The 57,671-nt window shown below is 74.1% G+C and carries 13 protein-coding genes and 1 pseudogene (2 of these 14 cut by a window edge); all 14 read right to left on the bottom strand.

All coding sequences use genetic code 11. The annotated features are described in order from the left end of the window. Positions 1–3,722, bottom strand: partial view of a type I polyketide synthase gene (locus AC07BS_RS04385; RefSeq protein ID WP_478930140.1) — the 5' portion only. 7,384 nt of this gene lie to the left of the window's left edge; the window shows 3,722 of its 11,106 coding nt (coding positions 1–3,722); its start codon is at positions 3,720–3,722; the stop codon falls past the left edge of the window. A 58-nt stretch (positions 3,723–3,780) separates the two neighbouring features. Further along, entirely contained in the window at positions 3,781–5,037 is a 1,257-nt protein-coding gene (locus AC07BS_RS04380; RefSeq protein WP_478930138.1) for a type III PLP-dependent enzyme domain-containing protein, read from the bottom strand. Then, positions 5,034–6,524, bottom strand: coding sequence for an AMP-binding protein (locus AC07BS_RS04375; RefSeq protein WP_478640009.1), 1,491 nt, complete (start codon positions 6,522–6,524; stop codon positions 5,034–5,036). Before AC07BS_RS04375 ends, AC07BS_RS04380 begins: the two co-directional genes overlap by 4 nt. Positions 6,525–6,608: 84 nt before the next feature. Next, entirely contained in the window at positions 6,609–8,180 is a 1,572-nt protein-coding gene (locus tag AC07BS_RS04370; RefSeq protein ID WP_478641070.1) for an AMP-binding protein, read from the bottom strand. Positions 8,181–8,211: 31 nt separating this feature from the next. Beyond that, on the bottom strand, positions 8,212–8,463 hold the full coding sequence (locus AC07BS_RS04365) for an acyl carrier protein (RefSeq protein ID WP_478640012.1): 252 nt from the start codon (positions 8,461–8,463) through the stop codon (positions 8,212–8,214). A gap of 95 nt (positions 8,464–8,558) precedes the next feature. After that, positions 8,559–9,464, bottom strand: a complete 906-nt coding sequence (locus tag AC07BS_RS04360) for an ACP S-malonyltransferase (protein WP_478930331.1) — start codon at positions 9,462–9,464, stop codon at positions 8,559–8,561. 87 nt (positions 9,465–9,551) lie between these two features. Next, positions 9,552–10,445, bottom strand: a complete 894-nt coding sequence (locus tag AC07BS_RS04355) for a hypothetical protein (protein WP_478640016.1) — start codon at positions 10,443–10,445, stop codon at positions 9,552–9,554. 178 nt (positions 10,446–10,623) lie between these two features. Continuing rightward, positions 10,624–13,716 carry a non-ribosomal peptide synthetase gene (locus AC07BS_RS04350; protein ID WP_478930137.1) on the bottom strand — a complete coding sequence of 1,031 codons (3,093 nt, stop codon included), beginning with the start codon at positions 13,714–13,716 and terminating at the stop codon, positions 10,624–10,626. 27 nt (positions 13,717–13,743) lie between these two features. After that, positions 13,744–14,571, bottom strand: a complete 828-nt coding sequence (locus tag AC07BS_RS04345; protein ID WP_478640019.1) for a hypothetical protein — start codon at positions 14,569–14,571, stop codon at positions 13,744–13,746. Between the two features lie 115 nt (positions 14,572–14,686). Then, on the bottom strand, positions 14,687–15,610 hold the full coding sequence (locus AC07BS_RS04340) for a proline iminopeptidase-family hydrolase (protein WP_478640022.1): 924 nt from the start codon (positions 15,608–15,610) through the stop codon (positions 14,687–14,689). Positions 15,611–15,694: 84 nt separating this feature from the next. Next, positions 15,695–24,091 (bottom strand): annotated as a pseudogene (locus AC07BS_RS04335) (type I polyketide synthase); the annotation flags it as partial. 83 nt (positions 24,092–24,174) lie between these two features. Beyond that, positions 24,175–35,169, bottom strand: a complete 10,995-nt coding sequence (locus AC07BS_RS04330; protein ID WP_478930135.1) for an SDR family NAD(P)-dependent oxidoreductase — start codon at positions 35,167–35,169, stop codon at positions 24,175–24,177. A gap of 46 nt (positions 35,170–35,215) precedes the next feature. Continuing rightward, the gene (locus tag AC07BS_RS04325) at positions 35,216–52,180 is read right to left on the bottom strand and encodes an SDR family NAD(P)-dependent oxidoreductase (protein WP_478930329.1); all 16,965 of its coding nucleotides are present in this window, start codon (positions 52,178–52,180) and stop codon (positions 35,216–35,218) included. A 10-nt stretch (positions 52,181–52,190) separates the two neighbouring features. Further along, positions 52,191–57,671, bottom strand: partial view of an SDR family NAD(P)-dependent oxidoreductase gene (locus AC07BS_RS04320; protein ID WP_478930328.1) — the final stretch only. 11,466 nt of this gene lie beyond the right edge of the window; only the last 5,481 of its 16,947 coding nucleotides appear in the window; its start codon lies beyond the right edge, outside the window; it ends in the stop codon at positions 52,191–52,193.

Genomic DNA, 57,671 nt, shown 5'->3' with positions numbered 1-57,671 from the left:
GGTCCCGTGGCGTCCTCCGGGAGGGCCACCTCGGCGAACGTCTCGGTGCCGCGCCGCCAGGCGGCGCGCAGGCCCTGGAACAGCGGCCCGTAGCCGTAGCCCTGGTCGTCGAGGCGCTCGTAGAGGCCGTCGAGGGCGATCTCCTCGGCGTCGCGCGGGGGCCAGGGCGCGGGGGCCGCGGCCGGCGCCGGGGCGGCGGCGGGCAGCAGGAAGCCGTCGGCGTGCCGCGTCCACGGCTCGTCGGAGTGGGCGTCGGCGGGGCGCGAGTGGACGGAGAGGGGGCGGCGGCCGGTGTCGTCGGGGTCGCCCGCCCACACCTGGAGGTTCACGGCGCCCCGGTCGGGCAGGACGAGGGGGGCCTGGAGGGTGAGTTCCTCGACGCCGGCGCAGCCGACCTGGTCGCCGGCGTGCACGGCCAGGTCCAGGAAGGCGGTGCCGGGCAGCAGGACCCGGCCGGAGACGGCGTGGTCGGCGAGCCACGGGTGCGACTGGAGCGACAGCCGGCCGGTGAGCAGGAGTCCGCCGTCGGCGGGGGCGAGGGCGGCGGCCAGCAGGGGGTGGGCTGTGGTGCCCAGGCCGAGGGCGTCGGCGGCGGTCCGGGCGGCGGGGGCGGTCAGCCAGTAGTGCTCGCGCTGGAAGGCGTACGTGGGCAGGTCGACCGGGCGGGGCGTGTGGCGGGCGAGCAGCGCGGCCCAGTCGGGGCCCGCGCCGTGGGCGTGGAGCCGGGCCACGGCGGTGAGCAGGGTCGCCGGTTCGGGGCGGCCGGCGCGCAGGGCCGGGACGAGGACGGAGCGTTCGGCGTGGCGCGGGGTCAGGCAGTCCTGGGCCATGGCGGTGAGGACACCGTCGGGGCCGAGTTCGAGGAAGGCGCGGACGCCGTGGCGTTCGAGCTCGCGCATGCCGTCGGCGAAGCGGACGGCCTCGCGGACGTGCCGGACCCAGTAGTCGGGCGAGCACAGCTCGGCCTCGGTGGCGAGGGTGCCGGTGACGTTTGAGACGACGGGGACGGCCGGGGGCGCGTAGGTGAGGGCCTCGGCGATCTGCCGGAACTCGGTGAGCATGGCGTCCATGCGCGGCGAGTGGAAGGCGTGCGAGACGCGCAGGCGCTTGGTCTTGCGGCCGAGCGCGGCGAGTTCGTCGGCGACGGCGGTGACGGCGTCCTCGTCGCCGGACAGGACCAGCGCGGAGGGGCCGTTGACGGCGGCGACGGTCACCTCGCCGGCGCGGCCGGCGAGCAGGGGGGCCACGTCGGCCTCGGTGGCCTGGACGGCGATCATGGCGCCGCCGGCCGGGAGTTCCTGCATGAGGACGCCGCGGGCGGCGACGAGGAGGGCCGCGTCCTGGAGGGAGAGGACGCCGGCCGCGTGGGCCGCGGCCAGTTCGCCGACGGAGTGGCCGGCGAGGAAGTCGGGGCGCACGCCCCAGGACTCCAGCAGCCGGAACAGTGCGGTCTCGATCGCGAACAGGGCGGGCTGGGCGTAGCCGGTGCGGTCGAGGAGCGCGGCGAGCGGGCTGTCCTCGGGGGCGAACACCACGTCGCGCAGGGGGTGTTCGAGCTGGAGGTCGAGGTGGCCGCAGGCGGCGTCGAAGGCGCGGGCGAAGACGGGTTCGGCGGCGTACAGCTCGCGTCCCATGGCCAGGCGCTGGGCGCCCTGGCCGGTGAAGAGGAAGGCGAGCTTGGCGTCGGCTGCCGCGGTGCCGGTGACGACGGCGGGCGCGGTGTCGCCGGTGGCGAGGGCGGCCAGGCCGTCGAGGAGGTCGCCGGTCGCGGTGCCGAGGACGACGGCACGGTGGGCGAGGGCGGCGCGGCCGGTGCCCAGCGTGTGGGCGACGTCGGCGGGGCGCGTGCCGGGGTGGGCGGCGACGTGGGCGCGCAGGCGCTCGGCCTGGGCGCGCAGGGCGGGCTCGCTGTGGGCGGACAGCGGCCAGGGGACGAGGCCGGCCGGGGTGCCGGTGGTGGTGTCCCCGCTCGTGTCCTCGGCGCGGTCCTCCGCCGGGGGTTCCTCCAGGATGGCGTGGGCGTTGGTGCCGCTGATGCCGAAGGAGGACACGGCGGCGCGGCGGGGCTCGTCCGCGGGGGGCCACGCGACGGCCTCGTCGAGGAGTTCGACGGCGCCGGACGACCAGTCGGCGTGCGGCGTCGGCGTGCCCAGGTGGAGGGTGCGGGGCAGCAGTCCGTGCCGCATGGCGAGGATCATCTTGATGACGCCGGCGGCGCCCGCGGCGGCCTGGGCGTGCCCGATGTTCGACTTGACGGAGCCGAGCCGGACGGGCCGGTCGGCGGGCCGGTCCTGGCCGTAGGTGGCGAGCAGGGCGCGGGCCTCGATGGGGTCGCCGAGCCGGGTGCCGGTGCCGTGCGCCTCGACGGCGTCGACGTCGCCGGGGGCGAGGCCGGCGTCGGCGAGGGCCTGGCGGATGACGCGCTGCTGGGCGAGGCCGTTGGGGGCGGTGAGGCCGTTGCTGGCGCCGTCCTGGTTGACGGCGGAGCCGCGCAGGACGGCGAGGACGCGGTGGCCGTTGCGGCGGGCGTCGGAGAGGCGTTCCAGCAGGAGCATGCCGGCGCCCTCGGCCCAGCCGGTGCCGTCGGCGTCGGCGGAGAAGGCCTTGCAGCGGCCGTCGGGCGCGAGTCCGCGCTGCCGGCTGAACGCGACGAAGGTGCCGGGGGTGGGCATGACGGAGACGCCGCCGGCCAGGGCGAGCGAGCACTCGCCGCGGCGCAGCGCGGCGGCGGCCAGGTGGAGGGCGACGAGGGAGCCGGAGCAGGCGGTGTCGACGGTGAGGGCGGGGCCCTCCAGGCCGAGGGCGTAGGAGATGCGGCCGGAGACGACGCTGGTGGCGTTGCCGGTGAGGAGGTAGCCCTCGTAGCCCTCGGGGGCCTCGTGGAGGCGGGGGCCGTACTCCTGCGGTTCGGCGCCGACGAACACGCCGACGCGGTCGCCGCGCACGGTGGCGGGGTCGATGCCGGCGCGTTCGAAGGCCTCCCAGCCGGTCTCCAGGGCGATGCGCTGCTGCGGGTCCATGGAGAGGGCCTCGCGGGGGGAGATCCCGAAGAAGCCGGCGTCGAAGCGGGCGGCGTCGTGGAGGAAGCCGCCCTCGCGGACGTAGGAGGTGCCGGGGCGGTCGGGGTCGGGGTCGTAGAGGGCGTCGAGGTCCCAGCCGCGGTCGGTGGGGAAGCCGGAGATGACGTCGCGGCCGTCGCTGACGACCTGCCACAGCTCCTCGGGGCTGGTGACGCCGCCGGGGTAGCGGCAGCTCATGGCGATGACGACGACCGGGTCGTCCTCGTCGGCGGCCCGGGGCGCGACGGACACGGGCGCCGCCTCGTCCGCCGTGCCGTCCGCCCCGGTCAGCAGGGCCCGCAGGTGGGCGGTCAGGGCGCGGGGGGTGGGGTGGTCGAAGACGACGGTGACGGGGAGGCCGGCGCCGGTGGCCTCGACGAGCCGCCGGTGGAGGGCGACGGAGGCCAGCGAGTCGAACCCGAGGTCCTTGAAGGACCGGTCCGGCCGGGCGGCCACGTCGTCCGCGAGGGCGGCCACGGTGTCGCCGTCCGGTTCGCTCCCGTCCCGTGCGAGGCCGGCGAGGACCTCGGCGGTCCCGGTGGCCACCAGCGCGGACAGGACGCGTTCCCGCTCGACCGCCGGCAGCCCCGACAGCTCCGAAAGCCCGGTCAGCCGCGTCATCGCCGTGGTCTCCACGACGCCTTCGGACCCGCTCATGCCCACTCCACCGTTCCTGCCGCGACTGTTCGTTGTCCTGCCCCGGTTCCGGCCGGGGGTCCTGCTAGTTGCCGGGGCCGACCGGCGTGCGCTGTGCCACGAGCCGCGTGACGGAGACGGTCTCCGCGCCGCGGACGACCGCCTCGACGGGTGCCGGGCGGCTGAGGAACAGCAGCAGGCTCGCGGTGGCCCCGTAGGCGCCCACGTTGGGCACGGTGACGAGGTCTCCCGGCGCCAGCACGGGCAGCTGGATGTCCCGGCCGAGGATGTCGCCGGGCGTGCACAGCGGGCCCACCAGGCTGGCGGTGCGCGTCTCGCGTCCGGGCTCCTCGTCGAGGCTCACGGCCAGCGGCAGCAGGCGGCCGAGGCCGGCCATGCCTCCGAGGGTGTTCACGCCGCCGTCGGCGACGTGGAAGGTCCGGCCGCGGCTCTCCTTGACGTTGGTGACCTCGACGACCAGTTCGCCGCAGTCGCCGACCAGGTAGCGGCCGGACTCGCAGGCGAGGTGGATCCCGCCGTCGCGCCACTGCGGCAGGTGGGTGTCGAGGGCGTCCTCCAGGGCCGCCCGCAGACCGGTGTAGACGGGCCGGTCGCCGGGGACGGCGTAGGGGGCGGCGAATCCGCCGCCGAGGTCGAGCACCCGCAGCGGCAGGCCGAGTTCGGTGTGGAGCGCCGCGGCCGTGGCGATGCTCTGCCGGAACTCCCGGATGAGGCCCTCCTCGTCCCGGGCGTTGCTCAGCGGGAAGAAGTGGAGGCCGACGAGGCGGGTGCCGGGGACGGCGGCGAGCTCGGCGGCCTGCCCGGCCAGGGTCTCGCGGTCGATGCCGAACTGCGAGGGGGCGCCGGTCATACGGATGCTGGTGGCGCCCGCGGAGGCCGTGTCGTTGATCCGCAGCAGGACGTCGGCGGTCACACCGTGCTCGCCGGCGATACGGCCCACGCGGCGCAGGTCGCCCAGGGACTCCACCGAGAAGGTGCGCACGCCCGCGGCGACGGCGCCGGTGAGCTCGACGGCGGTCTTGCCGGGGCCGCCGTAGAGGATCTCGGCGGCGGGGAAGCCGGCGGCGAGGGCGGCGGCGAGCTCGCCCTCGGAGCACACCTCGGCGCGGCAGGGGCCGTCGGGGATCTCGCGCAGGGCGCGGGCCAGGTCGGGATGCGGATTGGCCTTGAAGGAGTAGTAGACGGTGAAGCCGTCCGGCAGGGCGGCGCGCAGGTCCCGCCGGGCCGCGACGACGCGGTCCAGGTCGTAGACGTACAGCGGGGTGCCGTACGTCCGGGCGAGCTCGGCGGCGGTGGGGCGGGGGGCGGGCGTGCCGGTCATCGGGGGTCCTCCTCGACGAGGTCGGCCAGCCGGTCCTTGGCGGTCTTGCCGTTGGGGGTGAGCGGGAAGGTCTCCAGGACCCGGCACACGGACGGCACCTTGGCCGCCTCCAGGCGCTTGGCGAGCTCGCGCAGGACGACGCCGGGGGCCAGGTCGGTCACGGCGAACAGGACGAGGTCGCGGTCGGCGGTGGGCTGGAGCGCGGCGGCGTTGCGGACACCGGGGATGTCCATGGCCGCGGCCTCGATCTCGATGGTGCTCATGCGGATGCCCTTCCGCTTGAACATGTCGTCGCGGCGGCCGTCGAAGTAGAGGTAGCCGTCCTCGTCGAGGTGACCGAAGTCGCGGGTGTGCAGCCGGGTCTCGCCCGTCGTGGGGTCGGTCCGGAAGGTGCGGGCGGTGATCTCCGGGGCGCGCCAGTAGCCGGCCATCACGTGCGGGCCGACGGGCACGATCTCGCCGGTGCGGCCGGGCGGCAGCTCGGTGCCGTCCTCGTCGAGGATCAGCACGCGGGTACCGGGCAGCGGCAGGCCGACCGAGTCGGGGCGCTCGAGGTCCTGGTCCGGGGGCATGATGCTGACGCGCTTGCACTCGGTGATGCCGTACATCCGGGCCACCTTGGCGCCGGGGAAGACGGCGCGGAGCGCGTCGATGGTGGACTGGGGCAGGGCCGCGCCGGTGTTGGTGATGAGCCGTACGGAGCTGGGGCCGGGGTCGCGCTCGCCGAGCATGACGAGGAGCGAGGCGAGGGCGGGCACCACGGGCAGCACGGTGGTGCCGCTCTCGCGGATGCGGTCCAGGAGCGTGTACTCCGGCTCGGAGCCGGACAGCACCAGTTCGGCGCGGGCGTCGGCGCTGAGCAGCAGCTGGAAGAGGCCGTAGTCGAAGGGCAGCGGCAGCCGGACGTAGAAGACGTCGTCGGCGGTGTGGCCGAGCATGGAGCCGATGCCGCGCACGGCGAAGGAGATCTGCGCGTGGGGGCAGGCCACGGCCTTGGGGGCGGCGGTGGAGCCGGAGGTGTAGATGAGGACGGCCAGGGAGGTGGGGTCCACGGGGGCGGACTCGCGGGGCGGCTCGGGGAGCCGGGCCTCGACCTTCGCCCAGACGTCGCGGACGCCGTGCACGGGGGCTTCGGTGAGCCGGGCCATGGCGGCGGTCTGCTGGTCGCTGACGATGACCACGGTGGGTTCGCTGTCGGCCAGGACGGGGCCCAGGTGGTAGTCCTTCATGCCCGGGTTGATGGGGACGAGGACCGCGCCGCGGCGCGAGGTGCCGTAGAGCATCGCGGCCATCTCGCGCATGTTCGGCAGCCGCACCAGGACCCGGTCGCCGGGGCCGACGCCCTGCTCGGCGAGCCAGCCCTCGAAGGCGCGGCTGAGGGCGTCGAGTTCGGCGTAGGTCCAGGCGCCCTGCGCGTCGCGGACGGCCGGGGTGCCGGGGGCCGCGGCGACGGCCTCGTCCAGGAACCCGTGCACGGGCTTTTCCAACGTCACTGTCCTGATCTCCGATCGTTACCGGGGCCGGGTGGTGCCGGTGCCCGTTGCTGCGATTGCCGCTGACCGCCGGGGGGTTCAGCGCCCGGCGGCGCGGCTGCCCACCAGGGCGCCGGCGCGGGCCGTGAGACCGGTCCGGTCGGTCTTCCGGTTGGCGTTGAGGGGCAGCGCCGGCAGGTGCTCGTAGAACTTGGGCAGCGTGCCCGGCGGGAGCACCTGCCGCAGCTGCCGGGCGAACTGGGCGGGCGGGCGGGCCTCGCCGGTGTAGAAGACGACCAGTTCGAGGACGTCGCCGTGCCGGGCGGCGACGGTGACCGCGTCCTCCACGCCCGCGCAGCCGCGCACGGCGTGGTCGATCTCGGCGAGTTCGACGCGGATGCCCTGCACCTGGACCTGGTGGTCGATGCGCCCGAGGTAGGTGAGTTCGCCGTCGGGGGCGCTGCGGACCCAGTCGCCGGTGCGGTACCAGATGCGGCCGGCGCGGCGCGGGAACCGGTCGCCGCAGTCGGCCGGGTCGAGGTAGCCGACGGTGCGCTGGGGGCCGCTGATCCACAGTTCGCCCTCGGCGCCGTCCGGGCCCGTCACGTCCACGGGCTCGCCGTCCGTGCCGAGCAGCAGCCAGTCGTGGCCCTCGTGCACCCGGCCGATGGGGACCGCGCCGTGGACGCAGGCGTCCGGGGAGGTGGCGGGGTCCCAGCGGTGGGCGGTGACGGTGATGGTGAGCTCGGTGGGGCCGTAGAGGTTCTCCAGCGTGGAGCCGGGGGCGGCCCGCTGCCAGTCGACGGCGTCCTCGGCCTTGAGGGCCTCCCCCGCGAACAGGCTCCAGCGCAGCGTCGGCAGCGCCCCGGGGGCGAGCCCGCCGGTGCGGCGGACCAGGCGGATGGCGCTGGGCGTGGAGAACCAGACGGTCACGCCCTGCGTGGCGAGGAAGTCGGGCAGCGCGAACAGTGCCCCGGGGTCGACGGCGACCAGCGTCCCGCCGGAGCCCCACGCGGTGAACAGGTCGAACATCGCGCAGTCGAAGGTGAGGTCGAAGGTCTGCGAGAAGACGTCGCGCGGCGTGAAGTCGTAGCGCCGCTCGACCTGCCGGAAGTAGTGCTCGCAGGCGCCGTGGCTGATCGGTACGCCCTTGGGCCGGCCGGTGGAGCCGGAGGTGAAGAGGATGTACGCGGTGTCGCCGGGCTCGACGGTCCGGGGCTCGGTCAGGGCGTGCTCCGGCCGGGGTTCGACGGTGCCGGCGCCGGGGAGTTCCGGCACCAGCACCGGCAGGGTGCCGTCCGGGCCGAGCAGCCCGGGCAGCAGGTGTGCCGCGTCGGCGGCGGCGATCAGCGCCGTCACCCCGGCGGCCCGCAGCGTCGCCCGGTTGCGGGCCTCGGGGAAGCCGGGGTGCAGCGGCACCACGGCGGAGCCGGTGTAGAGGGCCGCGAGGGTGGCCGTGTAGGCGTCCACGGACTTGTTGCCGAGCACGCCGATGACGCCGGGGCGTCCACCGGTGGCCTCCAGCAGCGCTCCGGCCCAGGCCAGCGCGGTGCGGTGCAGCCGTTCATAGCCGATGGAACGGCCGTCGGCGCGCAGCGCCTCGCCGTCGCCGGCCAGGGCCAGGCCCCGCAGGAATCGTCCGTGCAGCCCGTATGCCGCGCCGTCGGTCATCTCGTCCACCGTTCCCGCTCGTGCCGTCCGGTCAGCCGTCGGCGCGGCCGGCCAGGCCGGCCAGCGTCTTCCACAGGACGCCGGGCGTCTCGAAGTTCTCCACGGTCAGCGCGCCGTCGCGGAAGCTGACCTCGTACGCGTCCTCCAGGGCGCCCACCAGCTCGACGATGCCCAGGGAGTCCAGGCCGACGTCGCGCAGGTTCATGTCGCCGGAGAGCTCCTCGTCGGGCGTCAGGAACGGCAGCCTGGCGCGCAGGATCTCCTCGAATCGCTGGTCCCACATGGTGTCCACAACCCCTCTTGTCGTGTCGGTCTACGGGTGCCGGGCGCCGCGTTCGGTACGGGCGGCGTCCGGAAGGTGCGGTGACGGGCGGCGCGTCAGGCCGGCAGCGGCGCGGGGATCCGGGGCCGCATCGCGGCGCGCGGATCGGCGGCCAGCACGTCGAAGGCGTTCACGGTGCGGCCGACCCGGCCGAAGAGGCTGTCGGGGCCGGCGACGCACACCCGGCCGACGCCGAGGCCGCGCAGGGTGTCCACCACGTCGGGCCAGCGCACCGGGCGCACCACGCCGTCGAGGATCAGCGTCCGCATGCCCTCGGCCGTCGTGACGACCGTGCCGTCCTGGTCGGCGACGACCGGCAGCCGGGGGTCGGCGAACCGGTAGCGCGGCAGGACCTCCTCCTCGACGGTGCGCCGGAGCGCGCCGAAGGCGGCGGAGTGCATGGGCGGCCGCATGGTGTACAGCGGCAGTCCGCCGAGGGACCGTACCCGTGCCTGGAAGTCCTCCAGCTCGCCCTCGCGCAGCGACAGCATGAAGAAGTCGTGGTCGAGGTGGCAGGAGATGTCGTACCAGGCGCCCCGCTCGTCCATCTCGGCGAGCACGGGGCGGAGTTCGTCCTCGGGGACGCGGACGAACGACAGGGTGACGACGTCCTGGTGCTCACGCGCGAAGTACTCGGCCTCGCAGCGGGCCAGACGGGCCGTCAGGTCGACGACGTCCTCGAACGACAGGGCGCCGCTGAACGCCGTCACGGCCTTCTGGCCGAAGCTCGGCCCGGTGCAGGCGACGGGTTCCACGCCGTGCCGTTCCCGGGCCCATTCGGCGAGGGCCAGGCAGTTCACCAGGAAGACGATCTGGGCGACTTCCGCGTAGTCGTCGCTCGATTCCCGGTACCGGTCGGCGAGGGAATAGCCGAGCACGTCCTCCGCGGATTTCCGCAGGCGCCGGGCGTGCGGATTGGTCAGCAGGAACCGGCTGACGTCGGAGTATTTCACCGGGCCCATTCCGGGAAACACCACCGCCGTTCCGGTGCGCTGTTCCGCGGGGGCGCCCCCGGCCGTGCGGGGGCGGTCCGCCATGTCGGGGGCCATTCAGCTGATCACGTCGTAGTGCCAGCAGTCCTCGGCCACCGGCACCGGCTCCTCGAACGTCTGGAGCGGCTTGCGGGGGTCGAAGGAGCCGCTGTGCCGGAAGGCGAGCAGCGTGCCGTCGTGGCGCAGGGCCAGCAGGTCGGGCCGGCCGTCGAGGTCGATGTCGGTGCTGGCGACGGTGCGGTACTGGTTCCAGCCCCGGGCGATCGTGTACCAGACGCCCTCGCCGGCGCCCTCGGCGCCGGCGAAGTCGTGGCCGTCGGCGAAGACGAAGATGTCCAGGTCGCCGTTGGTGCGCAGGACGACCAGGTCGAGGGTGCCGTTGCCGGTGACGTCCAGCATGGCGACGGGGAAGTCGTCCACGTCGACCGTGGTCAGCCGGCGAGGGGTCTTGTCCCAGGTGTCGTTGGGGAGGACCTCGCCGACGTGGCGGAACCAGTCGACGTGGCCGGCGTCCTTCTCGCGGCTGATGGTGTCGTCGCAGCCGGTGCCGCTGACATCGGCGGCGGCGAGCGTCTCCCACTCCTTGTCGTCCCGCTTGCCGGAGATCCGCAGCGGCTCGCCGAGGGTGTTCAGGCCGTCGAGGCCGCGGTTGGGCAGCAGGTAGAGGCCGTGCTCGCGGTTCTCCCCCTCGCCCGGGTTGATCTCGGCGATGCTGAACGCCAGCAGGTCGGCGCGGCCGTTGCCGCTGTCGAGCGGGCGCAGGAAGAAGAACCGGGGCCAGCCCAGGTCCTCGGCGATCTTCACCGGGGGGAGGAAGGTGTTCAGCCCGTCGAAGGTGCCGCTGTGCTGGCGGATGAACACCTCGCCGGTGTTTCCGTCCCGGAGCAGCAGATCGGGCCTGCCGTTACCGGTCCAGGAACGGCAGTTGCCGTTCGACATGTTTGCTGCCACGTCCTCCACACTCCCGTTCGTTTTTCGCGCGGCATCCTCGCCGCGCCGTCGTGCGCGGTTTCCCCGCGGAATTCCGGTCGCGTCCACCACGGCGCTTCCGTATTCCCGCCGGGAATCCACCGCAAGTCTCGCGGGGGCGGCGGCGTGAACACACCCCTAACCGCCCCCGTAGGGCCCCCTATTCGGCGCCCAGGTCGCGCAGCCGGCGGGCGAACGCCGCGGGCCGCGGGTGGTCGAACAGGTCGGTCAGCTTGAGCTTGACGCCGAACTCCCCCTCGATCCGCATGACCAGGGTGGCGCCGAGCAGCGAATGGCCGCCCGCGGCGAAGAAGTTGGTGTCCTCCACCACGTCCTCGCGCTGGAGCGCGTCGCGCCACAGGCCGATCAGGCGGGCCACGACCGGGTCGGCCGACTCCGCGGACCCGGCGGCGGGGGCCGCGGCCCCGGGCGCCGCGGCGCGGTGGCGCGCCACCTCGCGCGTCAGGGCCGGGTAGTCGACCTTGTCGTTGCCGGTCATCGGGAACGCCTCCACGGCGATGTACTCCTGCGGGACGGCGGACAGCGGCAGAGCGCCGCGGGCGTGCGCCCACAGCTCGTCCGCGGCCTCCGGCCGGCCGGGCGCCACCACGAACGCGGCGAGGACCGGCTCACCGGAGGGGTCCTCGGCGACGACGACGGCCGCCGCCCGTACGTCCGGGTGCTCCAGCAGGACGGACTCGACCTCGCCGAGCTCGATGCGGTTGCCGCGCAGCTTGATCTGCCGGTCGAGGCGGCCGAGGATCTCCAGCTCCCCCTCGGGGAGCCAGCGGGCCAGGTCGCCGGTGCGGTAGTGGCGCCCGTACTCCGGGTGGAGGGCGAACCGCTCCTCGGTCAGGGCGGGCCGGTCGTGGTAGCCGACCGCGACGCCCTCACCGGCGATGCACAGCTCGCCCCGGACGCCGGGCGGCAGTTCGCGGCCGTCGGGGCCGGCCACGAAGACGCGGGTGTTGGCGATCGGTGTGCCGACCCCGACCCGGCCCGTGCCGCCCGGGCGCACCCGGCCCGACGTGGACCAGATGGTGGTCTCGGTCGGCCCGTAGACGTTGCGCAGCTCGCAGCCGGTGGCGGCGAGGCGGGCGGCGAGGGCGGCGGGCAGGGGTTCGCCGCCGCTGAGCACGCGCAGCCCGGCCAGCCGGTCGGCGACCTCGGGCAGCACCAGGCGCCAGGTCGTGGGCGTGGCCTGGGCGATGGTGACGCCGTGGCGCTCCAGCAGCTCCCGCAGCACGGTGCCGCCGGTGCGCGCCTCGTCCGGGGCTACGGCCAGCCGGCCGCCGGTGACCAGCGGCAGCCAGAGCTCCAGCGCGGAGATGTCGAAGCTGAACGTCGTCAGCCACAGCGTCGTGTCGTCCGGGCCCGCCGCGAGCTCGTCGGCGAAGTGCGCGACGAGGTTGGCGAGCGCGCCGTGGCCGACGAGGGTGCCCTTGGGCCGGCCGGTGGAACCGGAGGTGTAGATGAGGTAGGCGAGGTCGTGGGGGCCGGCCAGGGCGGCGACGGCCTCCGGGTCGGGCAGGGGGCCCGGGTCCGTGGGCGGGGCGGGCACGGTCAGGACCGTACGGCCCTCGCCGGGCACCGTGACGCCGGGGCCGGCGAGCACGACGCCGGCGTCCGAGTCGGCGAGCTGGTAGGTGATGCGCTGCTCGGGGTGGTCGGGGTCGACGGGCAGGTAGGCGGCGCCGGCCAGCCAGACGCCGAGGACCGCGGCCGCCGTCTCCGGGCCGCGCCGGCCGGCCAGGGCGACCACGTCGCCCGCGCCGACGCCCGCGCCGCGCAGCAGGTCGCGGGTGGCCTCGGCGGCCGCCCACAGCTCGCGCCGGGTGACGCGCCGGTCGCCGTCCTCGACGGCCACCGCGTCCGGGTCGGCGATCACCGCGCGGGCGACGGCGACCGCCACGTTGGGCCACGGCACCTCGCGTCCGGTGGCGTTGGCGGTCGCGACGAGCAGGCGGTCCCGCTCGCAGCCGACGGGGACGGCGCCCACCGGCCGGTCGGCGTCCTCGCCGACGGCCAGCAGCAGCGCCTCGTAGCGGCTCACCATCAGCTCCACGTCGGCCCGGTCGAACACCTCGGTGCAGAACGCGGCCCGCACGGTCAGCGTGTCCGGGTGGGCGGTGACGAAGAACTCCAGGTCGAACTTGCTGAAGCCGTTCTCCACGGTCAGCTGGGTGGCCGGCTGCCCGTCGAGGGTGAAGTCCGCGGGGGCGGCCAGCGGCGCGTAGTTGAAGACGTGCCGGAAGAGGAGGTTGCGCCAGGAGGCGTCGGGCCGCTCGACGGAGTTCAGCAGCTCGTCGACGGGGTACGCGGCGTGCGCCATGCCGCCCAGGAACATCCCGCGGGCGCGGGCGACCAGCTCGCGGAAGGTCTCCTCCGGGTCGACGGCCAGCCGCAGCGTCAGCACGTTGATGTGGTAGCCGAGCGCCCGCTGGGCGCCGGAGTCCCGCAGGCTCACCGGCGAGCCGACCGTGAGGTCCGGGCCGGCGCCGTGCCCCGCCAGCAGCAGGTAGTAGGCGGCCAGCAGCACCACGGCCTCGGGGGCGCGCAGCTCGCGCGCCAGCCGCGCCACGACCTCCTTGACGCCGGGCGCGAGACGTACGGTCACCTCGTCGCCGGCCAGGGTGGTGACCGCGCCGCCCTGCCGCTCGTTGCCCAGGCCCAGCCCGTCGGCCCGGAACCCGGCCAGCCGCTCGCGCCAGTAGGCGGCGGCCTCCGGACCGGCCTCGGGCTCACGCCAGACGGGCACCTCGTCCCGCAGCCCCTCCGGGGCCCGGCGGCCGGAGACGAACGCCTCGTACAGGGCGGTGAACTCGCCCAGCAGCAGCTGGGCGGACATGCCGTCGAAGACCGAGTGGTGCACGGCCACGCACAGCGCGTCGCCGTCCGCGTGCCCCAGCAGCCGGGCCCGCACCAGGAGCGAGCCGTCCTGCCGGAAGGGCTCCGCGATGAACGGCCGCAGCTCGTCGGCCACGGTGCCGCCGCGCGACGCGGCCTCCTCCAGGACCACCTTGACGGCGGCGGGCTCCGGCGTCCGGGCCCACAGGCCGTCGCCGTCGGCGTGGAAGACGGTGCGCAGCACGGCGTGCCGGGCGAGCAGGTGGTCCAGGACCTCCTGGACCACCGTGGGTTCCAGCTCGCCGTCCACCTGGAAGACCACCGACAGGTTGTTGACGCCGGTCTCGGGAACGAACTTTTCGAGGAGCCACAGGGCCTCCTCCTTGCGGGTGGCGGGGCGCCGCATGGCTCTTCCTTCCCGTCCTTCCTGGGATTACCGCTGCAGCAGGTCGCGCACGGTCGCGGCGACGGCGTCCGAGCGGAGCAGCTGGGCGTGCTCGGTGTCGAAACGGATCTCGCGGGCGACCAGCGGGGAGTCCTCGCCGGCCGGCGAACGGTCCGCGTTGAGGCCGCTGCGCGGGCTCGACGAGGTGATGGCGGTGGCCCGCAGCCAGCCCTCCCGCACGTCCAGCTGGTCGGCGACGGAGAGGTAGGAGATGAACGAGGAGAACAGCCCGATCATCTCCTCGGTGCGCTCCGCGTCCAGCCCGAGCCGGCCGAAGGCGTCGGTGGCGACCGAGCGGAAGACCCGGTGGAGGCCGGCCGCGTACCCGCCGACGTCCTCCCCGAGCTCCTCCATCAGCCGCAGCGAGGTCTCCCGGACGCGGGTGATCTCCTCCGGCGACAGAACGGTCGCCAGGTTGCCAAGGAGCTTCTCGAACTGCCAGTACAGGGTGGGGACCGTCGCCTGCTCGGGGTCGAACAGCACGAGGACGGGCGGCTCCTCCTGGCGGCGGGCGGCCTCCTCGGCGAGCGCGGCCGCGTACACGCCGCCGACGCAGAAGCCGAGCACACCGCGGACGACGAGGCCGCTGGCGGCCAGCTCCGCGCCCCACCGCTCGATGTAGCCGGCGCCGGTGACGCCGTCCTCGGGCGAGACGACGGGCGGCACGGTCTGCCAGAACGAGCGAGAGTCGCCCAGCAGCGGCGCGAGGTCGGTGAACTGCGCCTCGGGGCGGCCCGTGGCGGGGAAGTCGGCGGCGATCACCACCTCATTGCTGTCGGCGCTGGTGACAATGTTCCACGAGGTGGGAATTCCCATGGGGTTGTTTCTCCCGAGAAGGCGCACCGGACGGAATGACCGGCTTGTGGAGGCTATGGCGGGTGGGTGGGGCGGGGACACCCCTAGGGGGCCGCACAGGCCCCCTAGGCTGCCCTTACGCGGCGTCGAGGCCGGCGGGCGCGTCGAGGCCGTCGAGGAAGGAGCGCATGACGGTGTCGAACCGCTCGGGCTCCTCCACGTGCGGCATGTGGCTGGACTCCTCGAAGACCTCCCAGCGCACGTCCGGGATGTGGTCGGCGAAGGGCTGCACGCAGCGCTGCGTGGCCTCGTCGTGCCGCCCGGAGATCACCAGCGTGGGCACGTCGATCGAGGGCAGGCGGTCGATCACCGACCAGTCCTTGAGGCTGCCGATGACGTGGAACTCGTTGGGGCCGTTCATCGTGTGGTAGACGGTCGGGTCGTTGTAGATCTCCATGAACGACGCGGTGACCTCGCGCGGCCAGGGGTCGAGCCGGCACACGTGCCGGCCGTAGAACTCCAGCGTGGCCTGCCAGTACTCGGCGCTGCCGGTGGTACCGGCCCGCTCGTGCCGCAGCAGCGTCTCCTGCGTCGCGGGCGGCAGCGCGGCCCGCAGCACCGCCATCTCCTCCAGCCATACGGGGTACGAGGCCGGGGAGTTGGCCAGCACCAGGCCGCGCAGCCCGGCGGGCCGGGCGGCGGCGTGCTCGGCCGCGAGCACCCCGCCCCACGACTGCCCGAACAGCACGTAGTCGTCGGCGATGCCGAGGTGGCCGAGGAGGTTGTCCAGCTCGTCGAGGAAGAGCGGCACGGTCCAGAAGTCCGCGCCCTCGCCGGGCAGATGGGTGGACCCGCCGTTGCCGAGCTGGTCGTAGTGGACGACCGGCCGGCCGTCCTCGGCGAGGGCGGCCAGGCGCAGCAGGTAGTCGTGGGTGCTGCCGGGTCCGCCGTGCACGGCGACGAGCGGGGTCCGGCCGGACGTCAGGTCACCGGTGACCCGGTACCAGGTCCGGTGCGCGCCGAAGGGCGCGTGTCCCTTGGTGGTGGGCGGAAAAGACACGGATTTCACTTTCGTCGGGGGGTCGGGGGTCGGGGACGGGCGGCGTCAGGCGGCGGGGGCGGACAGGGTCCTGAGGTGGTCCACCAGGGCCGCCGGGGTCGGGTGCTCGTACATCACGTCGGCGGCCAGCCGCGAGCCGAAGACGGCGCCGAGGCGCCCGCCCAGTTCCACGGCCGACAGGGAGGACATGCCCATGTCGAAGAACGGGACGTCGGCCTCCACCTCCTCGGCGGAGGCGTGCCCCAGGGCGACGGCCGTCTCGGTACGGACGACGTCGAGCGCGGCGGCCGTCCAGTCCTCGCCGGTCAGCCCGGCGAGACGCCGCCGGGCGGCCTCGACCCGGCCCTCGGTGCCCCCGTCCTCGGCGTCGGCGTCGCCGTCCGCCCCGGTCGGAGCCCCGTCGGAGACGGCGTCCCGCTCGCGGCGCCGCCAGGCGGCGAGCAGCGGCAGCACCTCGCCGAGGACGTCCCGCCCGGTGGTGCTGTCGACCTCCAGGGCCTTGGCGAGGGCGGACAGGTCACCGGCGTCCACGGCCTCCCAGAAGCCCGACTCGGCGGACGTACGGCTCGCCGCGGCGGGGGCGGCGGGCCGCTCGGGGGCGTCCGGCCAGTAGCGGCGGCGCTGGAAGGCGTACGTGGGCAGGTCGGCGCCGGCCGTGCCGGCCGCCGGCCCGTGGAAGGCGGCCCAGTCGACCCGGACGCCCCGGTTGTGGAGCTGGGCGAGAGCCGTCACCAGGGCCCGCTCCTCGCCGCGGTCGCGGCGCAGGACGGGCAGGAACGCGGCGCCGGAGGCCACCGAGTCCCGGCCCATGGCGGAGAGGACGGCGTCGGGGCCGAGCTCCAGGTACGTACGGACGCCCTGGTTCTCCAGAGAACCGACGATGTCGGCGAAGCGGACGGCGTCGCGGACGTGGTCCACCCAGTAGGACGGGGAGGTCACGTCGCCGGAGGCGACGACGACGGGGACGGCCGGGGCGGAGAAGGTGAGCCCCTCCACGACCTGCCGGAAGTCCTCCAGCATCGGGTCCATCAGCGGCGAGTGGAAGGCGTGCGAGACACGAAGACGCTTCGTCTTCACACCCTGCCCGCCCAGCGTCTCCGCGATCTCCAGAACGGTGGCCTCCGCACCGGAGATGACCACGGACAGCGGCCCGTTGACGGCGGCGACACCGACCTCGGCCTCACGGCCGACGAGGAACGGCAGGACCGTTTCCTCCGACGCCTGGACCGACACCATCGCACCGCCCGCCGGAAGCGCCTGCATCAGACGACCACGAGCCGTGACGAGCAGCGCCGCATCGGTCAGAGACAGCACACCCGCCACATGAGCAGCGGCGATCTCGCCCACCGAGTGACCCGCCAGGAAGTCCGGCCGGACACCCCACGACTCGACGAGACGGAACAGCGCCACCTCGACCGCGAACAGCGCGGCCTGCGTGTACTCCGTCCGGTCCAGTGCCTCGCCGTCCTCGTCGATCACCTCCCGGAGCGGGCGCTCCAGGTGGCGGTCCAGTTCGGCGCAGGTCGCGTCGAACGCCTCGGCGTAGACGGGGTGGAGGCCGTACAGCTCACTGCCCATCCCCGTGCGCTGGGCGCCCTGCCCCGTGAAGAGGAAGGCGAGGGCACCCGGAGCCGCCTCGTCCTGGACGACCTGGGCGGAGGGGGCCCCGGAGGCGAGGGCCTCCAGGCCGGCGAGGAGCTCCTCGTGGTCGCGTCCGACGACGGCCGCGCGGTGCTTGAACGCGGCGCGGGTGGTGGCCAGCGCGCGGGCCACCTCGGCCGGTGCGGCGCCGGGCCGCTCGGCGAGGTGGGCGCGCAGCCGCTCGGCCTGGGCGCGCAGGCCGCGCCGACCGCTCGCCGACAGCAGCCAGGGCACGTCGCCCGCGCGGGCGGGGGCCGTGGCGGTCGCCGGTTCGGCGGTGCGCGGGGCCTCTTCGAGGATGGTGTGGGCGTTGGTGCCGCTGATACCGAAGGAGGACACGGCCGCCCGGCGGGGGCGTCCGGTCTCCGGCCAGGGGCGGGCCTCGGTCAGGAGGCGCACGGCGCCCTCGGACCAGTCCACGTGCGGCGTCGGCTCGTCCACGTGCAGCGTCCGCGGCAGGACACCCTCCCGCATCGCCATGACCATCTTGATGATCCCGGCGACACCGGCGGCGGCCTGCGTGTGGCCGAGGTTGGACTTCAGGGAGCCCAGCCACAGGGGCTCGTCGGCCGGCCGGTCCTGGCCGTACGTGGCGAGCAGCGCCTGCGCCTCGATCGGGTCGCCCAGCGTCGTACCCGTACCGTGCGCCTCGACCGCGTCGACCTGGTCGGCGGACAGCCGGGCCCCGGCGAGCGCCTCCTGGATCAGGCGCTGCTGCGCCGGGCCGTTGGGGGCGGTCATGCCGTTGCTGGCACCGTCCTGGTTGACGGCCGAGCCACGCACCACGGCGAGGACCGGGTGCCCGTTGCGGCGCGCGTCGGACAGCCGCTCGACGAGCAGCACGCCCACGCCCTCGCTCCAGCCGGTGCCGTCGGCCGCGCCGGCGAAGGACTTGCACCGGCCGTCGGGGGCCAGACCGCTCTGCCGCCCGAAGTCGAGGAACGCGCCGGGCGTGGCCAGTACGGTGACGCCGCCGGCGAGGGCCATCGTGCAGTCGCCGTTGCGCAGCGCCTGCACGGCCAGGTGCAGGGCGACCAGCGACGACGAGCACGCGGTGTCCACCGTCATCGCCGGGCCCTCCAGCCCGAAGTGGTACGACACGCGCCCGGAGAGGACGCCGCCGGAGGTGCCGGTGCCGATGAAGCCGCCGACGTCCGCCTGCGTCCCGGTGAGATGGGAGACGTAGTCGTGGTACATGAGGCCGCCGAACACGCCGGTCCTGCTGCCGCGCACGGAGTGCGGGTCGATGCCGGCGCGCTCGAACGCCTCCCAGGACGTCTCCAGGAAGAGCCGCTGCTGGGGGTCCATCGCGAGGGCCTCGCGCGGCGAGATGCCGAAGAAGCCGGCGTCGAACTGGGCTGCGTCGTATAGGAATCCGCCCTTCTTCGTGTAGCCGTCGCCCATGGCGCGCAGCTCGGCCAGCGGCCAGTTGCGGTCCTCGGGGAAGCCGGAGACGGCGTCGCCGCCCTCGGCGACCAGGCGCCAGAGGTCCTCGGGGGAGGTCACGCCGCCGGGGAAGCGGCAGGCCATGGCGACGATCGCGATCGGCTCGTCGGCGCGCGACGCCGTGCGGACGCGCGCGGGCCGGGCGCCGCCGGCCGTCCCGGTGAGGCGGCCGTCCAGGTGCGCCGCGACGGCGGTCGGGTTGGGGTGGTCGAAGATGAGCGTGGCGGGCAGCCGCAGCCCGGTGGCGGCGGCCAGCCGGTTGCGGAACTCGACGGCGGTCAGCGAGTCGAAGCCGGTCTCGCCGAAGGCACGGTCCGGTTCGACGGCGGCCGGGCCGCTGTGCCCGAGGACCGCGGCGACCTGGGTGCGTACGAGGTCCAGCAGGATGCGGGCGCGCTCCTCGGTGGAGGCGTCCGCGAGGCTCTGCTCGAGGACCGAGGCCGAGGCGGAGCCGGCCTCGACCCGGCGGCGGGCGGGGACGCGCACGAGCCCGCGCAGCAGCGGGGGCACCGGGCCGCCGTCGGCCTGGGCGCGGTGGCCGGCGAGGTCCAGCTTGGCGGGGACGAGCACGGCGTCGCCGTCGGCGACGGCGGCGTCGAGGAGCGCGAGCCCCTCCGCCGAGGACAGCCCGCTCAGGCCGGACCGGTTCATGCGCTCCACGTCGGCGTCGTCGAGCCGGCCGGTGAGCCCGCTGCGCTCCTCCCACATGCCCCAGGCGAGGGAGACGCCGGGGAGTCCGAGGCCGCGGCGGTGCCGGGCGAGCGCGTCGGCGTAGGCGTTGGCCGCCGCGTAGTTGGCCTGTCCCGCGGCGCCGAAGACGCCGGCCGCCGACGAGAACAGCACGAACGCGCTCAGGTCGAGCCCGAGTTCGCGCGTGACCTCGTGGAGGACGCGGGCGGCCTCGGCCTTGGGCCGCAGGACGGTGTCGAGCCGCTCGGGGGTGAGGGAGTCGACGACGCCGTCGTCCAGGACGCCCGCCGTGTGCACGACGCCCGTGACGGGGTGCCGGCGCAGCAGGTCCGTGAGGGCCTCCCGGTCGGCGGCGTCGCAGGCCACGAGGGTCACGTCGGCGCCCAGGGCGGTGAGTTCGTCGCGGAGCCCGGCGGCGCCGGGCGCATCGGGGCCCCGGCGGCTGGTGAGGACCAGGCCGCGGACGCCGTGCTCGGCGACCAGGTGCCGGGCGACGAGGCCGCCGAGGGTACCGGTGGCACCGGTGACGAGCACCGGGCCCGTACCCCAGGGGGACACCGCCGGCTCCGTGGCGCGGGCGACGCGGTCCAGCCGCGGCACGCGCACCGTGCCCTCGCGCAGGGCCAGCTGCGGCTCGTCGGTGGCCAGCGCGGCGGCCAGCGCGTCGTACGAGCCGGCGGCGGCGTCCACGTCCAGCAGGACGAACCGGCCGGGGTGCTCCGACTGGGCCGAGCGCACCAGGCCCCACAGGGCGGCCTGGGCCGGGTCGGTCACCTCGGCGTCCTCGTCCGTGGCGACGGCGCCCCGGGTCACGACGACCAGGCGGGACGACGCGAACCGCTCGTCGGTGAGCCAGGACAGCACCCGGGCCAGGCCCTGGTGCGCGGTGGTGCGCAGGTCGGCGCCGGCCTCGGGGAAGACCAGCACGTCGCCCGACGGCTCGACCGTGTCGAAGCCGTCATGCACGTCGAGCCGCGCGTCCAGGTGCGTGTGGAGACCGGCGGGCACGGCGCCCACCGCCGTGAGGCGGCCGGTGTGCCCGGCGCCCAGGGGGGCGACGGGGACGGTGGGCCAGGCCACGCGGAACAGCGCGTCGTGGTGGACGGTACGGGCCGCCGTGAGCGCGGCGGCCGACGTCTGTCGCAGCGTCAGGGCCTCGGCGGAGGCGACGACGGTGCCGGTGGGGTCGGCGACGGTCACGGCGACCGCGCCGGTACCGGCGGGCGCGAGGCGCACCCGCAGCGCGGTGGCGCCGGACGCGCGCAGGGCCACGCCCTCCCAGGCGAACGGCAGCCACGGGCCGTCCCCGCCCTGCCGCGCACCGGGCAGCACCACGCCGAGGGTCAGCGGGTGCAGGGCGGCGTCCAGCAGCGCCGGGTGGAGGCCGAACCCGGCCGCGTCCACGCCCTCGGGCAGGGCGACCTCGGCGAACACCTCGTCGCCGCGCCGCCAGGCCCGGCGCAGGCCCTGGAAGGCGGGCCCGTAGGTCATGCCCGCACCGGCGAGGCCGTCGTAGAACCCGTCCAGGGCGAGGGGGTCGGCATCGGCGGGCGGCCAGGCGCCCGTCTCGAAGGCGGTCTTGGGCGCGGCGGGGGCCAGGACGCCGGTGGCGTGCCGGGTCCACGGCTCGTCGGCCGCGACGTCCTCGGCCCGGGAGTGGACGGTGAGGGTACGGTGCCCGGCCTCGTCGGGGGTGCCCACGGCGATCTGGAGGTGGATGCCGCCGCGTTCGGGCAGCACCAGCGGCGCCTCCAGGGTCAGCTCCTCGACCAGCGCGCAACCGACCTCGTCACCGGCACGGACGGCCAGCTCGACGAACGCCGTACCCGGCACGAGGACCGCACCCGCCACCTGGTGATCCACCAGCCAGCCGTGCGTCGCACGCGACAACCGGCCCGTCAGCAGCACACCCTCACCATCGGCCAGCACCACCGCCGCACCCAGCAGCGGATGACCGGCCGAACCCAGGCCCGCCGACGTCACGTCACCGGTCGACGCGACCGCCTTCGGCCAGTAGCGCTCACGCTGGAACGCGTAAGCCGGAAGATCCACACGAGGACCCGCGTCACGACCACCGAACACCCCATTCCAGTCCACATGGACGCCACGGGCGTGGGCCTCGCCGAGCGAGACCATGAACCGCTCCGGGCCGCCCTCGTCACGCCGCAGGGTGCCCAGCACCACCGCGTCCGTGCCGTCGAGCGTCTCCTGCACCGGAACCGTCAGCACCGGGTGGGCGCTGACCTCGATGAAGGCACCGAAGCCCTGTGCGGACAGCGCCGTGACGGCGTCCGCGAGCCCGACGGTCTGCCGCAGGTTGCGGTACCAGTACTCGGCGTCGGTGACGGCACCGGACAGCCACTCCCCCGTCACCGTCGAGAAGAACGGCACCTGGGGGGCCAGCGGGGTCACCGGGGCGAGGAGCTCCAGCAGCCGCTCGTGGATCTCCTCCACCTGCGCCGAGTGCGACGCGTAGTCGACGGGGATGCGACGGGCGCGGACGCCGTCGGCCTCGCAGCGGGCCATCAGCTCGTCGAGAGCCGCCACCTCGCCCGAGACGACCACGGACGACGGGCCGTTGACCGCGGCCACCGACAGACGGTCGCCCCAGGTCGCGAGCCGTTCCCGCACCTCGGTCACCGGCAGGGGCACGGACACCATGCCGCCGCGCCCGGCCAGCACCCCGAGGGCCTGGCTGCGCAGCGCCACCACGCGCGCACCGTCCTCCAGGGACAACGCACCCGCGACCACAGCGGCAGCGATCTCACCCTGCGAATGACCCACCACGGCCGACGGCACGACACCGTACGAACGCCACACCTCGGCCAGGGACACCATCACGGCCCACAGAGCGGGCTGGACGACATCCACCCGGTCGAAACCAGGAGCACCCTCGGCACCGCGCAGGACGTCGGTCAGCGACCAGTCCACGAACGGGGTCAGCGCACGCTCACACGCCGCCACCCGCTCCGCGAACACCTCGTTCGACTCCAGCAGACCGACAGCCATCCCCACCCACTGCGAACCCTGACCCGGGAACACGAAGGCGGTCTCGCCCGTGGCGACCGCGGTGCCCTCGGCGAGCCGGGGGGCGGGGAGGCCCTCGGCGAGGGCCTTGAGGCCCGCGAGGAGCTGGTCGCGGTCGGAGCCGACGACCACGGCACGGCGCTCCAGGGCGCCGCGCGTCGTGGCCAGGGCGCGTCCGACGTCGACGGGGTCCAGCGACGGGCGGGCCTCGGCGAACTCCGCCAGCCGCGCCGCCTGGGCGCGCAGCGCACCGGCACCGCGCGCCGACACCACCCACGGCACCGCACCGCCGGCGACGCGCGGCGCCTCGACGGCCTCCGCGGGCTCCTCGGCCGGCGCCTCCTCCAGGATGAGGTGGGCGTTGGTGCCGCTGATACCGAAGGACGAGACACCGGCACGACGCGGCTCGCCGGCCGTCGCCCACGGGCGGGCCTCGGTGAGCAGCTCCACCGCACCCGCCGACCAGTCGACGTGGGACGTCGGCTCGTCGACGTGGAGCGTCTGCGGAAGGACGCCGGCGCGCATGGCCATGACCATCTTCATGACGCCCGCGATGCCGGCGGCGGCCTGGGCGTGGCCGATGTTGGACTTCAGCGAGCCCAGCCACAGGGGCCGGCCCTCGGGCCGGTCCTGACCGTAGGCGGCGATGAGGGCCTGGGCCTCGATCGGGTCGCCGAGCTTGGTGGCGGTGCCGTGCGCCTCGACGGCGTCGACGTGCTCGGCGGAGAGCCGGGCGTTGGCGAGCGCGGCACGGATGACGCGCTGCTGCGCCGGGCCGTTGGGCGCCGTCAGACCGTTCGAAGCGCCGTCCTGGTTGATGGCGGAGCCACGGATGACCGCCAGCACGCGGTGACCGTTCTTCCGCGCGTCGGAGAGCCGCTCGACGAGGACGACGCCGACGCCCTCGGCGAAGCCGGTGCCGTCCGCGGCCTCGGCGAAGGCCCGGCAGCGGCCGTCGGGGGCCAGGCCGCGCAGCTTGCCGAAGTCCATGAACTGGCCGGGGGTGGAGATGACGGTGACGCCACCGGCGACGGCCATCGTGCACTCGCCGTTGCGCAGCGCCTGGACGGCCAGGTGGAGGGCCACCAGCGACGACGAGCAGGCGGTGTCGACGGTGACCGCCGGGCCCTCCAGGCCCAGCACGTACGACACACGGCCCGACACGACGCTGCCGCCGACGCCGGTCATCAGATAGCCCTTGGCGGCCTCCGGGGCGCGCTGGATGACCGAGACGTAGTCGGCGCTGTTGGCGCCCATGAAGACGCCGGTGCGGCTGCCCCGCAGGGTGGCGGGGTCGATGCCGGCGTGCTCCAGGGCGTGCCAGGACGACTCGAGCACGAGGCGCTGCTGGGGGTCCATGGAGACGGCCTCGCGCGGCGAGATGCCGAAGAACCCGGCGTCGAACTCCGTCGCGTCGTGGACGAAGCCACCGTCGCGGACGGAGGCGGAACCACCCCCGCCGTCGACGTCGTACATCTTCTCCAGGTCCCAGCCGCGGTCGGTGGGCAGCCCGGAGATGCCGTCGCCGCCGGTGGCGACGAGGTCCCACAGCTCCTCGGGGGAGGTGACGCCGCCGGGGTAGCGGCAGGCCATGCCGACGATCGCGATCGGCTCCCGGGAGCGGTCCTCGACGTCGCGCAGCCGCTGCCGGGTCTGGTGCAGGTCGCCCGCGACCTTCTTGAGGTAGTCGACCAGTTTCTGTTCGTTGGACTCGTTGGTGGTCATGTTCCGTCGCCCTCCCTGTGAGCGTGTGGCGGTGGTCAGAAGAGGCCGAGCTCGTTGTCGATGAAGCTGAGGACTTCGTCGGCGGTGGTCGCCGACTCGAGCCGGGTGCTCGCGTCCTCGGTACCGGCGGGGGCGTGCCGGTCCTTCCACTCCGACAGCAGGGCTTGCAGACGAGAAGTGATCTCCGCGTGGGCGGCGGCGTCGTCCGAGGCGCCGCTGGACGCCAGGGTGACGGCCAGCCGATCGAGTTCGCCGAGCACGGCGACGGACGGGTCGGTCTCCTCCGGCACCAGCGCCTGCCGCAGGTACGCGGCGAGGGCGGCGGGCGTCGGGTAGTCGAAGACCAGGGTGGCGGGCAGCCGCAGCCCGGTGGCGGCGCCCAGCCGGTTCCGGAGCTCGACGGCGGTCAGCGAGTCGAAGCCGATCTCGTTGAAGGCGCGCCCGCCCTCCACGGCCTCGGGCCCGGCGTGGCCGAGCACGGCCGCCGCCTGGGTCCGGACGAAGGTCAGCAGGACCCGCTCGCGGTCCGCCTCGGGCGTGGCCGCCAGCGTCTGCTGGAAGCCCTCGGCGGCCTGCGCGCCGGCCTCCAGGGCCCGGCGCGAGGGACCGCGGACGAGGCCGCGCAGCAGGGGCGGCACCATGTCCGCCGACGGCACCCGGCGGAACGCCGCCAGGTCCAGGCGGACCGGGACCAGCAGCGCCTCGTCGAGGCCCGCCGCCAGGTCGTACAGCGCCAGACCGGTCTCCGAGGTGAGGGGCCGGACGCCCGAGCGGCGCATCCGCAGCACGTCCGCCTCGTCCATCTGCCCGGTCATGCCGCTGGTCTGGGCCCACAGGCCCCAGGCCAGGGAGGTGGCGGGCAGGCCGAGGGCCCGCCGGTGGTGGGCGAGGGCGTCCAGGAACACGTTGGCCGCGGCGTAGTTGCCCTGGCCCGGGCCGCCGAAGACGCCCGCCGCGCCGGAGAACAGCACGAAGTGGCGCAGATCGAGGTCGCGGGTCAGCTCGTGGAGGTTCCACGCCGCGTCGGCCTTGGGCCGGAACACGGTGGCGATCCGCTCCGGGTCGAGCGACTCGATGACACCGTCGTCGAGGACACCGGCGGTGTGCACGACACCGGTGAGCGGGTGCTCGTCCGGTACGGAGGCCAGCAGCGCCGCCAGCGCCTCACGGTCGGCCGCGTCGCAGGCCGCGACGGTCACGGTCGCTCCGAGAGCGGTCAGCTCCTCGCACAGCTCGGCCGCGCCCGGCGCGTCGGCGCCCCGGCGGCTGGTGAGCAGCAGGTGGCGTACGCCGTGCTCGGTGACCAGGTGACGGGCCAGCAGCCCGCCGAGGGTGCCGGTGCCGCCGGTGACGAGGACGGTGCCCTCCGGGTCGGCCCCGGCCGGCATGGTCAGGACGACCTTGCCGACGTGCTGGGCCTGCGCCAGGTGACGGAACGCCTCCGGCGCCCGCCGTACGTCCCAGCAGGTCACCGGGAGCGGGCGCAGCCCCGCGGAGTCGACCAGGCGGACGGCGTCGGCCAGCACCTGACCGTTGGCCTGCGGGCCGGCCTCACTGAGGTCGAAGGTCCAGTACTCCACGCCCGGGTACCAGCCGGCGACCTCGTCGGCCTCGCGGACGTCGACCTTGCCCATCTCGACGAACCGGCCGCCCCGCGGCAGCAGACGGAGCGAGGCGTCGACGAACTCGCCGGTGAGCGAGTCGAGGACGACGTCCATGCCCTCGCCGCCGGTGGCGTCGAGGAACTGCTGCTCGAAGTCGAGGGTGCGGGAGTTGGCGATGTGGGCGTCGTCCAGACCCAGCGCCCGCAGGGTGTCCCACTTGCCGGGGCTCGCCGTTCCGTACACCTCGGCACCAAGGTGCTGGGCCAGCTGCACGGCGGCCATACCGACACCACCGGCCGCGGCGTGGATCAGCACCTTCTCGCCCGCCTGGAGATCGGCGAGTTCGACGAGGGCGTGGTACGCGGTGGAGAAGACGATGGGCGCGCCGGCGGCCTCCTCGAAGGTCCAGTCGCCGGGCATGTGGGCGAGCATGCGGTGCTCGGCCACGGCCACCGGACCGAACGCCTTCGGGAAGATGCCCATCACCCTGTCGCCGGGGGCGAACCGGGTGACGCCCGGGCCGGTCTCCAGGACCACGCCCGCGCCCTCGCCACCGATGGAACCGGTACCGGGGTACATGTCGAGCGCCATGAGGGCGTCGCGGAAGTTCATTCCGGCCGCCCGCACCGCGAGCCGCACCTGACCCTCGCCGAGCGGCGCGACCGCCTCCGCGGCGGGCACGAGCGCCAGGTTCTCCAGCGTGCCGCGCGCCGTGAGGTCGAGCCGCCAGGCGGCGGCGTCGGCCGGCGGAGCCAGCTCCTGGGAGGCGGCGGGACGGGCCAGCCGCGGCGCGTACACCTCACCGTCCCGTACGGCGATCTGCGGCTCACCGGCGACGGCCAGCGCACCGGCCAGCGCGGCGGCGGAGGACTCCGCGCCGTCGATGTCCAGCAGCGCGAACCGGCCCGGGTTCTCCGTCTGGGCCGAGCGGACCAGACCCCAGACGGGCGCGTGCGTCAGGTCGGTGGTCTCCTCGCCGGCCGGCGCGCTGACGGCGCCGCGGGTGACGACGGCCAGCCGCGCCTCGGCGAACCGCTCGTCGGCCAGCCAGTCCTGCGCCACGGCCAGGACGCGGGCCACGGCGGCACGGGACGCCTCCGGCTGTCCCGCCACCGGCCCGGCGACGGACGGGCAGCCCAGCAGCACCACGTCGGGCACGGGCGCCCCGGCGGCCACGGCCTCACCGGCGGCGGCCAGGTCCGCGTAGGCCTCGGCGCGGATGCCGGACGCCTTCAGCGCGGCACCCAGGCCCAGCTCGTCGGCGCCCAGCAGCGCGTAACGGACCGCGCCGGAGGGCTTCTCCGTCGCGATGCCGCTCCACAGGAGCCGGAACATGGCGTCCGCGCCGGCGTTCCGCGCCGCGCCGAGCGCGTCGGCGGACATGGGCCGCAGGCTCAGCGACGCCGCCGAGGCGACGACGGTGCCGGCGGGGTCGGCGACGGTCACGGCGACCGCGCCGGTCCCGGCGGGCGCGAGGTGCACCCGCAGCGCGGTGGCGCCGGACGCGCGCAGGGCCACGCCCTCCCAGGCGAACGGCAGCCACGGGCCGCCGCCGTCCCGACCCGCGTCCGGCAGGACCACGCCCAGGGTCAGCGGGTGCAGGGCCGCGTCCAGCAGCGCCGGGTGGAGGCCGAACCCGGACGCGTCCACGCCCTTGGGCAGGGCTACGTCGGCGAAGAGCTCGTCGCCGCGACGCCACACGGTACGGACGCCCTGGAAGGCGGGCCCGTACGTCATACCGACGCCCGCGAGGCCGTCGTAGAACGCGTCCAGGGGGAGAGCCTCCGCGTCGGCGGGCGGCCAGGCGCCGGCCCCCGCGAAGGGGGCGCCGGCGGCGGACTCCTCGGCGAGGAGACCGGTCGCGTGCCGCGTCCAGGACTCGTCCTCGGCGGCGTCCTCGGCACGGGAGAACACGTCGAGCGTGCGACGGCCGGTGCCGTCGTCCGCGCCCACCTTCAACTGGAGGTGGATGCCACCGCGTTCGGGCAGCACCAGCGGCGCTTCAAGGGTCAGCTCCTCGACGAGCGCGCAACCGACCTCGTCACCGGCACGGACGGCCAGCTCGACGAACGCGGTGCCCGGTACGAGGACCGAGCCGGCCACCTGGTGGTCCACCAGCCAGCCGTGCGTCGCACGCGACAACCGGCCCGTGAGCAGCACACCCTCACCGTCGGCCAGCACCACCGCCGCACCCAGAAGGGGGTGGCCGGCCGAACCGAGGCCGGCGGAGGTGACGTCACCGGTGCCGGAGGACGGCTTGGGCCAGTAGCGCTCGCGCTGGAAGGCGTAGGTCGGCAGGCCGACGTGCTGACGGGGGCCACGACGGCCACCGAACACGGCGGTCCAGTCGAGGGCGATGCCGCGGGTATGGGCCTCGGCCAGCGAGGTCATGAACCGCTCCGGGCCGCCCTCGTCACGCCGCAGGGTGCCCAGCACCACCGCGTCCGTGCCCTCCAGGGTCTCCTGCACCGGAACCGTCAGCACCGGATGGGCACTGACCTCTATGAAGGCACCGAAGCCCTGCTGAGCCAGGGACGACACGGCGTCGGCGAGCTCGACCGTCTGACGCAGATTGCGGTACCAGTACGCGGCATCGGTCACCGCACCGGACAGCCACTCCCCCGTCACCGTCGAGAAGAACGGGACCTCGGGCGTGAGCGGGGTGACCGGGGCCAGCTCGGACGCCAGCCGCTCCTCGATCTCCTCCACCGCCGCCGAGTGCGACGCGTAGTCGACGGGGATACGACGGGCTCGGATGTTCTCCGCCTCGCAGTGCGTCATCAGCTCGTCGAGAGCCGACACCTCACCCGAAACGACCACCGACGACGGACCGTTCACGGCGGCGACGGACACACGACCGTCCCAGCGCGAGACGAGCTCCCGCACCTCGGCCACCGGCAGCGGCACCGACACCATGCCACCACGGCCCGCGATCTCCAGCAGCGCACGCGACCGCAGCGCCACCACGCGCGCACCGTCCTCCAGGGACAACGCACCGGACACCACAGCAGCCGCGATCTCACCCTGCGAATGACCCACCACGGCCGACGGCACGACACCGTACGAACGCCACACCTCGGCCAGGGAGACCATCACGGCCCACAGAGCGGGCTGGACGACATCCACCCGGTCGAAACCAGGAGCACCCTCGGCACCGCGCAGGACGTCGGTGAGCGACCAGTCCACGAACGGCTCCAGCGCACGCTCACACGCCGCCAGCCGCTCCGCGAACACCTCGTTCGACTCCAGCAGACCGACAGCCATCCCCACCCACTGCGAACCCTGACCCGGGAACACGAAGGCGACCTTGCTCATGTCCCCGGCGCCGGGGGCGGGAGCGCCCTCGACGAGGCCGGGGGCAGGGGTGCCCGTGGCCAGGGCGGTGAGCCGGGCCAGGAGCTCGTCGCGGTCGGAACCGACGACCACCGCGCGGTGGTCGAGGGCCGCGCGGGTCGTGGCCAGGGCGAGGCCGACGTCCACCGGGTCCAGCGACGGCCGGCCCTCGACGAACTCGACCAGCCGCGCCGCCTGGGCGCGCAGCGCACCGGCACCGCGCGCCGACACCACCCACGGCACCACACCGACGGCCGCGTCTCCGCCGTCCTGAGGCGCCTCCGCTGGCTCCTCGGCCGGCGCCTCCTCCAGGATCACGTGGGCGTTCGTCCCGCTGAAGCCGAAGGACGAGACGCCGGCACGACGCGGCTCGCCGGCCGCCGGCCAGGGGCGGGCCTCGGTGAGCAGCTCCACCGCACCCGCCGACCAGTCGACGTGCGGGGTGGGCTCGTCGATGTGCAGGGTCCGCGGGAGCTGGTTCCCGCGCAGGGCGAGCACCATCTTCATGACGCCGGCGACACCGGCGGCGGCCTGGGTGTGGCCGATGTTGGACTTGATCGAGCCGAGGTACAGCGGACGGTCCTCGGGACGGTCCTGGCCGTACGTGGCCAGCAGCGCCTGGGCCTCGATCGGGTCGCCCAGCGTCGTACCCGTACCGTGCGCCTCGACGACGTCGACGTCGCCGGTGGTGAGGCGGGCGTTGGCGAGCGCCTGCCGGATGACGCGCTGCTGGGACGGGCCGTTGGGGGCCGTCAGGCCGTTCGAGGCGCCGTCCTGGTTGATGGCCGAGCCACGGACCACGGCCAGCACCTGGTGGCCGTTCTTCCGCGCGTCGGACAGCCGCTCGACGAGCAGCATGCCGACGCCCTCGGCCCAGTTGGTGCCGTCGGCGGCACCGGCGAAGGCCTTGGAGCGGCCGTCGGCGGCGAGGCCGCGCAGGCGGCTGAACTCGACGAACGTGCGCGGGGTGGCCATCGCGGTGACGCCGCCGGCGAACGCGAGGGAGCACTCGCCCTGGCGCAGGGCCTGCACGGCCTGGTGGAGGGCCACCAGCGACGACGAGCAGGCCGTGTCGACGGTGACCGCCGGGCCCTCCAGGCCCAGCACGTACGACACACGGCCCGACACGACGCTGTAGGCGTTTCCGGTGCCGACGAAGCCTTCGGAGCCCTCCGCGTCGTCGGTGAAGTAGAACATGTAGTCGTTGTTGTTCGTACCGAGGTAGACACCGGTACGGCTGCCGCGCAGGGTGCCGGGGTCGATGCCCGCATCCTCCAGGGCCTCCCAGGCGGTCTCCATGACGATGCGCTGCTGGGGGTCCATGGCGAGGGCCTCGCGCGGCGAGATGCCGAAGAACCCGGCGTCGAACCCGGTGAGGCCGGTCACGAAGCCGCCTTCGCGGACGTAGCTGGTCCCGGGGTGGTCGGGGTCGGGGTCGTAGAGGCCCTCGAGGTCCCAGCCGCGGTCCTCGGGGAGCGGGCCGATGGCGTCGGTGCCGTCCGCGAGGAGCCGCCAGAGGGCCTCGGGCGAGTCGGCGCCGCCCGGGAAACGGCAGGACATGCCGACGATGGCGATGGGCTCGTCGTCGACGGCCGTCACCAGGACGGGTCCCGAGCCGTCGGCGCCGGCGGTGCCGAGCAGTTCGTCCCGCAGGTGTCCGGCCAGCGCGAGGGGGCTGGGGAAGTCGAAGACGAGGGTGGCGGGGAGCCGGAGCCCGGTCACCGCGCCCAGGCGGTTGCGGAGTTCGACGGCGGAGAGGGAGGAGAAGCCGAGGTCCTTGAAGGCGCGGTTCGGCGGTACGGCGTCGGAGGACGCGTAGGCCAGGACGAGGGCGATCTCCGTGCGCACCAGGTCGAGCAGGACGCGCTCCTGCTCGGGCGCGGCGAGCCCGGCGAGCCGGCCGCGGAGTCCGTCCGCCTGGCCGGTGCCGGCCGCCGCCGTCGCGGAGGCCTCGTCGAGGAGGCGCCGGACCTCGGGCAGGTCGTCGAAGAGGGGGTTGGGCCGGGCCGCGGTGAGGGCCGGGTGGTAGCGCGTCCAGTCGATGTCGGCGACGGTAAGCGTCGCCTCGTCCTGGGCGAGGGCCTTCTCGAGCTCGTCCAGGGCGGGTTCGGCGGCCATCGGCGGCATGCCGGCCTGGCGCAGCCGGGCCTCGAGCTCGGCGTCGCCGCCCATGCCGTCGCCGGCCCAGGGGCCCCAGGCGATGGCGGTGGCGGGCAGGCCGTCGGCGCGGCGCCGCTCGGCCAGCGCGTCCAGGTGGGCGTTGGCGGCGGCGTAGTTGGCCTGGCCCGCGTTGCCGAGGACGCCGGCGGCGGAGGAGAAGAGGACGAAGGCCTCGAGGTCGAGACCGAGGGTCAGCTCGTGGAGGTTCCGGGCCGCGTCGACCTTGGGGCCGAGCACGGCGGCGAACCGCTCGGGGGTGAGGGAGTCGATGACGCCGTCGTCCAGGACGCCGGCGGTGTGCACGACGCCGGTGACGGGGTGTTCCGCGAGGAGGGCGGCCAGGGCGTCGCGGTCGGCGGCGTCGCAGGCGGCGACGGTGACGTCCGCGCCGAGCGCGGTCAGCTCGTCGCGCAGCTCGGCCGCGCCGGGGGCTTCGAGGCCGCGGCGCGAGGCCAGGACGAGTCCGCTCACACCGCGGGCGACCAGGCGGCGGGCGACGTGCGCGCCGAGCGCGCCGGTGCCGCCGGTGATCAGGTAGGTCCCGGTGGCCGGCAGACCGCCCTCGGGAAGGGGCCGCGGTTCCGAGGCGCGGACGAGTCGGCGGGCGTGGACACCGGACGCACGCAGCGCCACCTGGTCCTCACCACCGGCCCCCGACAACACACCCAGCAACCGCGCCGCGACACGCTCATCAGCCACCTCGGGCAGGTCGATCAGACCGCCCCACAGCTGCGGATACTCCAGCGCCGCCACACGACCCAGACCCCACACACCAGCCTGCGCCACATCAACCACACGCTCAGCGGCACCCACCGAAACAGCACCACAGGTCGCCGCCCACAACGGGACAGCGATCCCTACATCACCCAGCCCCTGGACAACAGCCGCTGACAAGAGCACGCCCGACGACGAGTCCAGACCGACGAACGACAACACACCACCGTCGACCGCACCCGCCTCGACACCAGCCTCCGCCAGAGCACCACCCACACGCCCCGCCAGAGCCTCACGCCCCACACACCCCTCATCAACCACCGCGCACACCACACGCACACCAACACCCTCAAGCGCCGCCACCGCAGCACCCACCCACACATGCCCCACAGCCTCCGGAGACACCACCACCAACCACGTCCCCGAGGGGGCGGGTCCGGCGGGCTCGGCGACGGGACGCCAGGTGGCGCGGTAGCGCCGGCCGGTCTCCTTGACCGGGGCCTCGCCGTAGAGAGCGGCCGTGCTGTCGATCCAGTAGCGCTGGTGCTGGAAGGCGTACGTGGGCAGCTCGACGCGGCGGGCGCCGTACGGGGCGAAGAAGGCCGCCCAGTCGACGGTCGCACCACGGGTGTGGAGCCGGCCCAGGGCCTCCACTGCGGCCTGCTCCTCCTCGCGGTCCTTGCGCAGGACCGGGACGAAGGCGGCGGCGTCGATGTCGCCGTCGGCGAGGCAGTCCGGGCCCATGGCGGACAGGACGGCGTCCGGACCGAGCTCCAGGAACGTACGGGCGCCCTGGTTCTCCAGAGAACCGACGATGTCGGCGAAGCGTACGGCGTCGCGGATGTGGCCGACCCAGTAGGAGGGAGAGGTCACCTCACCGGAGGCGACGACGACCGGGACGGACGGGGCCGAGAAGGTCAGGCCCTCCACCACACGGCGGAAGTCCTCCAGCATCGGGTCCATGAGCGGCGAGTGGAACGCGTGCGAGACACGAAGACGCTTGGTCTTGACGCCATCGGCGGCCAGCGCCTCGGCGATCTCGACAACGGCGGCTTCGGCACCGGAGACGACGACGGACAGCGGCCCGTTGACGGCGGCGATACCGACCTCGGCCTCGCGACCAGCCAGCAGCGGCAGGACCGTTTCCTCCGAGGCCTGGACGCTGACCATCGCGCCGCCCTCGGGCAGCGCCTGCATCAGACGTCCACGAGCCGCCACCAGCCGAGCGGCGTCGGCCAGCGACAGCACACCCGCCACGTGCGCGGCGGCGATCTCACCGACCGAGTGACCCGCCAGGAACGCGGGTCGCACGCCCCACGACTCGACGAGGCGGTACAGCGCCACCTCGACCGCGAAGAGAGCAGCCTGCGTGCAGACGGTCCGGTCCAGGGCCTCGGCGTCGCCGTCGATCACCTCGGCGAGCGGGCGCCCGAGCTCCAGGTGGGCGTCCAGCTCGGCGCAGGCGGCCGCGAAGGCCTCGGCGAACGCCGGGAACGCGGCACGGAGTTCACGCCCCATCCCGACCCGCTGCGAGCCCTGACCGGTGAAGAGCACCGCGAGCTTGCCGCCCGCCGTCTCACCCAGGGTCACGCCCGGCGCCGACTCGCCGCGCGCGAGGGCCCGTACGCCCGCCACCAGGGCTTCGGTGTCCGAGCCGGTGACGACGGCGCGGTGTTCCCAGGCGGTGCGGGAGCAGGCCAGGGAGTAGGCCGTGTCGGCCGGTACGGCATCGGAGGGCGCGGTCCGGGTCCACGACAGCAGGCGCTCGGCCTGGGCCTTCAGGGCGTCCTCGGTCCGCCCGGACAGCACCCAGGGCACCACGCCGGCGGTACGGACCGGCTCGCCCGGCTCGTCGCCCGCGGGCACGGGCGCGGGCGCCTGCTCCAGGATGACGTGCGCGTTGGTGCCGCTGATGCCGAACGACGACACGGCGGCGCGGCGCGGCCGGTCGGCGGCCGGCCAGTCCTTCCGCTCGGTGAGCAGCTCGACCGCGCCGGCGGACCAGTCCACGTGGGTGGACGGCTCGTCGACGTGGAGGGTCCGCGGGAGGACGCCCTCGCGCATCGCCATGACCATCTTGATGATGCCGGCGACACCGGCGGCGGCCTGGGTGTGGCCGATGTTGGACTTGATCGAGCCGAGGTACAGCGGACGGTCCTCGGGACGGTCCTGGCCGTACGTGGCCAGCAGCGCCTGCGCCTCGATCGGGTCGCCCAGCGTCGTACCCGTACCGTGCGCCTCGACGGCGTCGATCTGGTCGGTGGCGAGGCCGGCGTCGACGAGTGCCTGGCGGATGACGCGCTGCTGGGAGGGGCCGTTGGGGGCGGTGAGGCCGTTCGAAGCACCGTCCTGGTTGACGGCCGAGCCGCGGATGACCGCCAGCACGGGGTGGCCGTTCCGGCGCGCGTCGGAGAGCCGCTCGACGAGGAGCACGCCGACGCCCTCGCCCCAGCCGGTGCCGTCGGCGGCGTCGGCGAAGGACTTGCAGCGGCCGTCGGCGGAGAGCCCGCGCTGGCGGCTGAACTCGACGAACGTGCCCGGCGTGGCCATCACGGTGACGCCGCCGGCGAGGGCGAGCGTGCACTCGCCCTTGCGCAGCGCCTGGACGGCCAGGTGGAGGGCGACCAGCGACGACGAGCACGCCGTGTCGACGGTCACCGCGGGGCCTTCGAGGCCGAAGGTGTAGGCGACGCGGCCGGAGACGAGGCTTCCGGAGCTCTGGTTGCCCGCGTAGTCGTGGTACATCAGGCCGGCGAAGACGCCGGTCCGGCTGCCCTGGAGGGTCGCCGGGTCGATGCCCGCCCGCTCGAAGACCTCCCACGACGTCTCCAGCAGCAGGCGCTGCTGGGCGTCCATGGTGGGGGCCTCGCGCGGGCTGATCCCGAAGAACGTGGGGTCGAACTCGGCGGCGTCGTGCAGGAATCCGCCCTGGCGGGTGTAGCTGGTGCCCTCGCGCGCGGTGTCGGGGTCCGGGTCGTAGAGGGTCTCCACGTCCCAGCCGCGGTCCACGGGGAACTCGGTGATCCCGTCCGTCCCCGAGGCGACGAGCCGCCACAGTTCCTCGGGCGAGGTGACCCCGCCCGGGTAACGGCAGCTCATCGCGACGACGGCTATCGGCTCGTGCTCCTTCTCCTCGGTCTCCCGCAGGCGCTCACGGGCCTGGTGCAGGTCGGTGGTGACCCGCTTGAGGTATTCGCGGAGCTTGTCCTCGTTCGCCATGTGTTGCCGTCCTCCTCGGGGCAGCCGCTCGTTCGCGTCAGCCACGTCAGATCCCGAGTTCGTTGTCGATGAACGCGAAGATGTCGTCGTCGGTCGCGGAGTCGAGCTTCTGCGCGACCGTCGCGCCGTCGGCCGCGTCCCGCGCGTCCTGTGTTGTGTTGAGCTTCGTCAGGAATTCCTTGAGGCGGGCCGTGACGCGGGAGCGCGCGACGTCGTCCTCGGTGATTCCGGAGAGCAGCGATTCCAGCCGGTCGAGCTCGGCGAACGCCGTGAGCACGGTCGTCTCGCCGTCGTCGGAGCCGAGGAGTTCGGCCCCGAGGTGGGTGGCCAGCGCGCTGGCCGTGGGGTGGTCGAAGACCAGGGTGGCGGGCAGCCGGAGACCGGTGACCGTGTTCATGCGGTTGCGGAACTCGACGGCGGTCAGCGAGTCGAAGCCGAGCTCGCTGAACGCCCGCGCCGCCTCGACGTCCTCGCGGCTGTCGTAGCCGAGGACGGCCGCGACCTGCCCGCGCACGAGGTCGAGGAGCTCCTGCGCCCGCTCGTCCGCGTCGAGGCCCTGGAGGCGCCGCACGAGCTCCTCGGCCGTGCCGGAGGCGTCGGCGCCGGCGGCCCGCCGGACGGGCACCCGCACCAGGCCGCGCAGCAGCGGCGGCACCGGACGTCCCGTCTCCTGGGCCGAAGCGCGCAGGGCGGCCAGGTTGAGCGCGACGGGCACCAGCAGCGGCTCGCCGGCGGCCAGCGCCGCGTCGAACAGCTCCCGGCCCTGATCGGCGGTGAGGGCTCCCATCCCGGAACGGGAGATCCGCCGGCTCCCGGCGCCCCCGAGGGTCTCGCCCATGCCGCCCGTCTCCGCCCACAGGCCCCAGGCGAGCGAGGTCGCCGGGAGGCCGTGCGCGTGCCGGTGATGTGCCAGCGCGTCCAGGAAGCCGTTCGCCGCCGCGTAGTTCGCCTGGCCCGCGTTGCCGAAGACACCGGCGGCGGAGGAGAACAGCACGAACGCCGACAGGTCCAGGTGCCGGGTCAGCTCGTGGAGGTTCCACGCCGCGTCGGCCTTCGGCCGCAGCACGGCGCTCACCCGCTCGGGGCTGAGCGACTCCACCACACCGTCGTCGAGGACGCCGGCGAGATGGACGACACCGGTCAGCGGACGGTCCGCGGGGACCGTGGCGAGCAGCTCGGACAGCGCCTTGCGGTCCGCCACGTCGCAGGCCGCCAGCGTCACCTCGGCACCCGCCGCGACGAGTTCCGCGCGCAGCGCCTCGGCACCGGGCGCCTCCGCGCCCCGCCGGCCGGCCAGCAGCAGGTGGCGCACGCCGTACGCGTCCACCAGGTGACGGGCGAAGAGCGCGCCCAGACCACCGGTGGCGCCGGTGACCAGGACGGTCCCCTCGGCATCGAACACGGGCGTCGCCGGGGCGGTTCCGTCCGCGGCCGCCGCGACACGGGCCAGCCGGGGCGCGTGCGGCGCACCCGCCCGCAGGGCGAGCTCAGGCTCGTCCAGGGCGAGCGCCGCGCCGAGCCGTGCGGACGAGGCCGGGTCGTCGTCGAGGTCCAGCAGGACGAAGGAGCCGGGGTTCTCGGTCTGCGCGGAGCGCACGAGGCCCCACGCCGCCGCCTGCGCGGGATCCACGTCACCGTCGGCGTCGCCCACGGCGACCGCGCCACGGGTCACCACGGCCAGCCGCGAACCGGCGAACCGCTCGTCGCCGAGCCACTCCCGCACCAGCGCGAGCGTCCAGGCCGTGGCCGCGTGCGCCGCCTCGGCCGGGTCGGACAGCGCGTCGGACGGGAGGAACGCGAGGACGGTGCCGGGCACCTCGTCGATGTCCGCCAGGCCGGCGTACGTCTCCACGGTGCCGCCGAAGCCTTCCGGCAGCGTGCCGACCGCGACGAACCGGGTGGCCGGCTCCGCGGTGGCGAGGCGCGGCTCGGTCCAGTCGATCCGGTAGAGCGAGTCCTGGTGTTCCCGCCGCGCGCCCTTCAGCTGCTCGGCCGAGACGGGGCGTACGGCCAGCGCCTCGACGGACGCGACGGGAGCGCCGGTACCGTCCGCGATCCGCAGGGACACCGCGTCGCCCCCGGCCGCGGCGAGCCGCACGCGCAGTCGCGCGGCACCCGTCGCGTGCAGGGAGACACCGTTCCAGGAGAACGGCAGAACCGGTTCCCCGTCGCCCGCCACCAGGCCGCCGAGGCCGATGGCGTGGAGCGCGGAGTCCAGCAGGGCCGGGTGGAGAGCGAAGGACGCGGTCGCGCCCTCGGTGTTCTCCGTGTCCGTCAGATCGCCGAGGAACGCCACCTCGGCGAAGACCTCGCCGTCACGGCGCCAGGCGGCCCTGAGCCCCTGGAACACCGGACCGTAGCCGAGACCGATCCCGGCCAGCCCCGCGTACAGCCCGTCCAGACCGACCGGCTCGGCGCCGGCCGGCGGCCAGGCCGCCAGGTCGAAGTCCGCCTCGCGGGTCTCCGGAGCCAGCACACCGGTCGCGTGCCGGATCCAGACGGCGGACGCGAGGTCCGGGTCGACCGGGTCCGGGCCCGCGTCCGAGGCGCCCTCGTCCCGCGAGTACATCTCCAGGGTCCGCCGCCCGGCCTCGCCGGAGGCACCGACCACGACCTGGAGCTGAACGGCACCCGACTCCGGCAGCACCAGCGGCGCCTCCATAGTCAGCTCGTCGAGCAGCCCGCAGCCGACCTGGTCGCCCGCCTGGACGGCCAGCTCGACGAACGCCGTGCCCGGCAGCAGCACCACGTCCGAGAACGAGTGCTCCGCCAGCCAGGGGTGGGTGCGCAGCGACAGCCGCCCGGTGAGCAGCAGACCGTCCGAACCGGGCAGCGGCACGGCGGCCCCGAGGAGCGGGTGGTCGGCCGCCACGAGCCCCAGCCCGGCGGCGTCCCCGGCCTGCGGGGCGGCCTGCGGCCAGTAGTGACGCTGCTGGAAGGCGTAGGTGGGCAGGTCGACGCGGCGAGCACCGTACGGGGCGAAGAAGGCCGTCCAGTCGACGGACACGCCGTGGGCGTGCAGCCGGCCCAGGGCCTCGACGAGGGTGCGCTGCTCGTCGCGGTCCTTACGGAGGGCCGGGACGAAGACGGCGGCGTCGGCGAAGTCGCCCATGGCGGAGAGGACGGCGTCGGGGCCGAGCTCCAGGAAGGTACGGGCGCCCTGGTTCTCCAGAGAACCGACGATGTCGGCGAAGCGGACGGCGTCGCGGACGTGGTCGACCCAGTAGGAGGGGGAGGTGATGTCGCCGGAGGCGACGACGACGGGGATGGACGGGGCGGAGAAGACCAGACCCTCGACCACCTGGCGGAAGTCGTCCAGCATCGGGTCCATCAGCGGCGAGTGGAACGCGTGCGAGACACGAAGACGCTTGGTCTTCACACCGTCGGCGGCCAGGGCCTCGGCGATCTCGGCAACGGCAGTCTCGGCACCCGAGATGACCACGGACAGCGGCCCGTTGACAGCAGCGATACCGACCTCGGCCTCGCGGCCGGCGAGAAGCGGCAGGACCGTTTCCTCGGCGGCCTGGACGGAGACCATCGCACCGCCGGTCGGCAGGGCCTGCATCAGGCGGCCGCGAGCGGCCACCATGCGTGCCGCGTCGGCCAGGGACAACACCCCGGCCACATGAGCAGCAGCGATCTCACCGACCGAGTGACCACCGAGGAAGTCCGGACGCACACCCCACGACTCGACCAGACGGAACAGCGCCACCTCGACCGCGAACAACGCGGCCTGCGTGAACTCGGTCCGGTCCAGCGCCTCGCCCTCCTCGTCGATCACCTCGACGAGCGAACGGTCCAGGTGGACGTCGAGCTCGGCACAGACAGCGGCAAACGCCTCGGCGAACACCGGGAACGCGGCGCGCAGTTCACGCCCCATCCCGATCCGCTGCGAGCCCTGACCGGTGAAGAGCACCGCCAGGCGTCCCTCGGACACCGCCGCGCCGTTCGTACCGTCGACGACGGACTCCAGGCCGCGCAGCAGTTCCTCACGGTCCGCACCGGTCGCCACCGCGCGGTACTCGTGTGCCGCGCGCGAGGTCGCCAGCGAGAACGCCACGTCAGTCGTGGTCAGCTCGGGCCGCTCGGCCACGAACGTCCGCAGCCGCTCCGCCTGGTCCCGCAGCGCACCGGCCGTACGGCCCGACAGCACCCACGGCACCACGCCACCGTCGACGGACGGCGCGGGCTCAGCACCCTCGAGCGCGGGCGCCTGCTCCAGGATCACGTGCGCGTTCGTACCGCTGATGCCGAACGAGGAGACGCCCGCACGCCGCGGCCTGTCGGCCGCCGGCCAGCTCGTGTTCTCGGCGAGCAGGGATACGGCGCCCGCCTCCCAGTCGACCTGCCGCGAGGGCCGGCCGGCGTGGAGGGTCTGCGGGAGGACGCCCTCCCGCATGGCCATCACCATCTTGATGATGCCGGCGACACCGGCGGCGGCCTGGGTGTGACCGATGTTGGACTTGATCGAGCCGAGGTACAGCGGGCGGTCCTCGGAGTGCTCCTGGCCGTACGTGGCCAGCAGCGCCTGCGCCTCGATCGGGTCACCGAGAGTCGTACCCGTACCGTGCGCCTCCACCGCGTCCACGTCCGCCGCCGACAGGCCTGCCGAGGCGAGCGCGGCGCGGATGACGCGCTGCTGGGACGGACCGTTGGGAGCGGTCAGACCGTTCGACGCACCGTCCTGGTTGATCGCCGAGCCACGGACGACCGCCAGCACCGGGTGACCGTTCCGACGCGCGTCCGACAGCCGCTCGACGAGCAGCATGCCGACGCCCTCGGACCAGCCCGTACCGTCCGCCGAGTCCGCGAAGGACTTGCAGCGGCCGTCAGGGGCGAGGCCGCGCTGCCGGCTGAAGCCGACGAACGTACCGGGGGTGGCCATCACCGTCACACCGCCGGCCAGCGCCATCTCGCACTCGCCGTTGCGCAGGGCCTGCATCGCCCAGTGCAGGGCGACCAGCGACGACGAGCACGCCGTGTCGACCGTGACCGCGGGGCCTTCGAGCCCGAACGAGTACGCGACGCGTCCGGACGCGATGCTCGCCGAGCTGCCCGTACCGACGAACCCTTCGGCGCTGTCGATGGCCTGCCCCACCACCTCCGCGTAGTCGTGGTACATGACGCCGGTGAAGACGCCGGTGCGGCTGCCCCGGGCGGAGGCGGGGTCGATGCCCGCGCGCTCGAACGCCTCCCAGGTGGTCTGGAGGAGCAGGCGCTGCTGCGGGTCCATCGCGACGGCCTCGCGGGGCGAGATGTCGAAGAACGACGGGTCGAACTCGCCCGCGCCGTGCAGGAATCCGCCTTCACGGGTGTACGTGGTCCCGTGGTGGTCGGGGTCCGGGTGGTAGAGGCCCTCCACATCCCACCCGCGGTTCTCCGGGAAGCGGGTGATGCCGTCGGTCCCGGTGGCGACGAGGCGCCACAGGTCCTCGGGCGAGGAGACGTCGCCGGGGTAGCGGCAGGCCATGCCCACGATCGCGATCGGCTCGTCGTCGGCGGCGGCGGTCCTGGTCGCGGTGGTGGCGACGGGCAGCGCGTCGGTCCCGAAGACCTCCGTGTGCAGGAACTCCGCGAGGGCGGACGGGTTGGGGTAGTCGAAGATCAGGGTGGCGGGCAGGCGCATGCCGGTGGCCGCGCCGAGCCTGTTGCGGAGCTCGACGGCCGTCAGCGAGTCGAATCCGGTCTCGCTGAAGGCGCGGGCGGGCTCCACGTCCGCCGGGCCCGCGTGCCCGAGGACGGCGGCCACGTGGGTACGGACCAGGTCGAGGAGCGCGCGCTCCCGCTCGGCCGTGCCCAGCCCCGCCAGCTGCCGCGTCAGCGCACCGGCGTCGCCGGAGGCCGCACCGGCCGTGCGCCGCGCCGTGGTGCGGATCAGACCGCGCAGGAGGGCGGGCACGGACCCGGCCGCGGAACGCGCGCCGAACTCGGAGGTGTCGAAGCGCATCGGCACCAGGGCCGCAGCGCCGGTGGCCACACCGGCGTCGAAGAGGGCGAGGCCCTCGTCCGCCGCCAGCCCCACCAGACCGGAACGGTTCAGGCGCGTCCTGTCGGCGTCACCGAGCGAACCGGCCATGCCGTCGGCGTCGGCCCACAGACCCCACGCGAGGGAGGTCGCGGGCAGACCGGCCGAGCGGCGGTACTGGGCGAGCCCGTCCAGGTAGGAGTTGGCGGCGGCGTAGTTGGCCTGGCCCGCGTTACCGAAGACACCGGCGGCGGAGGAGAACAGCACGAACGCCGACAGGTCGAGGCCCTCGGTCAGCTCGTGGAGGTTCCAGGCCGCCACGGCCTTCGGACGGAGAACGGTGTCGAGACGCTCGGGGGTGAGGGATTCGACGACACCGTCGTCCAGAACACCGGCCGCGTGAACAACCGCGGTGACCGGGTACTCGGCCAGAAGCGCGGCGAGCGCGTCGCGATCGGCGACATCACAGGCGACGACCGCCGCGTCGGCTCCAAGACCGGCGAGCTCGTCACGCAGCTCGGCCGCGCCCGGTGCGTCCAGGCCGCGACGGCTCGTCAGCACCAGGCTACGAACGCCGTGCTCCGTCACGAGGTGGCGGGCTACGAGGCCGCCGAGGCTGCCCGTCGCACCCGTGATCAGGACCGGACCGTCACCCCAGACCGGGGCCGCATCGGTCGTCGAAGCGGCCCGGGCCAGACGCGGCGCGTGTGCCGCACCCTCGCGGAGCGCAAGCTGCGGCTCGTCCAGGGCGAGGACGGCGGCCAGTGCCTCGTACGAAGCCTCGGTGCCGTCGACATCGACGAGGACGAAGCGGCCCGGGTTCTCGGACTGCGCCGAGCGCACCAGACCCCACACAGCAGCCTGAGCCACATCGGAGACCACATCACCGGTACCGGTGGTGACAGCGCCCCGCGTCACCACGACCAGACGCGAGGAAGCGAAACGCTCCTCCTCCAACCACGACCGCACCAGACCCAGGGCCTGACCGGCGACGTCCCCGACACTCAACTGACCAGGAGCGAAGGCGAACACCACATCCGCCGACTCCACGGACTCCACACCAGCGAACGACGCGAAACGATCCGCCAACCCAGCAGGCACCACACCCACAGCAGCAACCACGGACACGTCACCGGACTCAGCGGGAATCGCCACCGCCGGCCACTCGACCTGGAACAGCGAGCCATCACGGCCGTCACGCGCACCAGCCAGCCGGTCCGCGGACACGGCCCGCAGCACCAGGGAGCCCACGGAGGCGACGGGAGAACCGGCACCGTCGGCCACGGCGAGGCATACGCCGTCACCGGAGCGCGAGACCTTCACCCGCAGAGCCGAGGCGCCGGAAGCGTGCAGGGCCACGTCACTGAACGCGAACGGCAGACGCACCTCGTCGGACTGCTCAAGGAAGCGGCCCAGACCGATCGCGTGCAGGGCGGAGTCCAGCAGCGCCGGGTGGAGACCGAACGCGGAGGCGTCAGTGTTCTCGGGCAGCGACACCTCGGCGAACACGTCCTCGCCGACACGCCAGGCCTTGCCCAGGCCCTGGAACACCGGACCGTACTCCAGCCCGCCCTCGGCCAGAGCCTCGTACAGACCGTCGGTGTCGACCGATTCGGCGCCGGCGGGCGGCCACTCGGCAAGGCTGTAGTCGGCGACAGGGGCGTCGGCGGCCAGGACACCCGTGGCGTGGCGTGCCCAGGGGTCGTCGCTCAGGGCGTCCTCGGCACGCGAGAACACCTCCACCGCACGCCGCCCGTCGTCCGCCGGCTCACCGACGGAGACACGCAGCTGGACCGCACCACGCTCGGCGAGAACCAGCGGAACTTCGAGCGTCAGCTCCTCCAGCAGACCAGAACCCACCTGGTCGCCGGCGCGGACCGCCAGCTCGACGAAGGCCGTGCCCGGCAGCAGCACCACACCACCGACGGCGTGGTCCGCGAGCCACGGGTGGGTGCTCAGCGACAGCCGACCGGAGAACAGGTACCCGTCCGAATCGGGCAGAGCGACCGCCGCGCCCAGCAGCGGATGGTCCGTCGCGCCCAGACCGGCGGAGGCGACATCGCCGACGACCGATGCCACATCGTCCAGCCAGTAGCGCTCGTGCTGGAAGGCGTACGTGGGCAGGTCGACCCGGCGGGGGCCGTACGGGGCGAGGAAGGCCTGCCAGTCGACGGTCACACCACGGGTGTGGAGACGACCCAGGGCGTCGACGACCGTGCGCTCCTCGTCACGGTCCTTGCGCAGGACCGTGACGAAGACACCGCTCTCGTCCTCGGCGAGGCAGCCCGGGCCCATGGCGGACAGGACGGCGTCGGGGCCGAGTTCGAGGTAGGTACGGACGCCCTGGTTCTCCAGAGAACCGACGATGTCGGCGAAGCGGACGGCATCGCGGACGTGGTCGACCCAGTAGGCAGGAGACGTCACGTCACCGGAGGCGACGACGGGGAGGGAGGCCGGCGCGAACGAGAGAGACTCGACGACCTGGCGGAAGTCCTCCAGCATCGGGTCCATCAGCGGCGAGTGGAAGGCGTGCGAGACCCGCAGACGCTTGGTCTTGACGCCGTCGGCGGCCAGGGCCTCGGCGACCTCCAGAACCGCTGCCTCGGCACCCGAGATGACCACGGACAGCGGCCCGTTGACAGCAGCGATACCAACCTCGTCCTCACGACCGGCGAGAAGCGGCAGCACCGTTTCTTCCGACGCCTGGAGCGACACCATCGCGCCACCGGCAGGCAGCGCCTGCATCAGACGACCCCGAGCCGCCACCAGCCGAGCAGCATCAGCCAGCGACAGCACACCAGCCACATGAGCCGCAGCAATCTCACCGACCGAGTGACCGGCCAGGAAGTCCGGACGCACACCCCACGACTCGACGAGACGGAACAGCGCCACCTCGACCGCGAACAGCGCGGCCTGCGTGTACTCCGTCCGGTCCAGAGCCTCGCCGTCCTCGTCGATCACCTCGACAAGCGGACGCTCCAGATGACCATCCAGCTCAGCGCACACAGCACCGAAGGCATCAGCAAAGGCCGGGAACGCATCCCGCAGCTCACGTCCCATCCCGATCCGCTGCGAGCCCTGACCCGTGAACAACACCGCCAGCTTCCCGCCGACAGCCTCGTCCCCACCGGCCAGCTCAGCCAGCCCCGCCAGCAGCTCCTCGCGGCTCGCGCCGCTCACCACCGCACGGTGCTCCCACGTCGCCCGCGACACCACCAGCGACGACGCGACATCCGCCACCCGCAGCCCAGGCCGCCCGGCCACGAAGGAACGCAGCCGCTCCGCCTGATCCCGCAGCGCGTCGGGCGTACGACCCGACAGCACCCACGGCACCACACAACCATCGACCGACGGCGACACGGGCTCGGCAGCCTCAGCGCCCTCGAGCGCGGGCGCCTGCTCCAGGATCACGTGCGCGTTCGTGCCACTGAAGCCGAACGACGACACACCCGCACGACGCGGCGCGCCCTCCGTCCGCTCCGGCCATGCCATGGCCTCCGTGAGCAGCTCGACCGCGCCCGCGGCCCAGTCGACGTGCGGCGTGGGCTCGTCCACGTGCAGGGTCTGCGGAAGCACACCCTCACGCATCGCCATCACCATCTTGATGACACCGCCGACACCTGCGGCGGCCTGCGCGTGGCCGATGTTGGACTTCAGCGAGCCCAGCCACACCGGCCGGCCGTCTTCGGGACGGTCCTGGCCGTACGTGGCCAGCAGCGCCTGGGCCTCGATCGGGTCACCCAGCGTCGTACCCGTACCGTGCGCCTCGACCGCGTCCACGTCCGCCGCCGACAGACCCGCCGACGCCAGCGCGGCACGGATCACCCGCTGCTGCGAGGGGCCGTTGGGCGCCGTCAGACCGTTCGACGCACCGTCCTGGTTGATCGCCGAGCCACGGACGACCGCCAGCACCTGGTGACCGTTCTTCCGCGCGTCCGACAGCCGCTCGACCACGAGCATGCCCACGCCCTCTGACCAGCCCGTGCCGTCCGCCGCACCGGCGAAGGCCTTGCAGCGGCCGTCGCGGGCGAGGCCCTGCTGACGGCTGAACTCGACGAAGGTGCCGGGGGTGGCGAGGACGGTCACGCCGCCCGCGAGCGCCAGGGAGCACTCGCCGTTACGCAGGGCCTGGACGGCCAGGTGGAGGGCGACCAGCGACGACGAGCACGCCGTGTCGACGGTCACCGCCGGGCCCTCCAGCCCGAGCGCGTAGGAGACGCGGCCCGACAGCACGGCCTGGGAGGTGCCGGTGCCGAGGAATCCCTCGACCTCCTCCGGGACGCCGGTCAGGCGCGAGCCGTAGTCGTGGTAGGTGACGCCCGCGTAGACGGCGGTGTCGCTGCCGTGGAGGGTGGTGGCGTCGATGCCGGCCCGCTCGAAGGCCTCCCAGCTGGTCTCCAGCAGCAGGCGCTGCTGGGGGTCCATGGCGATGGCCTCGCGCGGCGAGATGCCGAAGAACGCGGCGTCGAACTGCGCGGCGTCGTAGAGGAATCCGCCCTCACGGGTGTACGAGGTGCCGGGGCGCTTCGCCTCGGGGTCGTAGAGGTGGTCGAGGTCCCAGCCGCGGTCGCCGGGGAAGTCCGAGACGGCGTCGCCGGCCTCGACGACGAGGCGCCAGAGGTCCTCCGGGGAGCCGACGCCGCCGGGGAAGCGGCAGGCCATGCCGACGATGGCGATGGGCTCGTCGTCCACGCCCTGCCCGGCCGGGCGGACGGGACCGCTCGTCGCGGCGGGTGCCTGGTCGGCGTCGCCGACGAGTTCGGCGCGGAGGTACTCGGCGAGCGCCTTGGGCGTGGGGTAGTCGAAGACGAGGGTGACGGGCAGCCGCAGGCCGGTGGCGGCGTTGAGGCGGTTGCGGAGTTCGACGGCGGTCAGCGAGTCGAAGCCGAGTTCCTTGAAGGCGCGGCCGCCGTCGAGCAGGTCGGTGCCGGCGTGGCCGAGGACCGTGGCGACGTTGCCGCAGACCAGGTCCAGCAGGGTGCGCTCGCGGTCGGCGTGGCCGAGGGCGGCGAGGCGGTCGCGCAGGGTGTCGGCGGTGCCGCCGCTGTCGGATTCGACGGCTCGCCGCAGGGGGGTACGGACGAGGCCGCGCAACAGCGGCGGCACGCCGTCCGGGCCGGCTTGGGCCCGGAGTGCCTCGGTGTCCAGGTGCAGGGGGACGAGCACCGGGTCGGCGAGGCGGGCAGTGGTATCGAGGAGGGCCATGCCCTCTTCCGCGGTGAGCGCTTCGCCGCTGCGGACGATGCGCTCGATGTCGGCGTCGCCGAGGGCGCCGGTCATGGTGCTGGCGTCGGCCCACAGGCCCCAGGCGAGGGAGCTGGCGGGCAGGCCCAGGGACCGCCGGTGCCGGGCGAGGGCGTCCAGGAAGGCGTTGGCGGCGGCGTAGTTGGCCTGGCCGGGGTTGCCGAAGGTGCCGGCGGCGGAGGAGAAGAGGACGAAGTCGGTGAGGTCGAGGTCGCGGGTCAGCTCGTGGAGGTTCCACGCCGCGTCGGCCTTGGGCCGCAGCACGGTGTCGACGCGCTCGGGCGTGAGCGACTCGATGACGCCGTCGTCGAGGACACCGGCGATGTGGAAGACGCCGGTGAGCGGGTGCTCGTCCGGTACGGAGGCCAGCAGCTCGGCCAGCGCCTCGCGGTCGGCTGCGTCGCAGGCGGCCAGGGTGACGCTCGCGCCGAGGTCGGTGAGTTCGTCGCGGAGTTCGGCCGCGCCGGGCGCGTCGGCGCCCCGGCGGCTGGTGAGCAGCAGGTGGCGTACGCCGTGCTCGGTGACGAGGTGGCGGGCGACGAGGGCGCCCAGCGTTCCCGTGGCACCGGTGAGGAGCACCGTCCCGTCGGGGCGGCGGTCCTGCGGGATGGTGAGGACCATCTTGCCGACGTGCCGGGCCTGGCCGAGGTACCGGAAGGCCTCCAGGGCGTCGCGGACGTCCCAGTGGGTCAGGGGCAGGTGCTGGAAGCCGCCGGCCTCGAAGAGCGCGATGATCTCCAGGAGCATGTCCCGGATGCGGTCGGGGCCCGCCGCGTCGACGAGGTCGTAGGCGGTGTAGGCGACGCCCGGGTGCGCGGCGGCGACCTCCTCCGCGTCGCGGATGTCGGTCTTGCCCATCTCCAGGAAGCGGCCGCCGCGCGGCAGGAGTCGGAGCGAGGCGTCAACGAACTCGCGGGCGAGGGAGTCGAGGACGACGTCCATGCCCTGGCCGTCGGTGGCGTCGAGGAACTGCTGCTCGAAGTCGAGGGTGCGGGAGTTGGCGATGTGGGCGTCGTCCAGACCCAGGGCCCGCAGGGTGTCCCACTTGCCCGGGCTCGCCGTTCCGTACACCTCCGCGCCCAGGTGCTGGGCCAGCTGCACGGCGGCCATGCCGACACCACCGGCCGCCGCGTGGATCAGCACCTTCTCGTCGGCCCGGAGGCCGCCCAGGTCCATCAGGCCGTAGTAGGCGGTCAGGTAGATGACGGGGATCGCGGCGGCCTGGTGGAAGGTCCAGGAGTCGGGCATCGGGCCGATCATGCGGTGGTCGGCGACGGCCACCGGGCCGAAGGCGTTGCCGAAGAGGCCGAAGACGCGGTCGCCGGGCACGAACCGGTCGACGCCGGGACCCGTCTCGACGACGACGCCGGCCCCTTCGAGGCCCAGGGGGGACGCGCCCGGGTACATGCCGAGGGCGTTGAGGACGTCGCGGAAGTTGAGGCCGGCCGCGTGGACCGCGATGCGGACCTGGCCCTCCTCCAGCGGGACGTCCGCCTCGTCGCCCGGGATGAACCGGAGGTTCTCCAGGGTGCCCCGGCCGGTGGTGTCCAGGTGCCACGCCGCGGCGTCGGCCGGCGGCAGCAGGGTGGGGCGGTTCACCCGGGCGAGCCGGGCGGCGTGCGGCGTTCCGGCCCGCAGGGCGATCTGCGGCTCGTCGGTGGCGAGGGCCGCGCCCAGCGCCGCGTACGAGGCGGGGTCGTCGTCGAGGTCGACGAGCACGAACCGGTCGGGGTTCTCCGACTGCGCGGACCGCACCAGGCCCCAGACGGCGGCCTGGGCGGCGTCGGCGGACTCCTCGCCGCCGATGGCGAGCGCGCCCCGGGTGATCAGGACGAGCCGGGCGCCGGCGCAGCGCTCGTCGGCGAGCCACGCCTGTACGAGGTCCAGGGCGCGGTGCGTCGCGGCGCGTGCCGCCTCGGGGGCGGTGGGGAGGTCGGTACCGGCCGACGGTGCGGTGCCGGCCACGGCGACGAGCCCGGTGACCGGTCCGGCCGCGAGGAGGGCGGCCAGGTCGGTGTGGTGGACGGCGTCGACGCCGACCCGCCGCGCGAGGTCGTCGAGCCCGTCGCCGATGACGGACCAGGACACGCCGGACGTACCGGGCGTGCTCGTGGGGAGCGGCAGGACGGGCCAGTCGAGCCGGTAGAGGGACTCCAGGCGCGTGGAGCCGTCGCCGAGCGGCTGGGCGGCCACGGGGCGCAGGGCGAGCGACTCGACGGAGGCCACGGCGGCACCGGAGGTGTCGGCCGCGTCGATCGTCACGGAGTCCGCGCCGGCGGGCGCGATCCGGACGCGGAGGGCGCCGGCGCCGATGGCGTGGAGGGTGACCCCGGCCCACGAGAAGGGCAGGTGGGTGCGGTCGGTGTCGGTGACGAAGGAGCCGAGGCCGATGGCGTGCAGGGCGGCGTCGAGCAGCGCGGGGTGGAGCCCGAAGCCGTCGGTGTCCGTGCCGTCGGGCAGGGCGACCTCGGCGTAGACCGTGTCGTCGTGCCGCCACGCGGCGCGCAGCCCCCGGAACACCGGCCCGTAGCCGAGGCCGCCGGCGCCGAGTCGCTCGTAGAGGGCGTCGACGGAGTCGACGGGCTCCGCGCCGGCGGGCGGCCAGACGGAGAGGTCGGCGGCGGGGGCGCCCGTGCCGCCGGCGCCGAGGACGCCGGTGGCGTGACGGGCCCACGGCTCGTCGTCCGGGGCGTCCTCGGGGCGGGAGAAGACGTTCAGCGTACGGTGACCGGTCTCGTCCTCGGAGCCGACGGCGACCTGGAGCTGGACGCCACCGCTCGCGGGCAGGACCAGCGGTGCCGACAGGGTGAGGTCTTCGAGCCGGCCGCAGCCGACCTGGTCGCCGGCGCGGACGGCGAGTTCAAGGAACGCGGTACCGGGGAGGATCACCGTGCCGGAGACGGTGTGCTCGGCGAGCCAGGGGTGGCTGTCGAGGGAGAGCCGCCCGGTGAACAGGAAGCCGCCCGACTCGGGGAGCGGCACGGCCGCGCCCAGCAGGGGGTGGTCGGCCGAGCCGAGGCCGGCGGAGGTGACGTCACCGGTGCCCACGGTCGCCTTGGGCCAGTAGCGCTCGCGCTGGAACGCGTAGGTGGGCAGGTCGACGTGGGTGGCCCGGGGCTCGGCGACGAGGGTGTTCCAGTCGAGGGCGATGCCGCGGGTGTGGGCCTCGGCCAGCGAGGTCATGAACCGCTCCGGGCCGCCCTCGTCACGCCGCAGGGTGCCCAGCACCACCGCGTCCGTGCCCTCCAGGGTCTCCTGCACCGGAACCGTCAGCACCGGATGGGCACTGACCTCGATGAAGGCACCGAAGCCCTGCTGAGCCAGGGACGACACGGCGTCCGCGAGCTCGACCGTCTGACGCAGATTGCGGTACCAGTACGCGGCATCAGTGACCGCACCGGACAGCCACTCCCCCGTCACCGTCGAGAAGAACGGGGTCTGGGGAGCCAGCGGGGTGACCGGGGCGAGCTCGCTGAGCAGCCGCTCCTCGATCTCCTCGACGGCCGCCGAGTGCGACGCGTAGTCGACGGGGATACGACGGGCCCGGACGTTCTCCGCCTCGCAGTGCGCCATCAGCTCGTCAAGCGCCGACACCTCACCCGAAACGACCACCGACGACGGACCGTTCACGGCGGCGACGGACACACGACCGTCCCAGCGCGAGATCAGCTCCCGCGCCTCGGCCACGGACAGCGGTACGGACACCATGCCACCGCGGCCCGCGATCTCCAGCAGCGCACGCGACCGCAGCGCCACCACGCGCGCACCGTCCTCCAGGGACAGCGCACCGGCCACAACAGCAGCCGCGATCTCACCCTGCGAATGGCCCAGGACGGCCGACGGCACGACACCGTACGAACGCCAGACCTCGGCCAGGGAGACCATCACGGCCCACAGCGCGGGCTGGACGACATCCACCCGGTCGAAACCAGGAGCACCCTCGGCACCGCGCAGCACACCGGTCAACGACCAGTCCACGAACGGCTCCAGCGCACGCTCACACGCCGTCAACCGCTCCGCGAAAGCCTCGTTCGACTCCAGCAGACCGACAGCCATCCCCACCCACTGCGAACCCTGACCCGGGAACACGAAGGCGGTCTTCTCGACGGGGTCGGTGGTGACGCCGGTGACGAGTCCGGGGGTGGGCCGGCCGTCGGCCAGGGCTACGAGGAGCTCCTCGTAGCCGCTCCGGTCGGCGGCGAGGAGGACGGCGCGGTGCTCGAAGCGGGCGCGGCCGAGGGCGAGGGAGCGGCCGACCTCGTGCGTGGTGAGCGCGGGGTGGTGGCCGAGGTGGCCGAGGAGCTCCTTGGCCTGGGCGGCCAGGGCTCGTTCGCCGCGGCCGGAGAGCACCCACGGCACGACGGCTGGGGCGTCGGCGGCGTCGGCCGCCGGGGTGTCCGTCGTCGCCGGCTCGGGGGCCTGCTCGACGATGACGTGGGCGTTGGTGCCGCTGAAGCCGAAGGAGGAGACGCCGGCGCGGCGGGGCCGGCCGGTCTCCGGCCAGTGCCGGGAGGCGTCGAGGAGCCGGACGGCGCCCGCCGACCAGTCGACGTGCGTGGTGGGCTCGTCGGCGTGGAGGGTTCGCGGGAGGACACCCTCCCGCATGGCCATCACCATCTTGATGATGCCGCCGACACCGGCGGCGGCCTGGGTGTGGCCGATGTTGGACTTCAAGGAGCCCAGCCACAGGGGCTCGTCGTCGGCACGGTCCTGGCCGTAGGTGGCGAGCAGTGCCTGGGCCTCGATCGGGTCACCCAGGGAGGTGCCCGTGCCGTGCGCCTCGACGACGTCGACGTGCTCGGCGGAGATCCGGGCGTTGGCGAGCGCGGCACGGATGACGCGCTGCTGGGACGGGCCGTTGGGGGCGGTGAGGCCGTTGCTGGCGCCGTCCTGGTTGATGGCGGAGCCGCGGATGACGGCCAGGACCCGGTGGCCGTTCTTCCGCGCGTCCGACAGCCGCTCCAGGAGCAGCATGCCGACGCCCTCGGCCCAGCCGGTGCCGTCCGCGTTCACGGAGAACGCCTTGCAGCGGCCGTCCTTGGACAGGCCCTGCTGGCGGCTGAACTCGATGAACGTGCCGGGCGTCGCCATGACGGTGACGCCGCCCGCGAGCGCCATCTCGCACTCGCGGTTGCGCAGGGCCTGCGCCGCGAGGTGCAGCGCGACGAGGGAGGAGGAGCAGGCGGTGTCGACGGTGACGGCCGGGCCCTCCAGGCCGAGGGTGTAGGAGACCCGGCCGGAGGCCACACTTCCGGACGTACCGGTGCCGACGAAGCCGGCGTTGTCGGCGTCCTTGCCGACGAGGTCCACGTAGTCGTGGTACATGACGCCGGCGAAGACGCCGGTCCGGCTGCCACGCAGTCCGGCCGGGTCCACACCGGCGCGCTCGAACGCTTCCCAGGAGGCTTCCAGCAGCAGCCGCTGCTGCGGGTCCATCGCCAGCGCCTCGCGCGGCGAGATCCCGAAGAAGGCCGGGTCGAACTCCGTCGCGGAATCGTGGAGGAAGCCACCCTCCCGCGTGTACGACGTGCCGGGGGTCCGCGCCTCGGGATCGTAGAGGCGCTCGACGTCCCAGCCGCGGTCGGACGGGAATTCCGAGATGGCGTCCCGGCCTTCGGCGACCAGCTGCCAGAGGTCCTCCGGAGACCGCACGCCGCCCGGATAGCGGCACGCCATGCCGACGATCGCGATCGGCTCGCGTGACGCGGCGGTCAGCGCGCGGTTCTGCTCGCGGAGTCGTTCCTGCTCCTTGAGCGAAGCACGGAGGGCTTCAAGGACCTTCTCCTGGGAAGCAGCCATCAGAGCCTCAGCCTCATCCTTCTCGCGTCACATCGTCGTCAAAGCCGGCGCTGCCGAGCGCCATCTGGATCAAGCTGTCCGTGTCCATCGCGTCGATCGAGTCCGTTTCCTCGGGCTCGTCCGGCGCGGAGGTCTCACCACGGAAGTCGGCGAGTTCCAGCAGGGTTTCCATGAGTCCGGCGTCACGCAGCCGCTTCAACGGAATGGACATGAGGATTCCGCGGATGCGGTCACCCTCGGAATCGCCGTCGGGCTCTTCCGCGGGGGCCAGCTCCGACCGCAGGTGGTCGGCGAGAGCGCGCGAGGTCGGGTAGTCGAACATGAGGGTGGCCGGAAGGCGCAGGCCGGTGTCCGTGTTGAGCCTGTTGCGGAGTTCGACAGCGGTGAGCGAGTCGAATCCGAACTCGGAGAACGCCCGGTCGGAACCGATGGCTTCGGGCCCCGAGTAGGACAGCACGGACGCGGCCTGGGCCCGCACCAGATCCAGCAGGAGGGAGTCCTGCTCGACCCGGGACAGCCCGGCCAACCGCTGCCGCAGGGTGGTGGATGGGTCGGTACCCGTCACCGCGACCCGTCGGGCCGGAGTGCGGAACAGACCTCGCAACAGCGCGGGCACCTGTCCGCTTCCGGCGCCGAGTGCCGGGAGGTCCAGATGCATCGGCATCATAACCGCGCGGCCGACGCCCTCCGCTAGGTCGAACAACCCCAGACCTTCCTCCGCGGACAGGGGTGTCACCCCCGACCGGGACATGCGGGCCAGGTCCTGACCGCCCAGTTCACCGGCCATGCCGTCGGCGTCCGCCCACAGACCCCAGGCGAGGGAGGTCGCGGGAAGGCCCGCCGCACGGCGGTACTCGGCGAGCGCGTCGAGGTAGCTGTTCGCGGCCGCGTAGTTCGCCTGGCCCGCGTTGCCGAAGACACCGGCGGCGGAGGAGAACAGCACGAACGCGGACAGGTCCAGGCCCTCGGTCAGCTCGTGGAGGTTCCAGGCCGCCGCGGCCTTCGGACGGAAGACCGTGTCCAGGCGCTCGGGGGTGAGGGACTCCACCACGCCGTCGTCCAGGACACCGGCGGCATGGACGACCGCGGTGACGGGGTGCTCGGCCAGGAGGGCCGCCACCGCGTCACGGTCGGCGGCGTCACAGGCCGCGAATGTCACCTCGGCGCCCAGACCGGCGAGCTCGTCACGCAGCTCGGCCGCGCCAGGGGCATCGAGACCACGACGGCTCGTCAGCAGCAGGCTCCGCACCCCGTGTTCCGTCACCAGGTGACGGGCGAAGAGGCCACCGAGGCTGCCGGTCGCACCCGTGATCAGAACCGGACCGTCACCCCAGGCCGGGGCCGCGTCGGTCGCGGTGGTGGCCCGGGCCAGACGCGGCGCGTACGCCACGCCCTCCCGGAGCGCGAGCTGCGGCTCGTCCAAGGCGAGGACGGCGGCCAGTGCCTCGGACGAGGCCTCGGCGCCGTCGGTGTCGACGAGGACGAAACGGCCCGGGTTCTCGGACTGCGCCGAGCGCACCAGACCCCACACAGCGGCCTGAGCGGGATCGGCGACCGTGTCGCCCTCGCCCGCGGCGACCGCACCACGTGTCACCACGACCAGACGCGAGGAACCGAAACGCTCCTCCTCCAGCCACGACCGCACCAGGCCGAGGGCCCGGAGAGCCCCGTCGCGGGCGGCGTCCGCACTGTGGCGGGTACCGCCCACCGGCAACCCGGCGACCACCGTCGCGGGCACCTCCCCGGCCGACGCCAGGGCGGCGAGCTCCGCGGCACCGGCATCGCCGTCGAGCACGACGGGCACGGCGCCGTCCGGAGCCCCGCCCAGCGTCGCCGGAGCGACGACCTGCCAGTCGACGACGAACATCGACTCGACGTGCCGCGCCTGCCCGGCCCGGGCGAGCTGCTCCACGGACACCGGCCGGACGGCCAGCGACCCGACCGACGCCACCGCGGAACCCGCGGCGTCCGCCAGCCACAGCGACACCGCGGCCTCACCCGCGGGCGACACCTTCACCCGCAGGGCCGAGGCGCCGACCGCGTACGACGACACGTCCGACCACGCGAACGGCAGGTGCGGCCGGCCCGTCTCCGCGACGAAGCCACCCAGGCCGATGGCGTGGAGGGCCGAGTCGAGCAGCGCCGGGTGCAGGCCGTACGCACCGGAGTCCACGCCCTCGGGGAGCGACACCTCGGCGAACACGTCGTCGCCCAGACGCCAGGCCTTGCCCAGGCCCTGGAACACCGGACCGTACTCCAGCCCGCCGGCGGCGAGACCCTCGTACAGGCCGTCGACATCGACCGTCTCGGCACCGGCGGGCGGCCAGACGGCCAGGTCGAAACCGGCCTCCGGGGCGCCCTCGGCCAGCACACCGGTGGCATGCCGCACCCAGGGAGCGTCCGGACCGGCCTCCTGGGCACGGGCGTGGACGCTCAGGGCACGGCGGCCCTGCTCGTCGGGGGCCCCTACCGAGACCTGGAGCTGGACACCGCCCCGCGCGGGCAGGACGAGCGGCGCCTCCAGCGTCAGCTCCTGCAGCAGGCCGCGCCCCACCTGATCGGCGGCGACGGTCGCCAGCTCGACGAACGCCGTACCGGGCACGAGGACCGTGCCGGCGACCGCGTGATCGGCCAGCCAGGGGTGCGTGGCGAGCGACAGGCGGCCCGTGAAGAGGTACCCGTCCGAATCGGCCAGCGGCACGGCGGCCCCGAGTAGGGGGTGATCCGCAGCCCCTAGACCGGCCGACACCACATCCCCTACGGCAGGGGCCGCCTCGTCCAGCCAGTAGTGCTGGTGCTGGAAGGCGTACGTGGGCAGGTCGACGCGGCGGGCGCCCAGCGGGGCGAGGAAGGCCCGCCAGTCGACGGCCACGCCGTGGGCATGGAGCCGGCCCAGGGCGTCGAGGAGGGTGCGCGGCTCGTCGCGGTCCTTGCGGAGGACCGGGACGAAGACACCACTGTCACCGTCAGCAAGGCAGTCCGGGCCCATGGCGGACAGGACGGCGTCGGGACCGAGCTCCAGGAACGTACGGACGCCCTGCGTCTCCAGAGAACCGACGATGTCGGCGAAGCGGACGGCATCGCGGACGTGGTCGACCCAGTAGGAGGGAGAGGTGACGTCGCCCGTGGCGACGACCGGGAGGGTCGCCGGAGAGAAGGTCAGGCCTTCGACGACCTGGCGGAAGTCCTCCAGCATCGGGTCCATCAGAGGCGAGTGGAAGGCGTGCGAGACACGAAGACGCTTGGTCTTCACACCATCGGCGGCCAGCGCCTCGGCGATCTCGACAACGGCGGCTTCGGCACCGGAGACGACGACCGAGAGCGGACCGTTGACGGCGGCGATGCCGACCTCGTCCTCACGACCGGCGAGAAGCGGCAGGACCGTTTCCTCAGCGGCCTGGACGGAGACCATCGCGCCACCGCTCGGCAGGGCCTGCATCAGACGACCGCGAGCCGTGACGAGAAGCGCCGCATCAGCCAGCGACAGCACACCCGCCACATGAGCCGCAGCAATCTCACCGACCGAGTGACCGGCGAGGAAGTCCGGACGCACACCCCACGAATCGACGAGACGGAACAGCGCCACTTCGACCGCAAAGAGAGCGGCCTGCGTGTACTCCGTCCGATCCAGCGCCTCGCCGTCCTCGTCGATCACCTCGACGAGCGGACGCTCCAGGTGGGCGTCCAGCTCGGCGCACACAGCACTGAAGGCATCGGCGAACACCGGGAACGCGGCACGCAGTTCACGCCCCATCCCGATCCGCTGCGAGCCCTGACCCGTGAACAGCACCGCCAGCGGTCCGCCGGTCGCATCGGCACCGTTCACGCCCTGCGCGACGGACGCCAGGCCTGCCAGCAGCTCGTCGCGGTCCGTGCCCGTCACCACCGCGCGGTGGCTCAGCGAGGCGCGCGAGGTCGCCAGCGAGAACGCCACGTCACTCGTGGTCAGCTCGGGCCGCTCGGCCACGAACGTCCGCAGCCGCTCCGCCTGGTCGCGCAGCGCGTCGGATGTACGACCCGACAGCACCCACGGCACCAAGCCACCGTCCACCGACGGCGACACGGGCTCGTCCTCGACGGTGACAGGCGCCTGCTCGATGATCACGTGCGCGTTCGTGCCACTGAAGCCGAACGACGACACACCAGCGCGGCGAGGCCTGTCGGCCTCGGGCCACTCCACGGCCTCCGTCAGCAGCTCCACGGCACCCGCCGACCAGTCGACGTGCGGCGTGGGCTCGTCCACGTGCAGCGTCTGCGGCAGCAGACCCTCCCGCATCGCCATCACCATCTTGATGACGCCACCGACGCCGGCGGCGGCCTGCGTGTGGCCGATGTTGGACTTCAGCGAGCCGAGTCGCAGCGGCCGGCCGTCCTCGCGGTCCTGGCCGTACGTGGCCAGCAGCGCCTGGGCCTCGATCGGGTCGCCCAGCGTCGTACCCGTACCGTGCGCCTCCACCACGTCCACACCGGCGGCCGGCACACCGGCGTTGGCGAGGGCCTGGCGGATGACGCGCTGCTGGGACGGGCCGTTGGGGGCGGTGAGGCCGTTCGAAGCGCCGTCCTGGTTGACGGCGGAGCCACGGACGACCGCCAGTACCTGGTGGCCGTTCTTCCGGGCGTCCGACAGCCGCTCGACCACGAGCATGCCCACGCCCTCGGACCAGCCCGTGCCGTCCGCCGCGCCGGCGAAGGCCTTGCAACGGCCGTCGGCCGACAGGCCGCGCTGGCGGCTGAACTCGATGAACGTGCTGGGGGCCGACATGACCGTCACACCGCCCGCGAGCGCCATCTCGCACTCGCCGTTGCGCAGGGCCTGGACGGCCAGGTGCAGGGCGACCAGCGACGACGAGCACGCCGTGTCCACCGTCACCGTCGGGCCCTCGAGGCCGAACGAGTAGGCGAGCCGGCCGGAGACGACGCTGCCGGCGCTGCCCATGCCCACGTAGCCCTCGAGCTCGTCCGGGACGGCCTTGAGGCGGAGGGCGTAGTCGTAGTACATGACGCCGGCGAAGACGCCGGTACGGCTGCCCCGGGCGGAGGCGGGGTCGATGCCCGCCCGCTCGAAGGCCTCCCAGGTGGTCTCCAGCAGCAGGCGCTGCTGCGGGTCCATCGCCACCGCCTCGCGCGGCGACACGCCGAAGAACTCCGGGTCGAAGTCCGCCGCGCGGTGCAGGAACCCGCCCTCACGGGTGTACGAGGTGCCGTGGTGGTCGGGGTCCGGGTTGTACAGGGCCTCCAGGTCCCAGCCTCGGTCGGTGGGGAACTCGGAGATCGCGTCGCCGCCCTCGACGACGAGGCGCCAGAGGTCCTCGGGCGAGGAGATCCCGCCGGGGTAGCGGCAGGCCATGCCCACGATCGCGATCGGCTCGTCGTCCCCGGCACCGGCGGCCGCCGGGACCGGCAGGTTCGACGCGGCGGAGCGCAGACCCGACAGCTCGCCCCGCAGGAAGTCCAGCAGAGCGGCCGGGGTCGGGTAGTCGAAGACCAGCGTCGC

Source organism: Streptomyces sp. NPDC044063, from assembly GCF_056434285.1.
The sequence above is the reverse complement of the archived record's forward strand: the minus strand, read 5'-3'. Positions and strand labels throughout refer to the sequence as shown.

Coding starts and splice junctions, on each gene's coding strand:
- AC07BS_RS04345 (WP_478640019.1), bottom strand. CDS start 14,571: ATGGGAATTCCCACCTCGTGGAACATTGTCACCAGCGCCGACAGCAAT.
- AC07BS_RS04330 (WP_478930135.1), bottom strand. CDS start 35,169: ATGGCGAACGAGGACAAGCTCCGCGAATACCTCAAGCGGGTCACCACC.
- AC07BS_RS04380 (WP_478930138.1), bottom strand. CDS start 5,037: ATGACCGGCACGCCCGCCCCCCGCCCCACCGCCGCCGAGCTCGCCCGG.
- AC07BS_RS04370 (WP_478641070.1), bottom strand. CDS start 8,180: ATGACCGACGGCGCGGCATACGGGCTGCACGGACGATTCCTGCGGGGC.
- AC07BS_RS04350 (WP_478930137.1), bottom strand. CDS start 13,716: ATGCGGCGCCCCGCCACCCGCAAGGAGGAGGCCCTGTGGCTCCTCGAA.
- AC07BS_RS04360 (WP_478930331.1), bottom strand. CDS start 9,464: ATGGGCCCGGTGAAATACTCCGACGTCAGCCGGTTCCTGCTGACCAAT.
- AC07BS_RS04365 (WP_478640012.1), bottom strand. CDS start 8,463: ATGTGGGACCAGCGATTCGAGGAGATCCTGCGCGCCAGGCTGCCGTTC.